Genomic DNA, 57,671 nt, shown 5'->3' with positions numbered 1-57,671 from the left:
CATTTTTATTGGGGGATAAAATTTGCATTATTCAAGATGGCGAATTAATTCAATCTGGAACAAAACACGAAATAATCTCAAATCCTAAAAATGATTTTGTGAAAAAATTTATAGCTTTTAAAAAGAAAGAAGGTGAAATTTATGAATAAATTAATTTTGACTTTTTTAGAGAAAAAAGACGAACTTTTTAGTGGAATTGTGGAGCATATTCAAATTTCTTTCATTGCACTAATAATCGCTCTAATTATCGCCATTCCACTAGGAATTTATTTGAGCTATCATAAAAAATTAGCAAATATTGTTATTGCAATTAACGGCGTTATTCAAACTATACCATCTTTAGCAATTTTAGCACTTCTAATTCCTATTGTTGGAATTGGGAGAAAACCTGCTATAATCGCCTTAATACTTTATGCTCTGCTTCCAATTTTACATAATACTTACACTGGGATTACTAGCGTGGATCCAATGTATATGGTAACTTCAAGAGCTTTAGGAATGAATAAATTTCAACAACTTTCAAAAGTTCAGCTTCCACTGGCTATGCCTGTAATAATGACAGGAGTTAGAACGGCTGCAGTTTTAATTATTGGGACTGCCACACTGGCTTCACTTGTTGGAGCTGGAGGACTTGGAAAGTTGATTTTACTTGGTCTTGATAGGAATAATAACTATTTGATTTTGTTAGGAGCAATTCCTGCCGCTTTACTTGCGATTTTATTCGATTTCATCTTTAAGCAGTTAGAAAAATTGAGTATCAAAAAAATATTAATTTTCCTAATTTTAATCACATTTGCGTGTCTTTTTGGGTCAATTAGCAATTTTAATAATACAAAAAAAGATAAATTGATAATTTCTGGAAAACTTGGTTCAGAGCCAGAAATATTGATAAATATGTATAAAATTTTGATTGAAGAAAATAGTAAACTTGGTGTTGAGTTAAAACCTGGACTTGGAAAAACTTCATTCGTATTCAATGCTTTGAAAAATGGCGATATTGATATTTATCCTGAATTTTCAGGAACCGCAGTTTTCACTTTTTTGAATGAAACTCCTGTGAATAATAATGCCGAAGATGTTTTCAATCAAGCAAAAAAAGGTATGGAAACTAAATTTAAAATGGTTATGTTAAAACCTATGAAATATAATAATACTTATGCAATCGCTGTTAGCAAGAAATTTGCCAATGAAAATAATTTGAAGACGATTTCTGATTTGGCGAGAGTGAAAGATAAGATAAAAGCTGGATTTACAAGGGAGTTTAATGACCGTGAAGATGGTTATCTTGGACTTAAAAAATTGTATCAGTTTGAAATTCCGAATATTAAAGAGTTTGAGCCAAAACTCCGTTATGTTGCTGTTCAAAGTGGCGATATTAACTTGGTTGACGCATATTCTACTGATCCTGAACTTGCTCAATATAATATGGTTATTTTAAAGGATGATAAGCATTTATTTCCACCATATCAAGGTTCTCCAATGATGCGTGAAGAAACTTTAAAAAAATATCCTGAATTGAAAAAGATTTTGGAAAAATTGAGTGGAAAAATTTCAGATGAAGAAATGTCGACAATGAATTACCGTGTTTCTGTGAAAGGTGAGAAAGCGGAAGATGTTGCTAGAGAATATTTGAGAAATGCTGGAATTATTAAAAAATAGAAAATTAGTAGGTTAGTTATAAAATAAAAAAATTAGTCGGATGAAAATTCGGCTTTTTTTTATTTATTAGAAAATAAATTTGGTTTTTATTACTTTCTTTTATAAAAAAAAATATAAAATATAAAAGTTGACATTTAATTTATAATTAAGTAAAATAATATTAATTCATTAAATTTTTTAGCAGCTATTGATTTCATAGCTAAATTTATAATTAAGATGCAACATATTTATAAAATGTAAACATCTAAAAAAGGAGATAATTAGTGAAAATTTTAATAAGAATAATACAATTTATGTTAAATGAAATTGTTGAAATTTTTAGTTCTGTTTGGATATTTTTAATGGGGATTGGATTTTATGTAATATTGCCAATTTTAACTTTTTTTGCTTTTCTTGCTCTGATTATCGGGAAAAATTGGAATGGATTTATCGGCATTTTACTTTTCACTTTTATTGCTTGTGCAGTTTTTGGGATTATCAAATTCATTCAGGTATTTTTGAATTTTATTTTAGGATTTTTTTTGAATGAAAGTGAAGAAAATAAGAAAATTTACAAAGAATATAAGCAATGGTATGAAAGTGTAAGAAATCAAGAATATGAAAGAAGAAAAAGAACTCAGGAAGAATACCAAAGACAACAACATAACAAACAAAATAACAGCAATTCACGTTTCAATTACAAAAGTACGAATGATAATGGAATTATTCAAAAATTTGAAAAATATCTTGATTTTTTGGGAATTGATAAAAATGGGGAAATTACTGATAGGATTATACACAAAGCATTTTTAAAGAAAATGAAAGTAGTTCATCCAGATAAGAATATCGGTAAGGATACTACAGCTCAGGCTCAAGAAATAAAAGCGATGGAGGACTTCTTAAAGGAACAACTTGAATATTATTTAATGCAAAAGGAGAAAAAATAATGATTTTGAAAAATTATAAATATATAAATTTAGCTTATCCAGTTAGACTACTTATTTTTCTGATTTGTATTTCCGTGCCAATTATTTTAAAATTTGAAGTATTTATTATTGGTATTTGTTTTGTAGTTTCTGTTTTTATTATTTTTGGTACTAATGCTTGTGAAAAGGCAATCCAGAAAGAACTTAATCGAAGAATGTCAAAACTTCCCGTTCCTAAAAACCAGATTTTTAAATGGATGAAAGATAGTAGTATCGGTTATGCATTTACAGATTTATCAAAAGGAACAATTTGGATTTGTAGTACACAGACAAAGTTTGAACTGCACATATATTTGATTTCAGAATTTGATATAATAGAATCTTTTGAAAAAATTCAATTTCGGAAACATTCAAATACAGTACAAGAAAATGAGCTTCGAGAGTTTACGATTTATAAATTTTAAATAATCTTAACTTTTGATCTAAATTATCTGTTAGAATTTTTATAAATGAGATTGTTGAACGAGGGGGACAATTTCCCCCTTACCATATAAAAATTGCTTTTTTATAAATCAAACAATTCTCTTAATTTTTTTGCCATCCCATCTTCAGCATTACTTTCAATAACTTCCGTATCTGTAAGTTTTTCAAGCAGCAAATAAATTGAATTTCCCATCGCAAATCCAAGCCCAGTTTCTGTTATCAATTCATAGTCATTCAATCCATCTCCAAATGAAACCGCATCTTTTAATGTAAGTCCATCTCTTTCTAGCAGCACTTCAGCCGCTTTTGCCTTATTGCAGTTTGCTGAAAAAATTTCCAAACTTCCTTCGTTCGCAAATAAAAGACTTACATTTCCATCTCCAACCGCTTTTCTTATTTCATCTTCAAGTTTTAAAAGTTCATCGTGATTTTCTCCAAGAAAAAATATTTTTGTAAAATCATGCCTTTTAAATTCTTCAGGAGTAATTTGCTCTGGGTATCTAGTTCTATCAGGCTTTTTATTGTAAAAATATTCTCGTAAATCTTCAGTAACAAACCAATTTGGACCAGAATATCCTGTTATAATTATATCTTTCCCAAATGACCTGTAATTAATATCCAAGACTTTATCTAAATATTCTCGCTTCAAATTATTCGCAAAAATTTTATTTCCATTTTCATCAAAAACAACAGATCCGTGTGAAGTAATAAGCGGAACTTTCACGCCAAGTTCATCCATCGCTTCTTTCGCTCCTAAATAATTTCTTCCAGTCGCAATATAAAACTTTATTCCTTTTTTCAATAATAATTCTACTGTTTCCCTAGTAAATTCACTCACTTTGTGTTCTGCATTCAAAAGTGTACCGTCCAAATCACTTACAACAGCTTTAAACATTCTATTCTCTCCTTCTTTCATCACTAGTTATTATTTTTTTATTCTTACATTATTATAACATATTTTTTCATTAGAAAAAAGGAGGAAAAAATTTCCTCCACTCAAAACCTTATTTTTTATATTTAAAATAAAATTTAAAAATTGTAAATTATAATTATTTTATTCAGACTTCAATATTATTTATCTTTACTAATTTTTCCCCCAAACTTCATCCGCAACTTCCTTAATGAATCTAAGTTTTGCCCATTGCTGTTCTTCTGTAAGGTGATTTCCCTCCTCTGTCGAAGCAAATCCACATTGTGGACTCAAATAAAGTCTGTCAAGCTGGACATATTTTGAAGCTTCTTTTATACGGGCAATCACAGCCTCTTTTTCTTCCAAAGTCGGATTTTTAGAAGTTATAAGCCCCAATACAACTTTTTTATCCCCAGAAACTTTTGCAAGTGATTCAAAAGTTCCTGCTCTTTCTGTATCAAATTCCAAATAATAAGCATTTACATCTTCTTTTCCAAAAAGTTCATCCGCAATTTTGTCATATCCACCTTGGCCAAACCAAGTTGAAGCATAATTTCCACGGCAAACGTGCGTATTAATTACCAAATCTTCTGGATTATTTTGAAATACTCTATTATTTATATTTAAAAATCTCTCTGCAAATTCACGCCTGATAACTTCCTTATCCCTGTCACTTTTTTCGATAAATGAAGCAATGAAATTGTCATCCACAAGACATCCCCAAGTGCAGTCATCAATCTGCAAAGTTCTAAGCCCTTCATTATACAATTCATTTATTACCGTTTTGTAAGCATTCACAATATCATCTTCCAATCCTTTGAAATCAGGATAAACTTTAAGAAGTGCCTTGACATGCTTATCTTCCCTTACCAATTCCGCATAAAACTGTGCTGGAGCTGGTATTGTAAATCTGGCTTCCACACCTTTTTTATCCCTTACCAAATCTCGCAAGAATGTATAATGCTTTATAAATGGATGATTTTCCCCACTAATTTTTCCAGTAACAATCGCAGTGTCATCACGAGTTACAACTCCATTAAATTCATATCCCTTATCAGCATGAATATGCCCAATTCCATTAAATCCCCAGAAAAAGTCCAAATGCCAGTAACTACGTCTAAACTCTCCATCAGTAACACTTGTATATCCTAGCTCAATTTGCTTATCCACAATTTTTTTAATTTCTTCATTCTCAATTTTTGTCAATTCTTCCCTGTCAATTTTCCCTTTTTCAAAATCATTTCTAGCTTTCTTCAATCTTTCAGGTCTTAAAAAACTTCCTACTACATCATGTCTATGAGGCGCATTTATTGTACACATATTTATCAGCTCCTTTATTTATTATTTATTTATAAATTTATTATATTTTTTGCATTTTTTTATTTTTTTTAATAATATTTCTATAATCTACTTTTCACAATTTTTGTAGCTTCAACAAGATTTTCCAAACTTTTTACAGTTTCTGTAATTCCTCTTGTCTTTAATCCACAATCAGGATTTACCCATAATTTTTCTTTTCCAATTTTTTTAACCATTATTTCTAAAGCTGCTACAATTTCTTCAACTGAAGGTACTCTAGGAGAATGAATATCATAAACTCCAGGACCTACCTCTGTTTCAAAGTTATTTTCTTTTAGGAAATCAAGAATTGTCAATTTTGATCTTGAAGCTTCAAATGTTATAACATCGGCATCCATATTGTCAATGTCTTTTATTATATCTTCAAACTGGCTGTAGCACATATGCGTATGAATCTGCGTATCCACTTTTACTCCGCTATGGCAAAGTCTAAATGCCTTCAATCCCCAATCAAGGTATTCTTTATGCCAATCTTCCTTTCTTAACGGCAATTTTTCCCTAAGTGCAGCTTCATCTATCTGAATTATTTTTATTCCTGCTTTTTCTAAATCCAATACTTCTTCTCGTATGGCAAGTCCAATTTGAAATGCCATTTCGCTTAATGAAATATCTTCTCTTGGAAATGACCAGTTTAGTATTGTTACAGGCCCTGTAAGCATTCCTTTAACAGGCTTTTTAGTTAATTTTTGAGCATATTCTGAATATAGAACTGAAATTGGCTTTGTTCTTTTCACATCTCCAAAAATTATTGGCGGTTTTACACATCTTGTTCCATAAGACTGAACCCACGCTTTTTCTGTAAATATATATCCTGCCAGATTTTCTCCAAAAAATTCAACCATGTCATTTCTTTCATACTCTCCATGCACAAGCACATCAAGTCCAATTTTTTCCTGCAATTCAATACATTCTTTTATAAAGTTAAATACATTTTTATCATATTCTTCTTTGCTAATTTCACCTTTTCTAAATTTGCTTCTATTTAGCTTCACTTCCTTTGTTTGTGGAAAAGAACCTATTGTAGTTGTTGCAAGTAAAGGGATGTTCAACTCTTCCCTTTGAATTTTCTGTCTTTCCTTTCTTGCTCCCTCTCTTACAAAATCACTATCTTTCAATTTTTTAACCGTATCTCTAATTTCCTTATCTTCCATTCCTTTTTCAGAAGTTATAATTTTTTGGTTTTTTACATAAAATTCATTTTCCTGTACTTTTTCCAGCGAATTTTCCCAAAGAACTTGACTCAATTCTCCCAACTCTTTTAATTCTGATAATTTTTCCTCAGCAAACGAGAAATGTCTTAATATATTTTCTGATAATTTTTTTTCATTTCTCAAAGTATAAGGCACATGAAGCAGTGAACAAGATGTCGTTATTACTATATTTTCAACTTTTCCTTTTAAATTATTCAATATATTTAAAACTTTTTTATAGTCACATTTCCAAATATTTTTCCCGTTTACAACTCCTGCAAATAATATTTTATCTTTTGGAAATCCCTTTTCAGTTATTAATTTCTCAGTTTGTCTTCCCTCAGCAAAATCAAGACCTATCCCATCAAAATCAAGCTCTGTTATTGTCTTGTAGCAATCTCTCACATCTCCAAAATATGTTTGAAGCAATACTTTTACATCTTTCTTATTCTTCAAAATTTCTGTATAAATTTCTTCAAACAATTTTATATCTTTCTCTGTCTGATCTGTTACTAATTGCGGTTCTTCAATTTGAATCCAATCGATATTTTTTTCATTACATTTTTTCAGCAATTCCACATAAACATTTACAATATCAGTTAAATATTCTTTTTTCTCTTTATTTCCAGTTGTTTTAGCCAATTTATAAAATGTAAATGGTCCAATTACTGACGGATGAGTGTTCACTCTTAATTTTTTAGCTTCCTCAAGTTCATTAAATATCTTATCTGCATTTAATTTAATCTCTGCATAATCATCTAGTTCAGGAACCATATAATGATAATTGGTATTGTACCATTTTCTCATTGAAAGAGCTTTTACATCTCCTTTTTCCCCTTGATAACCTCTCGCAATTGCAAAATATGTATTCAGTTCATTCAATCCTAAATCTTTATAATGTTTTGGAATCGCATTCAATAAAATTATTGTATCCAGTATTCCATCATAAAATGAAAATGTATTTCCCGGAATAAATGAAATTTTTTCTTCCTTCTGTTTTAACCACTGGTCTTTTCTAAGCTTTTCCGCTATTTCCAAAAGTTCATTCTCTGTAATTTCATTTCTCCAATATTTTTCTATCGCAAATTTTAATTCTCTATTTTCCCCAATTCTAGGGTATCCAATAATCGCCGTTTTCATAATTTATCTCCTTTATCTATTTGTTACACTAATAATATTTCTAATTATTTTTGATAAAATTATTATATACAAATATATTATTTCTGTAAAATACATTTATTTTTTGGTTTGCTATAACTTTAAATTATATCAAAAGGTATAAAAAAACTCTGAATACAAATTAATATATTTCTATTAACTATTCTGCCAGTTCCTTAAACTTGATATTCTTAATAAAAATTTCAACTCTCCTGTTATTGTATCTTCCAGCAACTGTTCCATTAGTATCTATAGGAAAATTTTCTCCTTCTCCTGTAATTTTACTAATTATAAATTTTTCATTCAATCCAAACTCTCTTAATATTTTTGCAGTATTTTGCGCCCTTATTATTGACAATTTCAAATTATGCCTTTTTGTTCCAATAGAATCTGTATATCCAATAATTTCAATTGATCCACTTTCTGCAAAATTATTAATAAAATGTACAATGTATTTTATATCTTGACTTCCTTCTTCATTAATTATCTCTCCATTTACTTTAAAACCTCGAATTACACACTTTGTATCTCCTTCTGCACAAGGTACTAAAAGAGCCATTACATTCATACCAAATATCAACATTAAAAATATAACAATTTTTTTCACTGTTATCAGCTCCCGTATTTCTATCTTAAAATCATTTTATAATAAAATAAAAATTAAAAAATAATAAAATAACTCTAAATATTAAATTAAAGAATTTCCGTGTATTTCAAATGCTTCTTCAAAGCTTCCACATAAACCTTTGCATATATACTCAGTTCAATATTTTTCTGCATTATAATCCCAACTTTCATATATTCGTCCACTTCTAGCGGTTTTGCAATAATATTCTCCCCGTTTAATTCCTTACTGATTATCCCAGTACTCACAGTATATCCGTTAAGCCCGACTGCTAAATTAAACAAAGTCGCTCTATCTCTAACTTTTATATTTTTATCCCTCTGAACCTCCCACTTCTTGCGTCGCAGGGTTCTTGGGTAGTAGTTGCTTTTTTTTAGCCAACTAAATTTACCAAGCTATCCCCATAGTTCCTACGGTTCATATATTCTTATTTAAGCACTTATTTCTAATATCCTTAGTCCTTCTTTTAATATGTTTTTTGCTGCATTTATATCCCTATTATGTACAGCTCCACATACCGAACAAGTCCATTCTCTTATGCTTAAGTCTTTTACTTCTTCATTCTTATATCCGCAACAGTTACATATTTGACTGCTTGCAAAAAACTTATCCACTTTTACTATTGTTCTTCCACACCACTTCGCTTTATATTCCAGTATCCTACTAAATTCGCTCCATGATACGTCTACAATATTTCTTGCTAATTTATGATTTTTTACCATATTTTTTACTTGCAAGTCTTCCATACAGATAATGTCATATTTTCTTATCAGTTCTGTCGATAATTTCTGCAAAAAGTCTTTTCTTTGATTTGTTACTTTTTCATAGCATTTTGCCACTTTTATTCTAGCCTTATTTCTATTTGAACTGCCCCTTGGTTTTCGTGACAGTTCTCTTTGACATAAAGCTAATTTTTTCAAAGATTTCTGTAAATATTTTGGATTTTCTATTAAGGTTTCATCACTGGTAATCGCAAAGTCCTTTATACCTAAATCTATTCCAACATTCTTATTTGTGCTCTCTAGTTTTTTTACTTCTACATCTGTACAACATAGAGACACATAATATTTTCCACTAGGTGCTTGTGTTATTGTTGCATTTATTATTCTTCCTTGTGGCTTCATCTTATCTCTTATTTTTAGTTTTCCTAACTTAGGTACTTTTATCCATTTACCTAAAAACTCTATATTATTATTAGTATAACTAGTTCTGTATGATTTTCTATTATCTTTCTTAGATTTAAACTTTGGATAACCCTTTCCACTAAAAAAGTTCTTATAGGCTACATCTAAATCTTTTAAAGAATTTTGTAAAGAAAATTTATCTACATCTTTTAACCATTTATTTTTTTCTTTTAAAACTGTTAGCGCTTTACTACACTCACTATATGACATAGATTTTTTCTCTTTGCTATATAATTCCTGTTTTAAGCCTAAAAAATGATTATAGACGTATCTTACACAACCAAAAGCACAATTTAACTTTTCTATTTGAGTTTTAGTTGGATAAAATCTGAACTTGTATGCTTTTTCCATTTGATTTCACCTCCATTTACTTATACCTAAGTATACTATTTTTTATACTGTAAGTAAATGAAAAAAGTAAAATTTTTCTAAATATATGAACCTAAAAACCGACTTAGTCGTTTTAGAGGTTGTCGTTCACATAAGTACGCTACCACTTATGCAGTTCTCTTATGAACTTCTTAATATTTCTATTAAGCACAGACTATATCTTATCCCACAGCTCTACCTGTTTGGGTCTACCCACTTCCACGAAGCTTTTCGTGTACTTCCCTCAGGAGGAATAGTCGTTGAACCTTACCTTCCGGTCTTGGCTGCTGATTGCCCATTATCTTAACACTTAGGGTTTAACCTTATGTCATCTAGTATATTTTTTCTGCTTTCACAACGTTCACACTTGCCTCTCTCCTTAATTTGTTAAGGTGGAGTTGCTATGTTGTAGTTATACTAGCTTTAGGGGTTCCCAGCAATTCGAGTAGTATTGGATAGCTTTTTTAAGTCGCTATCTCTACATACATATTTCTATATATGCTGACTATACTTAATGGTCTAACTCACTTCTTACGTCACAAGTGTGCAACCATATTTTTAATCAATCGTACTAAGTATTTCTTCCGAAAAATAAAACGAATTGTAATCTCCTTGCTCAAACGATAAATATGGATATTCCTTCAAGTCTTCAAGGCTAATACTTTCCTTTTTTGCCAAAGGATGATTAAAACTGATAAAAACATGCGGCTTTGCAGTAAATAATTCAATAAATTTCAGATTATTTCTTTTTATCATTTTCTCAATCACAGTTTTATTCGCTCCCGAAGTGTACAAAATTCCAATTTCACTTTTTCTCTTGCTCACATCTTCAATAATTTCATTAGTCTGAGTTTCCCTAAGCGTAAAATCGTACTTATTTTCCCCAAACTTCTTAATCACATCCACAAAAGCATTTACTGCAAACGAATAATGCTGTGTAGACACCGAAAAATGTCGAGTTATCTTATTTCCCTTCTTATACTCTTCCTCCAATAAATCTGTCTGCTCCAAAACCTGCCTTGCATATCCCAAAAACCTATCTCCCTCAAGAGAAACAATCACCCCCTTATTTGTTCTGTTAAAAATTGATATATTCATTTCATCTTCCAATTCTTTTATAGCCTTAGTCAGTGCTGGTTGAGAAACAAAAAGCTCTTTTGCAGCATCACTCAATGTCCCTTTTTCAGCGACTGTAACTACATATTTTAACTGCTGTAATGTCATTTTACCCCTTTCTTTTTTATTAGAATAATTGATAATTACTTTTTTTTCATTTTTGTACCCCTGTTCTATCGCTTTAGCCTGCATAACAAAAAAAGCTGATATTTCTACCAGCTTCCTCCACCTCCCCCGCCGGAACCTCCGCCAGAGAAACCGCCTCCACTTGAGAATCCATCCCCACCAAAACCACTTGAACTTCCAGAATCATTCCTCAAGGTGCTAAATCTTTCTTCCCTTATTTTATTATACGCATTATTGTATACTCTTGAAACCGTATTTGCCAAAATGAAACTATCGTATGTATTGAAATGCACTCCCCTATTTATGTAAGAATACGTATTTTCATCAAAATTATAGAGCTTTATTGTATTCTTCATAAGTTTTATCGCTTCATTTTTTACTCCAAGAGCTACTGCATACGGTAGTATCCCTTTAAAATAGGCTACCAGCTCGTCGACATCATTAAATTTCATAATTTGATTAGCTTCGGCAGTCTTTATGTACATTTTCATTCCATCCAGATATTCTTTTTTTCTCATTCCGTCAGCCGTATATCTTCCAATTACTTTGGAATAAACAGTATACATTGCCATAATTATGCCAATTATGATAAAATTTAAAACTCCATATATTGCTGACATAAATAATACTACTAACCACTTAACAACTTTTAAAAATGTGCTGTCATTTCCATAAATATTCTTTAAAACTAAAAATACCCTGTTTAAAATTATTCCAAAAACACAGCCAACCATAACTAAATAAGCCACTTCAAAATTGTTATCAGCTAAGCCTTCTGTTCCACTATTTGCATTTGTCGAAATTATAAAAACTATGACTATGCCAATAATAAATGCAACATTAAAAATACTGTTATCCCTGTAAACTTTCCTTTTATATTCGTTTTCAAACAATTTCAATATTTTATTTGAAGCTTTATAAAGGCTTCTTTCATTTTTGAATATGTTTCCTGTATCAGAAAGCGCATTAAAGACTATCTTTTCTTCCTCCGCTAATTCAGGCTTGCTTCTTTTACTGTCAGACAATGTATATTTTACATTTTTCCCATCACCTTTTTTGTCGTCAGCTTCAACATAACCTTTAGAAAGTAAAGAGAGCACTCCGATTGTTAATATTTCCTTAGGTTCCCTTACACCATTAATGTACGCCGCATACATGGCTGAAATATCCTTAGGTATGTTAAATTCAGGAACAATTGCCTTTTTACCCACATCTCTTCCAAATATATACCATGTTACAAAGCCATAAATTGCTAGAAATATTATTATAACAGGCCCTGCAATAAGTAAAGGGTGAGCATAATAAAGTCTCTGAAGTTTATCTAAAAATGTTGGACTTATATTATCCGTCTTTAAATTTAGGCGGAAACTTAATCCGTTATATGATTGTAAAACCTTGTTTGTTTTAATTTCAATAGTTCCATTATTTAAATTTTCAATATAATCTTTTCCGCTTTGGCCGTATTCACCTGTAAAAATATCTAATTTACTAATTTCATTTTCTGTCACAGGCTTCCCATTTCCAAATTTTATATTCACTGTGGCTTTTTCAATAGGAACTTTCCAAAACTGCCCAATCGCATTAAAATATACTTGATAAATTCCATCTTTTTCAAATACTGCATTATATATCACATAGTTAAACTCGTATCTGTTTACGCCATTTTCCACAAATCTGTCTGCAGAACCAACCCTATATCCAATACCTTCATCAAAAAGTTTCGTAGAGTATTCTTCAGAAATACCGTTTCTCTTTATTGAATTCATTTTTATATAAGATTTGTAAATATCCACCCCATTTTTCTTTGAACGTAACGGAATATCCCTATAAATTCCATGCTTTGCCGCATCATCAAATTCATAGTCAATTACTTCATTTACTGTCAAAGTCCCATTTTTATTTATCTGAACTGTAACGTCATAATTTGTTATTTTTTCAGCAATTAACGATTTTGTATTTAAAAAAAATAACGTGAAAAATACAAAAATTATTGAAAAAAGATTATTTAATTTTTGTTTGTTAAAACTTTTCATAACAATCCCCCTTCTAAAAACCCATTTAAACAAATTAAAATTTAACTTCTGGAACTTTTTCCGCCTCTTCCACGGCATTAAAGAACTCAGCCTTTTTGAATCCAAAAATTCCACCAAAAATATTGTTTGGAAAAGTTTCCACAAAAGTATTTCTATCTCTTGCTGTTCCGTTATAATATTTTCTTGAACTTTGAATTTCTGTTTCTATTTGAGTCAATTGAGATTGCAGGCTCAAAAAGTTTTCATTTGCCTTCAAGTCTGGATAATTTTCCTGTAACATCATTATTGATCTTAACGTTTTTGTCATTTCATTTTCAAGTTTTTGAATTTTTTCAATATTATCAATATCCTTTGTATCAATTGACATCATCTGACTTCTCAATTTTACCACATTTTCCAGCGTTTCCTTTTCGTGCGTCGCATATCCTTTGACAGTATTCACAAGATTAGGTATCAAATCCAGCCTTTTTTGCAAATATACGCCTATTCCGCTCCAACCTTCCTCATTCAAATTCTTCAATTTGATATATTTATTGTAAATCCCCATTGCCATCAGAACCAAAATCACCAAAATTCCTATAAAAACAAATACAATATTCATAATTCATTCTCCTCTTCTATTTTTTATTTTTATTTATTTTATTTAACATAAATCCAATTAATATTACCACAACAGCTCCTATAAAAACATTATAATAAACCGTGTAATCCCTTGGCTTTGAAACTTTCTTTTCATCCGCCTTTTCCAATTTTCCTACAAAAACTTCATCCCGTTCCTTTATTGAATCGACAAATTCCGCAATATCGTATTCTGGCTTATCTAAACTTTCATCTCCAAAGGTTATTTTATAATCTTCCCCTTCTGTAGCCCTAAACACAATTCTGTCTGGAACATAGTTTCCTGTTACCCCTTTTATTTTGAGCGGCGAATTATCTCCATTCCTTATTTCAACGATTATTTCAGACAATTTTGGCACATTTTCTAAATTTATCATCAAATTTGACTTTTCTCCAACTTTAGAAATTATCCCTTCCGTATAAAAATTATCTCCGCTTCTCACAGCATAATTTCTCTGAAATTCATCTTCCACATCCAGAACAATATTTTTTAACGGCAAAAACTTGCTCTTGATTTTCAGAATTGTACTTTTCCCTTCCTGCTCAACTTTATAATCCAATTTTGTCCCTACAGTTTTAAGTTTTCCAGCCTCATTATTTGACAATTTCAAAATTGCTTCACTAAAGATATTCCCTTTATCTAACGGGGTTACAATTTTATAAAATTCATATCTTTTTTCTGAAAATTCTATTGTCAAGTTTGACTTATCAGGTGTCTTATAAATTTCTCCCGAAGTTATCTGTTCCCAATCTATACCGTTATTACTTCCAAGCAAAGTATATTCGGTGTAAAAATTTTTGGAAGGAATCAGCGCAAGCCTATTTCCAATTATATCCTTTAACGAACTGTCAGAATTAAATTTTACAATAAATTCCATCTTATCCTTTTTTGTCAATACTTCATCTATTTTTGCTCTTGCCACAACTTTTTCGCTGTACTTTTCCTGCTCTTTTCCAGTTTCGATAACATAAGGAACTTCCTTCCCATTCTTATCAATTATCCGTATATCTCCAAGATTATTTTTACTGTTCTCATAAATATCCTCTGTCAAAAAAAATTGCTTGTATGCCGACTTTCCTGTTATTTTTATAGTTTTAAAATACTGGCTGGAAAAAAGTTGAACAATTGTTATTAAAAATAAAAACAATATTATTTTATTTATTTTCTTCATTTCTCTCACCTTTCCCAAAATCTGTATCACTCAAACTCTCTTTCACTTCCTGCTCCAATTTCTTTAAAGCCGTCTGATAAATATAGGAAGTTCCAATCAAAATAGCCCCCATACTAAAGTAAGCAATCAATTTATAGGAATTATCAAATCGTAAGAAATCCCATAAAAAACTTTTTGCCACAAAAAATATTCCTATTCCAAGCCCAATTCTTCTAACATTCCTATTTGGCACTCTAAATCCTTTCCAGACTAAATATCCACATAATAGCAGCCCAACTATATCCAAAGCCAATCCAGCACTTAAAATTAACACACTTGAATTCTCATATATCCGTAAAATAACATTTGTTACACAAAGGAAATATATTGATTCTCCGAGTATCCACAATGGTTTTTTCTCATTTTTTCTGAAAAAGCATAAATGAATATCATTTTTAGCCACAATAAACAAATAAAGATTTACAAAAATTAATAAAATTAAAAATAACAGATAACTTATTGGTATTTTCTCTTCTTGTATATTCCAGCTCCAACCAGAAATATATAAGAAAAAATTAATCATATTTATGAATAGTAAATAAATTATTTCAATTATTACCAAAAATCTCAAGCTAAAACTGTCCTGCAATTTCTTTATTTTATACGTTACCGTTCTTAAAATAAAAAGTGAAAATAATACGCCAAACAATACATCTTTACCATAATTTATCGCTTCGAATGAAGTGACAATATTAAAAACAACTTTATTTATAAAAAATATTGAATATGTAAAAATCAGATATTTAAATATTCCATTTAAAACCCGTACTTCTTTTTTGTAACTTTTCTGCTTTATCATAAAATAAAGTATAAATGAAAAAGATATTATCATCAAATCCTGAATATATACAAGCAAGTATTTTTCTTCCCGCACAATTAAATTACTCACTAACGAAACTAGATAAATCGCAATTGTCCCATATCGCATTTCCTTATTTTTATATTTTCTATAAAAGAAATATAAAAGTGCAGTTTCAGCACCCCAGGCAACCACAACAAATTTTTCTGGCACAATTAACGGGATAATCAGGATAAAACTTCCTAATGCCACGATATAAAAGATTTTTGCAACTTTGTTGTCCTTGAGCCTGTCGCCAAAAAATCCATAAATTATTCCGACTGTTCCAACTAATACGGCTTTTAGCCAACTTGGCGTTGTCTTGTCAAACAAGCTGTAAATCAATGAAAATTTTATAATTAGATTTAAACTTAGAAATATATAGTCGATTATGTTGCTTTGACGATTTTCTTTTTTGTGAGAATTTAGGAAAATGAAACTGTATGCTGTTGTGAAAATTACGATGTAGAAAAATGCCGTAATCTTGTCGTGAATGCTGTAATTTAAATAATAAACTAGCCCCGTCATATTTACTACACCTGTAACAAATCCAAAAATCTTGCTGTATATCCAGTCCTTTTTCCAAGAAACTCCAAGCACAATTCCCTGCAAAATCAAAGAATATGCCAAAACATAATAAATTTGGACATTGCTCCTATTCACCCAAATATAAGCTCCGTAAGGCAAATATCCACCAATCAGCGACAATACTCCTATTATCTGGCTATCATATCGCAATGAAAGAATCACAACCAGCCCTGTCAGTATTACCGATATAAAAAGTCCCGCTGTCATTGGATAAAGTTTGAGATAAAGCGTAGAAAGAAGCGTAGTCAAATAAAGAATCCCAATTCCGCCGCCAATCAGCCCAACTGCAAAATGCTTCTTATTTTTCTGATAAAATTTTTCTCCAGCAAAAAGAAAAAACATCCCAAGCAAATACGAAGCCGAACTTTTCACATAATTATTTGCCAGAATTTTTGCAAACTGTGTCCGAAATACCAAAAAAACTCCCAAAAAGATTGATATTATCCCTAAAAAGTTAAATCCTTTAAGTCCAATAAGTTTTTCAAATACAAATCTTTTTTTCTCTCTTTCAAAAAGAAATTCCCCTTCTTTTAAAGCCGTTTCTTCTTTTATCTTATTATGAAACACCGAAGATTCCTCTTGAAGAAATATCTTATTTTCAAAAGTTTTCCTATTACTTTTCTCTAAAAAATCACCAATTTTCCCATCAATTTTTTTTAATTCATCTCTTAATGAATCAGCTTCATCTGAAAATTCACAAGAAAGATTTCTTTCCAGCATTTTGACTTTTCTCTTCATTTCCTCCGCATAATTAGAAAGTCTTCTAGTCACTCCACTTTCCAATTCCACATTCATCTTCTCAGCCAAAATATTCTGAAACTTATCAATTTCACTATTTCTCCTAATTTTTCTTGCTTCCTTCAATTCCTCAATAAGCACCGCATTACTATTTTTAAGCCTTCCAATTTCCTCTTCCCTAATTTTCATCTTTTCATGAAATGCTTTCAAATCCTTTGCCAGCCTTTCATTATCTTCCAAAAGTTCCTTTTCCCTGCTTATTCCATCCTCATTTTTTATATTTGCAATTATTGATTCTATCTCAGAATTTAATTTTCCAATCTCCCTATACTTATTCTCAAGATTCTCTAATTCTTTTAGTTTGTCAATCATTGTAAAACCACCTCAAAAGTTTCAAAATAGAGAGTGCCCAAAATTTTGTATGAATCTCTAGACAAATCCATTAACATAAGGATTTTTTATTTTATTCACACAAAAAATTTACACTCTCTCCAAATTTAGTTAATGAAACTAACTTTATTAGAATTTTCAATATTTTTTACAAGTTCTTCAAATACTCAGAAAGCGAAGTCGCTCTACGTCCCAATACTTTTTCAATATCACAAGAAATCCCTGATTGTTCACCTTGAGCAATTGCAGTATAAGTTGAAACCCAAGAATCATATTCCCATTGTTCAGCTTTCCAAATTTTACGGCTTTCATAAGCTTCTTTTACAGTTTCATTAGTATACTTAATTTCTTTGCCAAAATGTTCACTCACAATTTTTACAATTTCATTCATTGTAAGTTCCTCAGGTCCCGTCATATTCAAAGTTTGATTTTCCCATTTTTCTGGATTTTCCAAAATTTTTGCAACAACTTCCGAAACATCTGAACGCACCACAACTGAAACTTTCCCGTTCCCAGCAGGTCCTTTTATTTCACCATACTCTCTGCACATGTCCACAAAAAAATCTGCATAAAAATTGTCTCTCAAAAATGTATATTTGAATCCATTTTCCTTAATATACTCTTCAGTCGCATAATGATCTCTTCCCAATGTAAATACAGAATTTTTTGAAGCATTATAAAACGAAAGATAAATAACATGCGAAACTTTTGCCATTTTAGCCGCATCAATAAAATCCTTATGTTGTTGAACACGATTAGGATTTTCCGAACCTGACACCATAAAAAGCACATCAATTCCTTCTAACGATTTCACAGTATCTTCTGATTTATCATAAGTCGACTTAAAAACATTAGAAAATCCAAGTTTTTTAGCTTTTTCCACATTTCTAGCTAAGTTTCTAACTTCTATTCCATTTTTCTTACATAATTTTGAAACAATTCCACCTAAGTGTCCTGTCACTCCAGTTATTGCTATTTTAACCATTTTAATCACTCCTCTTATTTTTTTCTGTTTTTATTCTTTTTATTTTATATTTTCCATTTAGAATCTATTGAAATTATTGAAGTTGGCATTCCTACAATTTGAATATCAAATTTTAAACTTGTTTCCACTTTAGAAGAAGCATTATGTATTCTAAATGTAAATTGCCAACCATTATTTAAATACAGTTCCAAAGTATTTAGACTACCTGGTTTAAAATCCAGACTAACTATTCTATTCGGTAAAAGAACAATCGGTATTTCTATTTTTCTTTTTTTATGTACTCCTTCTTGATTTAATGTACCATATAAGTTATAACTTTGCACTCTTGTAATTCTTTTAGTATCGATACTAATAACTTTATAAAAATCAAACTTTCCTAATAAGTATTTTAACATATTTTCTAATAATCCAATTTCTTCTTTATTTTGTTTTAAAATTTCTATTTTAAAAGCTTCCAACAATGGAAAATATACATCCTTATCTTTATTTAGTATTTCTTTCCAAAGAGTTTTCTTTCTTTTTTCTTCTTCTAAAAAATCAAAAATTGGTTTCACTTTTTTCCAGTATTCTTCTGAACAAGAAATATTGTACCATTTTTTTCCAAAATCTAATTTTTTAGATAATCTGCTGTGCTTTACAGCAAAATGATTATGTTTTAAACTTAACCCTATTTCCCAATTAATATTTTCTCTCATAATTATTATATCCCTTACATCCCCTTTTTTTCCGTTATCATCAGCTTGAATTTTTAGATTCAATGTATCATTATTTTTTTCAAAAATTAATGGTTCTAAATCTAAAACAGTATTTACTCCTGTTAAAGCACTTAACTTATATATTTCTTTTTCTTCTTCTGATAAAGTTTCCCAAGCTTTTTCAGAAGCTGAAAAACTACTATTCTTCTCAATCCAAACTTCCCTAATTTTAGATATTTCATCAAATAAAACATTTAAAAATATATATTCATATGCTCTTCCCTGATTATTGCTTTTACTACTCATTAATTTTACTTCTCTCTTTCTTTTCCAATCCTTCTCTTATCTTTTTAGCAATTTCATAAGCAAGATTAATAGGTACAGCATTTCCAATCATTTTATAACCATCATTTATATTATCATAATAAAATAAAAAATCATCTGGAAATCCTTGTATCCTAGCACACTCTCTAACTGTCAATCTTCTATACAAGTGTTCGTAGCCTTTAGCAAAAATATTTTTATCTTTCTCTATTTTAGGCATTACAGGTGCTTGTGGATGTAATTGACATTGTCTTCCGGAAGCTTGAACAGTAAAAGCTTGTTCATCCCATTGCCGCACCCTATTTCTACTCATAAAAATTGTAGAATATGATCCTAAATAATATTCATGATTAGGATAAATACATTTTTCCTTATTTGCTTTATTTTTTTCTAAGGCTTTTATTGGCGTTTCTTTTAAATCATATATTACATCCTTTAAAGTCAATTTAAAATCATAAGGTTTCGGAAATTCAAAATTTACTTCTAATTCCTTTTTGAATCCAATATAAAAAACTCTTTTTCTATCCTGTGCCACCCCATAATCACTAGCATTTACTTGAAATATTTGAACATTATATCCTATTTTTTCAAATTTTCCTATTATTTCCTTAACTGCTTTATTATGCCTTTTTGCCATCATTCCACTTACATTTTCTGCTAAAAAAAATAATGGCTTTTTATCTTTTAAAATTCGTATATATTCGTAAAACAGTTTTCCTCTAGGGTCATCAATTCCTCTTAATGAACCTCCCACACTCCAAGATTGACAAGGCGGTCCTCCTATAATTCCTTCTATATTGCTAGGAAATTCATCTAAAGAAACTTTTGCAATATCTTTTTTTATCAAATGTGCTTTATGATTTTTTTCGTATGTCTCCCATATTGTCTTATCATACTCATTAGCTGCTAAAATATCAAATCCTGCTTTTTCAAATCCTAAATCTAAACCTCCAGCTCCTGAAAAAAGGCTTATCAAATTCATTTTTTATTTTCTTCCTCCCTTTTATTTTTCACTATAAAAAACCTTTAACCTCTCCAATATTTCAAACTCCCCCTTCTATTTAAAAATATATTCTACCCTTTCACAACAACATTAACCAATTTATTTGGTACAACAATCACTTTCACAATTTCTTTCCCATTAATAAATTTCTTAGCCTTTTCTGATTCCAGCGCAAGTTTTTCAGCGTCATCTTTTGAAATTCCGATTTGAGCCAAAACCATATCTCTCACTTTTCCGTTTACTTGGATTACCAAATTGAAAGTATGGTCTTTTGTCAATTCTTCGTCATATTTTGGCCATTCTTCTTCAAAAGTAAATGTTTTATTTCCTAAATAAGCCCACAATTCATCAGCTACATGTGGTGCAAACGGTACGATTAACAAGATTGTTTTTTCCAATACTTCACGCCAGATTTTTTTACTTTCTGTAGAAATATTGTCTTTATCAATTACTTCTTGCTTGTAAGTTGTCATGTCGTTTAATAATTCCATGACAGCTGCAATCGCAGTATTGAAGTGGAAGTCATCTTCGATACTTTCTGTAACTTTTTTCACTGTTTGATGTAATTTCTTTTGAATTTCTTCATCTTTTTGATTTCTATTTTTTAATTCAACTCCGTAATGATTTTCTGATTTCGCATTGTGGTCAGAAAATTCTGCAGTTCCAGAAACCAATAAATACAATCTATTTATAAATCTGTATGCCCCTGCAAGTCCATTCATGTTCCATTCCAATTCTTTTTCAGGCGGTGCAGCAAATAATGTAAATACTCTTGAAGAGTCAGCTCCGTATTCTTTCACGATTTCTTCAGGGTCAACTCCATTATTTTTCGATTTACTCATTTTTTCTACTTTTGTAATTAATTCTTCCCCTGTTTCAATCGAAAACGCTTTCCCATCTTTAAATTCAGCTTCTCTTGGGAACAAATATCTTCTTTCATTTTGTGAATAGAATGAAGGCCCTAAAACCATTCCTTGCGTCAACAATTTTTTAAACGGCTCATTTGTATCAACATATCCCAAATCTCTTAGTGATTTGTGGAAAAATCTCGCATAAAGCAAGTGCATTACCGCATGTTCAATTCCACCAATATATTGATTTACAGGTGTCCAAGCATCTGCATCCGCTTTTTCAAAAGGTTTTTCCACATTGTGAGAATCCAAATATCTCAAATAGTACCAAGACGAGTCAACGAAAGTATCCATCGTATCAGTTTCTCTTCTACCTTTTTTCCCATTCGGCAAAATCACATTCTTAAACTCTTCCGAAGTTTCAAGCGGATTCCCTTTCCCATTAAATTCAATATCAGTAGGAAGTTTCACAGGCAAGTTTTCTTTTTCTTCCAAGTAAATATTCCCATCTTCATCATAAATCACAGGAATCGGAGTTCCCCAATATCTTTGTCTACTAATCAACCAATCATGAAGTCTATAATTTACCGTTTTCTTACCAAGCCCAATTTTTTCCAATTTTTCAGTAATTTTCTCTTTTGCTTCATTACTATTTAATCCATTAAATTCTTCTGAATTTACCAGTATTCCTGGAACTGTTAAAGCATTTTCCAATTTTTCAACAGAAACTTCTTCTAAATTTCCATTTTTATCAACAGGATTTACAACAATTTTCAAATCCAAGTTATATTTCTTAGCAAATTGAAAATCTCTTTCATCATGTGCAGGTACTGCCATTACAGCTCCTGTCCCATAATCCATCAATACATAGTTTGCAACCCACAACTGCACTTTTTCACCATTTACAGGATTAATCACATAAAGTCCAGAAAATACTCCTTCTTTTTCCTTATCTTCCGCTGTACGAGCGATTTTATCCTCGTTTCTCATCGCTTCAACTTTTTCTCTAATACCAGGATTTTCCTTCAAAATAACTTCCTCAACCAACGGATGTTCTGGTGCAACAGTTGCATAAGTAACTCCATAAAGCGTATCAGGTCTTGTCGTAAACACAGAAATTACAACTTCTCCCTTGTCATTCAATTTCAAATGTGAATTTCCATTATTTTCAAATTTATAATCCAAAATAAAGTCAACTTCAGACCCAGTCGATTTTCCAATCCAGTTTTTTTGCATAGTCAAAACTTGTTCAGGCCAATGCCCTCTAAGTTCTTCATGTCCTTGCAGCAATTCTTCAGCATAATCAGTTATTTTAAAGTACCATTGCGACAATTCCTTTTGAATAACATCAGTTTTACTATGTCTCCAGCATTTCCCATCTTCAACTTGCTCATTCGCCAAAACCGTATTACAATCAGGACACCAGTTTACAAAAGATTTTTTCTTATAAACCAATCCTTTTTTATACATTTCAATAAAGAATTTTTGATTCCATTTGTAATACTCTGGAGTGTAAGTACTAAGTTCTCTATCCCAATCATAAGAAAGACCCATCAGTTTCAACTGTCTTCTCATGTTGTCAATGTTCGCTTTAGTCCATTTTCCAGGATGAGCCCCATGATCAATCGCCGCATTTTCCGCAGGTAACCCAAAACTATCCCATCCAAATGGATGCAGCACATTAAACCCTTTCATTTTCTTATATCTAGCAATCGCATCACCAATCGCATAATTTCTCAAATGCCCAACATGCAATTTCCCTGACGGATATGCAAACATCTCAAGCACATAATAATTCTCTTTCCCATCGGCTTTATTTTTAGACTTAAAAACATCTTTTTGAGCCCATTTGTCTTGCCATTTTTTCTCAATTTCATTAGGATTATATTCCTTAATCATTATTTTTTCTCCTTCATTTTTCAGTATTTATAAATTTTTTATTTAATATCTTTAAAAAATAATTTGTCTATTGACATTTCTGCAAAAATATTTTATAATTAATTACCAAATAAAAACATGTGTGAAAAATAAGAGCGTTACTGCTCTTATTTTTTTATCCACTTTAAAAATTGATAACTAAATTCTATTGTTTTTACAATACATAATATAATCGTTGCTACCCTAATCCATTCCATATTCAGCACTCTCCTTTGATTAAATAGAAGGGAGGGAGTCAGGGAATTATTCCCCTTTAAACCTCCTAATCATTTTGATAACCCATTTTATTATCTCTATCAGATAATCTATTAGTTGTAATGAATAAAATAATTATCTCCCAAATTTTTAACATGTGCATTTTCTTCCTCCACCTCATAATTGTACTATATTTTGGAATTTTTGACAATTATTTATCTTAATAATATTTTTTCAATTTTAAAAACTTCTGTTAATACCCAAAATCAGGATTCTCAATCACCCATTTCCCATTCTTTTTATTAGCTTCTAAAATTTCTTTTCTTCCTACATATTTTCCATTTTTTGTAATTCGTTCTAATTCTTGATCCATCATTTCTAATTGAATTTCGCCTATTGTTTTAAAATATTTTTTCATAGCTTTTTCATCATTTTGTGAAATTGATTTTTGATATTCTTCCATTGTTTTTCCCGTTTTTTTCTTAAAGGCTTCGTCCATTTTTTCAGCCATTTCTCCAGATCTTTCAATCATCTTATCCATGCTCATTTCATCTGTATTTACAGGAAATCCCAATTTAACTTTTACATATGCTTTCTCTCCATTGATATAATCTATTTTTTCTATATCAATCTTGTAATATTTATACATCATATCTATCATTTTAGAAAAATAATCTTCTCCAAAAAAAGAACCCATCATTTCTTTCATCTGATTTGACCCATCTTTTTGACTTCCAGCAAAAACTCCATTCATCATTTTATTCATCATTCCAAACATTTCCTCTTTTGAGTAAATTCTGCTAACTTCCTTTTCAATTTGAGAATTGTAATCTGAAAGGATACTTTGGTTAAGTTTTACAGCTGATTCTACTTCCACTTGATATTTCGCCTGTGCAAAACTTGATAAACTTAATAATATTGACAAACTTAAAATTACTTTTTTCATAAAAATTCACTTCTTTCTTTTAAAATTTATTTCAATTAAAATGATTATATGGGAATTTTATCATTACATTTCCACACCTTGCTTTAAACCTCTATTTATAGGCAACTTTCACTTTTTCTGTTCAGATTATTAAATATTTCTATAACTATATTTTAACAGACAAATTTCTTTTTAGCCATAACAAAAACCTCCAAATATTATATTATTATATTTTGAGTTTACACAAAATTCTGGACACTCTCTCACTGCTTTTACAACATTGGTTATTTAAAAATCAAATTAGAGCTATATTCTTTATCTTCTAAATCAGTCACTTTAATCTTAGGGTAAAAAGATTTTTCAACGACTAATTCTAATATATAGTCATCTGCAATATAGGTATAACCTTTTATTGTTTTTTTTAAATCTTCTATATTTTCAAAGAATCCAGTTTCATTATAACAGTTTCTAAAAAATTCAGAATTTTCATTTTCTAAAAGGAAAATATTATTTTTTATATTTTCTAACCCCTTTCTATATTTTCTTTTTAAAATAAGAAACCTTTCATTTTCTAGAGATTTATACTCTATAATAATTTTATATTTTTCATTAAATAAAAAATATATTCTCGTATAACGTATAAAATCTTCATAATACTTTCCTTCTTTAAATGTATAGGTTTCTATTCCCATAAATCTAACCGTTTTTTTTTCTAAAAAAATACCAATGGAATCATATTTTCTATATTTTTTTTATTTGAAAACTCTAATATGTACTCTCTTTTATAAATAAAATCTTTTTTTCTAATTTCAATTTTTCTTTCAATGGTATATAGTATTTTTTTATTTTCTTTGATTTTACTTGCTCTACATTTATATTTTTTACTTAAAAACTCTATATGAGTATCCTCAAAAATAATATAATGTTTTAAATATTTATTTCGAGTATACCAACCTTCTTTTCTAGAGTTTATTAATTCCTGTTCTAGAGAAGTTTTTAAATTAAATTGTCCTAAAAAATTCCCATAGTAGAAAAACCACTTGTATTTCCTAAAAATTTTATTCCCTCTATATCACTCATATTATATTCTTTTATAATTTCTCCATTTTCTTGATATAGAAGAATAAATTTACCTTTATTCTTATGGTATTCAATATACGGTTCTATGTACATAAAATTTTTTCTTTTTTTTATTTTTGGGGGATTTTTTGATACTACAATCTCATTAGTCTCATATTCCTCAAAATCCAAAAGATCTTTTCCGTTATCTTTTCTTAAATAATGTTTCATAGTTCCTTCCCCTTTGTATCATTTTACATATCTTATTTTTTGGGAATTTTTTCCCCTTTTTCAAACAACTCTAAAGTTTACTTATTTCCACTTAACTTACTTGAATAATTTCTTACACTAATGGTTACTTCTTTTCCACCAACATCAATTGTCCCAATAAATATTTCTTTTCCCTCAGGTTTTTGTATATCTTCAAATAATTTTCGACATTGTTCTTCTTTCCAATCATAATTTCTTTGATAAACAGGTATATTAAATGTCTTTTTCCCATTTCCAATAAATTCTAATAATTTAATTTTTCTTGCTTCCATTAATTGAATTACCTTCTCTCTTTATTTCTCAAAAAATTCAACCTCCGATAATGACATCCCCATATTCTTCCCTTTACTACACATTTCCCTAAGTTGAATTATCCCTTTACTATTCCCCATAAAATTACAAAAATAATAACAGTATTTATTCTCAAAGTTAATGTATTTATTACTTGAAAATTCCTTTTCCAATAATTTCGTTTCTTTATTTTTCTGGCTCTTTAATTTTTTATTATGTTCTGAAAAAAATAGAACTGGCATATTTACTATGTTTTCAGGAAATTTAAAATTTCTACTTTTTTCTTTATATTTCAAGTATAATATATCCAAAATAAAATTTAACATTTTAATAGAAGAAATATATTTTTTAAATATTTCTGTATCATCAGGTCTTTTCGATTTTAATTCGATGTGGAAAAGATAATAATTTTGAGCATTTACTTCTTGTACTAAAATTACTGAATCCACGGATTTACATATTTCACCATTAAAGTAGGGAAAAATATTAATTATGTTTTCACTTTTTTCCAAATTATTAATATCAAAAGTTATTTGAAGCACTCTATAATGTTCTTTATCAAAATATACTTTTACTTCTTTTAATTTTGCATCATCTTTAGATTCTTTTATTTTTACATGATTATTTTCAGATACAGTAAAAAAATTTTTATGCAATGCAGTTTTACAATAATCAAAAAAATTATTATTCTCAAATATCATTTTCCCTCCGCATAAAACAGTAAAGTCTGATAAAGGTTATCTGTTTCTTCAAGCACAGTATTAAATGTTTCTATTTCAAATTCTCCATTTTTTTCTTTAATTTTTTCAACAGTTTTGTTGTGTAAATGAAATACATTAATATCGCTAGTTTTTAATCCGTATTCGCTATTAATTTCATATTCTTTCATTTCTTCACTATTAATTTTATCCTTAACTTTTTCAAACAAGAGCATATTATCAATTTCTTCAGTTATAATTGGACTGTGAGTGCTTATTATAAATTTTATTCCTTGTTTTGACAAATAATTTATAAGTTTCATTATTTTTCTTTGATTTTCAGGATGTAAATTTAATTCAATTTCATCAATAAAAACTATATCTCCTTCCATTGCAAAATATTTCAAATACAAATAAAAACCTGCCAATGTCTTTACTGTTGAAGAAACCATTCCTATATCTATTATCTTATCCCCATTTATTTTAAACATTATGTTGTCTTCTGTATCAATTATTACTTCTCCACCTAATATTTCTTTTAATCTTTCATCTAAATTTTTATAAATCTCTAATTCATTCATCGCTTTTGAACGATCAGAAATAGAATTTAAAAATTTTACATAATCATTTACAGGTTCAGAATATCTAGAAATTTTTCCAATACTTTCATCGTTTCCCATTTCTAGTTCTCTTAAAATATTGCTTCTCTCTTCTAATAACTGTTTATAAAATAAAACTGCACCACTTCTTTCAGCAGGAAAAGAATAAAATTTATAAATTTTTTGAAAAAATTTTATATGTAAAAAATATCCAAATATAATTTGTTTTGCTTCTTCTTCTTCAATTTTCCGATTATATGTTATATATCTTTTCCCTTTATTTTCATCATAATCTTCCATAAGATATTCTATTTTATCTTCAAATTTCTTTAATTTAATAGTTTTTCTCATCTCTCTAAAATATATTATCGTATCGTCATCTAATTTTTTAAATTCTAAAATTTCATCACTTAAATTCACTTCTATTTCAAAGTCCTTAAAAGTATCTTTTGAAGTATGGAAAACTTGAGAAAGAGTATCTTTTATTTCCTTTTCGTATTTCTTTTCAAAATAATCTTTTATTGTTTCATAATCTGAATCAGATAATCTATCTTTAAACCTGATTCCAACTACTTCATCCATTTTTATATTTTGTCTTTCTCTCACTTTAAAATATGTGTACAACAAATTACTCAAATAAGTCTTCCCAGTATTATTCTTCCCAATTATCAAATTAATCCCTTTTAAATCATTAAGATCTATCTCTCCATTTTCAATAGGACCTAAATTTTTAAATTTTATTATCATTAATTTCCTCCTTCCCTAGACTATTGCGTTACTACTAATCTATTTCTTTAACTTCACAACCTTTTTCAATTTTATCCCAGTTTTTTCATAATTTTCCATAAACCTATTCAATAAACAAACTTGCAGTTAAAAATAATCTATCTCAATCTACTAATACCCAAAATCAGGATTCTCAATCACCCATTTCCCATTCTTTTTATTAGCTTCCAAAATTTCTTTTCTTCCTACATATTTTCCATTTTTTGTAATTCGTTCTAATTCTTGATCCATCATTTCTAATTGAATTTCGCCTATTGTTTTAAAATATTTTTTCATAGCTTTTTCATCATTTTGTGAAATTGATTTTTGATATTCTTCCATTGTTTTTCCCGTTTTTTTCTTAAAGGCTTCGTCCATTTTTTCAGCCATTTCTCCAGATCTTTCAATCATCTTATCCATGCTCATTTCATCTGTATTTACAGGAAATCCCAATTTAACTTTTACATATGCTTTCTCTCCATTGATATAATCTATTTTTTCTATATCAATCTTGTAATATTTATACATCGTATCTATCATTTTAGAAAAATAATCTTCTCCAAAAAAAGAACCCATCATTTCTTTCATCTGATTTGATCCATCTTTTTGACTTCCAGCAAAAACTCCATTCATCATTTTATTCATCATTCCAAACATTTCCTCTTTTGAGTAAATTCTGCCAACTTCCTTTTCAATTTGAGAATTGTAATCTGAAAGGATACTCTGGTTAAGTTTTACAGCTGGTTCTACTTCCACTTGATATTTTTCTTTTGCAAAAGTTCCTAAACTTAGCAATACAGATAATCCTAAAATTATTTTTTTCATAATTCTCACTTCTTCCTTTACTTTTATTTTTATTTTACTTTTTTACTTACTCCAAAATTTCAAATTTATATCCAACTCCCCAAATGGTTTTAATATTCCAGTTTGGATGATTGTAGTTATCTATTTTGGAGCGAAGTCTTTTAATATGAGTGTCAACTGTTCTGCTATCACCGAAATAATCAAATCCCCACAGTAAATCTAGCAAATTTTCTCTTGTGAAAACTTTATTTTGATTTGTCGCAAGTGTCCAAAAGATTTCTATTTCTTTTTTTGTAAGTAAAATTTTTTCATTTTCAATTTTTACAGCAAAATTATCCAAGTCAATTTCTAAATTGTCATATTTGAATAATTTTTTATCCTGATTTTCTTTTGGAGATAATCTTCTTAAAATTGCATGTATTCTAGCGATTATTTCTCCTGGTGAAAATGGCTTTACAATATAATCATCCGCTCCAATTTCCAGTCCCATTATTTTTTCATAATCTTCCCCACGAGCGGTAATCATAATAATTGGCACATTTGAAAAACTTCTTATTTCACGGCAAACTTCAAAACCATCTTTTTTAGGCATCATGACATCCAGCAAAACTATGTCAAATTTATTATTTCTAACTTCACTTAATGCACTTTCTCCATCAAAGACAGTTGATACAATAAAATCATTTTTTTTACAATACTGTGAAATTATCGAAACAATCTGTCTATTGTCATCTGCAATTAACACATTATACATTTTTTTACCTCTTTTAATTTCTCTTTTTCATATTTTATCATAAATTAAAAAAATTTCATACTTTAAAAATATACAAAAGTTTGATAAAATATTTTTATACAAGAAATTTTTTGAAAGGAGAAGAAAAAAGAAAAAATGAGAAGAGAACTAAAAAAAATTTTTTTTATAAGAAAAAAAGATTCTACACAAACATTTAGACTCGCTATGCTACTTTGCATTGTTGGGGGATTTTTAGATGCCTACACTTTTACCACAAGAGGAAAAGTTTTGGCAAATGCGCAAACTGGAAATTTAGTTTACCTTGCCTTAAATCTTGCTGAAAGAGATTATCAAAAAGTTTTTTCTTATTTTGTCCCAATTTTTGTTTTTGCACTTGGAATTTTATTTTCAGAATATTTAAAACATGTATTTACAAAATATGAAAATTTCCGCTGGCAACACACTGCCATTATTATTCAATTAATTGTAATGTTTTTTATTTCATTCATTCCGTCAAATCACTTAAATATGTTAGTTAACGTAATAATTTCATTCATTGCGGCACTGCAATATCAAGGTTTTAAAAAAATTCACGGAGTAAATGGTGCAACTACTATGTGTACAGGAAATCTTCGGTCAAGTATGGAATTTTTAAGTCAGTTTATAATGACTAGAGATAAAAAATCTTTTTATAATTTTTTAGTTTACATAGGATTAATTTCCTTTTTTGTAATTGGTGCAACTTTGTGTGCCGTTCTAGTTCATTTTTTTAAAAATTATGCATTGCTTTTCTGCTGTGTTTTGCAATTTATCGTATTTTTAGTGATGTTCAAACAAAAAATTTAGTTTTATAATCAAACAAATATCTTTTAATACTGATAAATAAAGATTTTAAGAATTTTTACAATATATTCAAAAAATTTTTTTGCTTGTAAAAAAAACGAAAAAGTTATATAATTATTACAAATAACATCTGTTATATTATTAAAAAAAAATTAAAGATAAGGAGGTTTTTTTATGTTTGAAAAATTTCGTTTTGAAAATCTTTCAAAAATAATTCAATTATACGTTTTGAATTTATTTGGACAAATTATCAAAAAAGATAATTTGGAAATTTTTTCAAAAATAAATTTTTTTAATGTAGGAAATATTTCCTTGCTGTATGAAAAAAATAAAAAAATCTTAATTAATAAAAGTAGTAATTTTTTAAAATTACTAGACGAACATATTTTAAATTCAGAAATAGATTTATCTTTTATCGAAAATGTCGATGTAAAAAAATTGATACAAAATTTTGAAAAGCTTTGTGCCAATGGATATAAAAATTTTATTGAAAAAGACATAAGAAAAAAAATAATTGAAAAATTTACAAATTGCTTAAAAAATTTAGTTGTAATTTATTTATTCTCAAATATAAAATTTAACTATATTTCCGAAAACGCAAGAGTAAAAATAAGCCGTGCTCCACCTTTTGTAAAATAATTTTATAAAAAATTTTTACAAAAAAATATTGTGGAGGATAAAAAAATGGAAAAAATCGAGAAAATTGAAGAAGTAGAAAAAAAAGAAGTAAGAGAAAAAAGAGAATTAAAAGGAATTAAAATAGGAAAATATGAAATCGAAAAGCCAATTGTTCAAGGTGGAATGGGAGTCGGAATAAGCTGGGACAGACTTGCTGGAAATGTAGCTAAAAACGGCTGTCTTGGAACAATAAGCGCAATTTGTACAGGATATTATCAAAATATGAGATTTGTAAAAAAACAGGTAGATGGAAGACCAGTTGGAACAAAAAATACTTACAACAGGGAAGCTCTTATTGAAATATTTAAAAATGCAAGAAAAATTTGTGGAGATAAACCTCTAGCTTGTAACATCTTACATGCAATCAATGACTATGCAAGAGTTGTAGGCGACGCACTGGAAGCCGGAGCAAATATTATTGTAACGGGAGCAGGACTTCCGCTAGAGCTTCCAAAACTTGTAAAAGATTATCCAGATGTAGAAATAGTGCCGATAGTCTCATCAGCAAGAGCGCTAAAAATAATCTGTAAAAAATGGAAAGCTGCTGGAAAAATGCCAGGAGCAGTAATCGTAGAAGGTCCTAAAAGTGGAGGACACCAAGGAGCTAAATATTCCGAATTATTTGCGCCGGAACATCAATTAGAAGCAATTTTACCGCCAATAAAAGAAGAAAGAGACAAATGGGGTGATTTTCCAATAATTGCAGCAGGTGGAATTTGGAACAATGAAGATATTCACAAGATGATGGAATTAGGAGCAGATGCCGTTCAAATGGGTACAAGATTTATAGGTACTTACGAGTGCGATGCAAGTGAAAATTTTAAACAAAATTTAATTAATGCAAATAAAGAAGACATAGTAATTGTAAGCTCTCCTGTTGGTTATCCTGGAAGAGCAGTAAAAACAAATTTGATAAAAACTTTGGAACCTAATACTAACAAGATAAAATGTATAAGTAATTGCGTCTTTCCTTGTGAACATGGAAAAGGTGCAAATAAAGTGGGATATTGTATTGCAAACAGCTTAGGAGATGCCTACTTAGGTAAGCTTCAGAGCGGACTGTTTTTCACAGGAGCAAATGGATATAGATTAAAAGAGATAGTTCACGTCAAAGATTTAATTGAAGAATTGATGACAGGTATTCAAACTTCTAAAAATATTTAAAAATGAAAAATAAAAAATAGCCGGAGTATGAAAAATACTTCGGTTCATATTTTTTATAAAAAAAATCCAGTCTACCGTTCTAATCTGATTTTTGGTTGCCTGTAACTGTTACAGGTGGTAGTCATATTTACAAAAGTACAGGATCCGTGCTAAGTTTTTTTACCGCCGTGATTTTTCTGAAACAATTTTATAAAGAGATGACCCCATTAAAAAATGAGTAAAGCCCAAAAACAATTTAATTAGTATCGAATAGACCAGAAATTTATTTTTAAATAATTTAGAAATTTCCTTTACTTAAACAGTATAACTTTTATCACTAAAAATGTCAAATATTTTTTTTAGGAAATTTTTCAAAATTCACATAATAAGTATTTTTATCTATTTTTTTTAGTATATTTTTTTTACATAAATTGGAAATTTCTCTTGAAAGAGCAGGCCGTGTCACATCAAATTTTTTCGCAAGTAAAGATATGCTCGGAAAAAATGTTATTTTATTATCTTTAGAATTTTTTTTAATATAGCTTAAAACTTTTTCACCAATCGTTTTATTTACAAAATTAAACCAAATTCTTTTTGAAAGATATTGACTTTTATTTGAAATCTCATCAATAAAATTTAAAAGTAACCTTTTATTTTTTTGAATCAGATTAAAAAATTTATTCCGATCAATCACTAGCAAATTTGTTTCTTCCAATGTTATCAAATCGACTGGAAAAGTGTTATCTTCCCCAAAAATAAATGCTGGTGCCAAAATTTCATTTATTTTTATATGACCAATTACAATGGAATCACCATTAAATTTTTGCATTTCAGCAACAAGAGTTCCTTTTATTAAAATATTCACATTTGTAATTATATCACCTCGAAAAAATATAATTTCATTTTTTTTATAAGTTCTTATTTGATATTCGGTTTCTTTTAAAAATGAAGTGACAGATGAAATACTGTAACCATTAAATAGCGGAACTTTTACAAGCAATTGTGAAATGTCTTTAATATTCATATCATCACCAATTCTTTTTTGTTTTCTATCAAAATAATTTTACTATAATATTATTAATTTGTCAAACTATTTATCTAAAAATAAAAAAATAGGAGGAAATTAGCCTCCTAAATATGCTCTTTTTATTTCTGAATTTGTCAAAAGTTCTTTTCCAGTCCCTTCCAAAATTATACTTCCAGTTTCTAAAACATAACCTCTATCGGCAATTGACAAAGCCATGTTTGCATTTTGCTCAACTAATAAAATAGTAACATTATCCTCTTTGTTTATTTTTTTTATTATTTCAAAAATTTCCTGAACTAACAGCGGTGCAAGTCCCATTGATGGTTCATCTAGCAAAAGTAACGATGGATTCGACATAAGTGCTCTTGCCATTGCAAGCATCTGTTGCTCACCTCCACTCATTGTTCCTGCAAGTTGTCTTTTTCGCTCTGCCAGACGAGGAAACAAAGAAAACATATGTTCCATATCTTTTTTTATTTCAGCTTGATCATTTCTAATAAAAGCCCCCATTTCCAAATTTTCTAAAACTGTTAGCTCCGTAAAAATTCTTCTTCCTTCTGGAACGTGAGCCATACCTTTGCTTACAAGTTTATGAGCGACAGTATTTGTCGTGTTTTCACCATTTAGTGAAATTTCTCCAGATTTTATTGGAATTAATCCTGAAATTGCATGTAATGTCGATGTTTTTCCAGCTCCATTTGCTCCAATCAAAGAAACAATTTCTCCTCTTTTTATATGAAATGAAATATTTTTTATGGCATGAATTACACCATAATAGACATTCAAATCATTGACTTCTAAAATATTCACAATTCTTCCTCCTCTCTTATTCTCCCAAATATGCTGCAATAACTTCTTTGTTTGACTGTATTTCACTTGGAAGCCCAGACGCTATTATTTTTCCAAAATTTAGTACATAAAGTCTTTCACAAATTCCCATAACTAAATCCATATCGTGCTCAATAAGTAAAATTGCAATTTTAAATTTATCCCTGATAAAACTTATTGTTTTCATCAATTCCTTTGTTTCATTTGGATTCATTCCCGCAGCAGGTTCATCAAGTAAAAGCAATTTGGGATTTGTAGCTAGCGCTCTAGCTATTTCCAATTTTCTTTGCTGTCCATACGATAAATTTCCTGAAATTATATTAGCCATTTCTGCCATGTCAAAAATATCCAATAAATCCAGCGCTTTATCTGTAACTTCTTTTTCTTCCCTCCAAAATCTTGGGAGTCTTAGTATAGCTTCAAAAGTGTTATATTTCATACTGCTATTAAGTGCCATTTTTACATTGTCCAGCACTGTCAAATTTTTAAATAATCTAATATTTTGGAATGTTCTTGCTATTCCCAATGCAACTATTTGCGGAGTTGTTTTTTTATTAATACTTGTTCCATTTATGGAAATATCACCGTCAGTCGGTTTATAAACACCTGTAAGTAAGTTAAATATTGTTGTTTTTCCAGCTCCATTAGGTCCAATCAGCCCTATTAACTCGCCTTCTTTTATCTCGATATTAACATTGTCTACAGCTCTTAAACCACCAAAAGATATTCCTAAATCAGTCGTTTTAAGTAATGACATATCCTAATCTCCTTTTTTATTTTTTCGAGTTTCTAATTTCTTTAATCCGTTGTTTCGTTTCGTGGAAAGTGAATTCTTTTGTTCCAAAAATTCCTTTTGGTCTGAAAATCATTAAAATAATAAGAATTATCGAATAAATTAAATATCTAAACTGTGAAAAATCTCTTAAAAATTCACTTAACATAGTTAAAATAACCGCTGCGATAACTGCTCCAGTTATACTTCCAAGTCCACCTAAAACAACCATAACCAAAATTTCTATTGAAAATAAAAATCCAAATTTATCTGGTGCTAAAATCCCAACATTGTGAGCAAATAATGAGCCTCCTACTCCCGCAAAAAATGCCGAAAAAGTAAATCCATAAAGTTTTACACGATTTAATTTAATACCAATATTCTCTGCCGCAATTTCATCTTCTCGAATTGACATAACTTCCTTACCTTTTCTTGAAGTCATAGCCATAACAACTATAATAATTGAAATTACAACAATAAAATACACATTTGAAAATGTTATAATTCCTTGAGGAATTCCACTAAACCCTGTCGCTCCTCCAAGAAAATCCAAATTTTGAATGATATATTTTATAATTTCTCCAAACGCAAGTGTAATGATTGCAAGATAATCCCCTCTTAAACGAAGCGTACTAGCTCCAACTAAAAATCCAAATATTGCTGCAATAATTCCACCAAATAGTGAAACTATAAGAAGATGCAATGTTGCAGGTAAATGATAATTTACCAATATTTTTGAAATATACGCCGCTGAATATCCACCAATCGCAATAAATCCAGCTTGTCCTAAATTAAGCTGTCCCATAATTCCTACAGATATATTAAGACTTACAGAAAATAGCACAAAAATTAAAATAGTTATATAAATTCCACGAGTGTAGCTAAAAATATCATTTGGGTCAATTGTTAAATTTAAAACTACATAAAGTAAAATAATTGAAATAACTGTAACTACATAATTTTTCAATTTAAATTTATTAAAATAATTCAAATTACCCCATTTTGGCTGTTCTTTGTCTTTTTTATTTTCTTTATTTTTTATATTTTCTTTGTTTTCAATTTCATTTTTTGTCAAAGTAATTTTTTTATTTTGAACTTCTTTTTTTTCTTTATTTTCCATTTTTCTCTTTTCTCCTCCTTTCTCTTCTCTATAATTAAACTTTTTCTTTCATATTTTTTCCAAACAATCCATTTGGTTTAAAAATAAGTATCAAAATTAAAATTCCAAAAACTATTGGATTTGCCCAAGTTGTAAGAAAAGAACCTTTTACATATGCTTCTAAAAGTCCCAATACATATCCTCCAACCATAGCTCCAGGAATACTTCCAATTCCACCAAATACAGCCGCAATAAACGCTTTTAATCCAGGAAGCATCCCCATATATGGCTCAATTTGCGGATAAACAATCGCATAAAGTGCTCCACCAAGTGCACCTAATCCAGAACCAATCGCAAATGTAATAGCGATTGTTTTATTTACATTTATTCCCATAAGTTGTGCCGCTCCTGTATCTTGAGATACCGCTCTGGTTGCTTTTCCAAGTTTTGTCTTTTTAATAAATAAATTTAGCGCAACCATGCAAATTATAGTGACAACTATTACAAAAATAGTAAGCATACTTATTTGAACGACTCCCAAATTTAATTTTTTATTATCTGACAAAAATCCAGGAATATATTTTTGGTCAATTACTTTTGGTGTAGCTCCAAAGATGATAAGTGCGACACTTTCAAGCAAAAAGCTCATTCCGATTGCTGTTATAAGTGCTGAAATTTTTGGCGCATTTCTAAGTGGTCTATACGCAAAAAAATCAATTACAACGCCTAAAATAGCACAAAAAACAATTGATAAAAGTATTGCAATTATAAGCGGCATACCATTTGACACAGCAATAAAAGTTAAATATGCTCCTATCATAAGTATGTCTCCATGCGCAAAGTTTATAAGTTTTACAATTCCATAAACCATTGTGTATCCCAGAGCAATCAGTGCATAAATACTTCCAGTCTGAAGACCGTTGATTGTCTGTTCAATTAAATTTTTTAACATTTTAACCTCCTTCAATTATGACTAATTCTATTACAATTTTTTTATTTATAAATTAAAAAAGTTCAAAATGGTATTAAGAAAATCCTAGTACCATTGAACTTAAAAAAAATTATATTTATAAATTTCCTAAATTAAAATTTTTCTTTTAAAGTAAGTTTTCCATCTTTTACTTCAATAAATGTAACTTTTTTTTCTGGATTTCTATTTTCATCAAATTTCAACGAACCTGTCAATAAATTATCTCCACTAAAGTTTTTGATTGCGTCTCTGATTGCTTCTTTTGAAGATAAATCCTTTACAGATTTTAGTGAAGTTTCCAAAATAGTACCTGTGTCATATCCAAGTGCTGCAAACATAATTGGATCAAGTTTATACTCAGTTTTATATGAATTTATAAATTTTTTAGCTATTTCAGAACTGTCATCTGAAGCAAATTGACTGGCAAAAATAGCTCCATTTGCGACTTTTCCAAAGTTAGTCTGGATTCCATCCCAACCGTCTCCTCCCATAAATTGAGAATTTATTCCAAGTTCTTTCGCTTGAGTTAAAATTAATCCTATTGTGTTGTAGTAATCTGGCACAAAAATCATATTTGAATTGTAACCTTTAACTTTTGTTAAAACTGCTCTAAAATCTTTATCATCGGCAGTATATTTTTCTTCTTTAATTTGAATTCCTTCTTTTTGAGCTTGTGCTTTAAATGCGTCAGCTAATCCAACTGAATAGTCACTTGTAGAATTAGTCAAAATAGTTACATTATTAAATCCTTTTGATTTTGCATATTTTGCAACAGCCTGCCCTTGATAAGGATCGGTATAAGTTGTTCTGAATACAAAATTTTTATCTTTTGTGATGTCAAAAGCTGTTCCAGTAGCAGTTATCATAGGGATTTTAGCTTGTTCAGCAAGTGGTGCAATAGCTAGAGAAGGTTTTGAGATAACTTCTCCTACCAAAACATCAATTTTATCTTGAGAAACCATTTTTTTGAAGATATTTACAGCTTCTTGCGTATCTCCTTTACTGTCAGCTTCAACAATTTCTATTTTTTTCCCATTAATTCCACCAGCAGCATTAATTTCTTTAACTTTTAGTTTAAATCCGTTCACTGTCGCTACTCCATATTGAGCGACATTTCCTGTAAGCGGTGCAATAACTCCAACTTTAATAACATTTGAATCTACTTTTTTAGATCCGCAGCTCATTACAAACAATGCCATCATTGACATTAAAAATAATATTTTTTTCATAATCTCACCTCGTAATTTTTATTAAAAATTTTTTTAAAGTAAATTTAAAATTTTTACTTTAAATAAATGCAATTAATTTTTTTATTTAAATTTTAACTACATTTACAAGAAATTTTCTATATTTAAAATACTTTCCTCCTTTCTTTACAAATCATCTCCAGTTTCAACAATTATATCATATATTAACTAAAAAATAAATTATTATTTTAATAGTCAAAATAAAATCCAATTAATTTAAATTTTTATAAAAAAAACTATCACAAATATTTGTGATAGTTTTTATTTTTTGTATATTTTTTAGAGTAAAAAAATTATTTGTTATTAGCTATTTTTAGTTATTTTAGTTTATTAGTTTCCCAAGTTAAAGTTATATCCTACACCTACAGATACTCTTTTATAATTTGCATCTGTTTTATCCCCGGTATTGTCATTTTTATATTGACCTTGGTTTTCTTTATACATAACTTCTGCGTTGAAGTTGTTGTAGTTCACTCCTGCTCCAACTCCGTAATAAAGTCCATTTTTAGCTTTATAATCGTCAATATTCCCATTATTTGCTGAATATCCCAAATCTCCTTTTACATATGGTTTTACAGTAGTCGGAGTGGCAAAGGTATATTTTGCGGTTCCATAAACTGGCACTGAATTATAATTTTCGTAATTTTCATCGGCTGAATTTCTAGCTTTCACTTTTTTATGCCATTGATAAGCAGTTCCAGCTCCCACTTCCAATCCTGGAGTTACTTCATATCTGTATTCTGCCCCTGCTTCTCCAGCTGTAGATTTTGCTTTTTCTGAGCTATTATCATAATGGTATTTTCCACCTAAATCATATGCACCTTTTACTTCAACTTTTCCAGCGTTTGCTGCAAATGAAACTATTCCTAAAACTAAAAACAATCCCATAAATTTTCTTTTCATAGTAAACACCTTTTCTTTCTTTTCGGCAAACTCTGAATTACAATATGTACTAGAGTTTTTCCTTATTTTAATTAAATTAGTTTAGGAAATTTCACTTTCCTGAACTTAAAGTCATTATACACCAATTGACTTATAAGTCAATTTTTTTTTTAATATTTTTTCATTAGAAAGAAAGTTCAATTGACTAAAACTGTCTAAATTTCTAATAAAATAAAACAAATAAAAAATATTTAAAATTAATTAAAATTAATTAAATTAAAAAGAATTTGACTTGATTTTTAGTTTAAATTATGCTATACTTATTTCTGAAAGTTAGTAAGATTATAATTAATTGGAGGAGAACGACAATGAAAAAAATTTTAGTATTATTGACATTAGTTGGATCAATCGCAATGGCTCAAGGAAATGTTTATGAATTTAGAGCAGGTTGGGATTTATATAACAGAGCAAAAGATTCTAACAAAGAATATGAAATCAGAAAGGATGTATTACAAACTGGTCCAGAAGTTTCATTTGAATACAGAAGAGAATTGACAAATAACTTTGATTTAGGAGCTGGAATTGCTTACAAATATAACAATTTAACTGATAAAAAAGTTGAAGTTGATGAAAACAAAGTTGATGTTTCTATGAAAGGTTTACATTCAGTACCTATTTATGCAACTGCAAGATATAACTTCAGAAATGATTCAGATGTTACACCTTATGTAAAAGCTAATTTAGGATTTGCAGTTAACTCTGGAAAAATTGATTTTCAAAGAATTAACACACCTGGAACAGATGAAACTGCTCAAATGAAATTTAAACACGGATTCTATTACGGAGTGGGAGCAGGACTTGAATATAACAACTTCGTTGCTGACTTATCATATAATGTAAATACATTAAGAGCTAAATATAACTACAGCTATAACGATTTCTTAGGAAACAAAAAAGAATCATCAAGCAAAGAAACTTTAAATCATGGAATGTTGACATTAAGCGTTGGTTATGCTTTGAAAGACTAGTAACTTTTAATAAATTTTTTATGAGCCTTTCTTAAAATTTAAGAAAGGCTTTTTTTATTCTTTTAAAATCAATTTTTATTGCTTTTCAAAATCTTTTTTGGTATAATTTTATTAGTTAAGTTTTCTTTTTTAACAAAATTTATTTTTTTAAGGAGGTATTTATGAACTTGAACTATAAATTAATTGCAACTGATATGGACGACACTTTATTAAATAAAGATCAAGAAATATCAATTGAAAACGAAGAATCTATTATAGATGTCCAAAAAAAAGGGGTAATATTTGTACTTGCAAGTGGAAGACCTAGCTTTGCCATGTTTGAATATGCAAAAAAGCTTCAGATGGACAGATTTGGAGGATATATCTTGGCTTTTAATGGCGGAGAATTGATTAATTTTAAAAATAATGAATTAGTTTTTCAGCAAGGACTTGACAAAAAGGACATAGAAATTATTCACAATATTTCAAAGAAATTAGATTTAACGATGTTACTTTATCAAGATGACACTGTTTTTGCAACAAGTGAAGCAGCTGAAGCATTAGTTGAAGCCAAACTTTGCAAAATGAAATTCCAAAAATTTGAAGCTTTAAAAGAACTGGAAAAATTTGGTGTTACAAAAACTGCAAAATGTATGATTGTTGGGGATCCTGAACTTGTAAAAAATGCCGAAAAATATATGAAGGAACTTTACGGAAATGACTATTTTATAGCAATTTCAAAGCCTATTTTCTTGGAAATTGCAAACAAAAATGTGAACAAAGGAAAAACTTTGGCTAGACTTGGAAAAATTTTGCAAATTAAAACTGAAGAAATGATAGCAGTTGGAGATAGCGGAAATGATAGACCACTTTTAGAAACTGTAGGAATGCCTGTTGCTGTGGCAAATGCACCCGAAGAAATAAAAAATTTATCAAAATTTGTATCCACTTCAAACGATGAAAATGCTCTAAAAACTGTAATTGATAAATTTTTTAGCTCTTAATCAAAAAAACCTCTCAATTTATTAAAATTGCGAGGATTTTTTTTAAATGTTATACAATATATTAAAAAAATTAAATAAAATACTTCTAATATTTACATTGTTTCTTACACTATTTTTTATTTCTATTAATTTTTTTAAATTTTCGCTATTTAATATAACTTTTGCATTAATGATTATTTTTGCCAAAAAATTTATCAAAAATTCTCTATTTTTTTTAACTTCAATCTCAAGTTCATTCAACATAAAATATATATTTTCCATATTCCAAAATTTTACTTCTTTTACTAAAAACTCAATGCTTTTGTTATATTTTATCACCAAATCCAAATAATTTCCATTTTCTGAATTATAAAATAAATAATTTTGCATTTCAGAAATATTTTTTAAAATATCTTCAACTGTTTTTATTTTAAAAGAAAAACTTTCAAGCGTTATATTTTTTTCCAAATAATTTTTTTTAAATGACTTTATATCATTTTCATTTCCGTCAAAAAAATCATAAGTTTTTTTATCGATTTCAAGTTCAAAGCTACTTAAACTTTCCAAGTGAAATTTTATCACACGCGATTTTATTGTTGGAATTATATTTAATGTTCTTGATAACAGTATAAAATAAACATCCTTAGGTGGTTCTTCAATCGTTTTTAACAAAGCGTTTGCCGACTCTTTTCTTAAATTTTCCACACCAAAAATGATAAATATCTTTTTGGGCGAATTAAAAGACGATTCAATTGTTTCATAAATAATTTCTCGAACTTCGTCAATTTTTATATTTCCATTATTTTTATTAATAATTTCAACATCGGGATAGACTAAATTATCAATTTGTTTTTCAATTTGAAGTTTTGTAACTTCATTTTTTACATCTCGTGTCATCACCATTTTTGAAAAAATTAAGGCGTAGTGAAGCAAATCAACTCTTCTATCGCCATAAAAAAGATAACTTGCACTCACTTTACCAGTTTTTATCTCATTTTCAAAATTTTTTATAATCTCACTACTTTTCATCTTACGTTTCTCTACTCTCAATGGTTAACTTTTATAAGACATATTTAAAAATACAAAAATAAGCCAATAAAAATTTATTTTAATAAAAAATTCTTTTTAACTTTTTATTTACTGACTTTCTAAAAACTTATTTTTGTATATATTTTTAATTTTCCTTCATTTGAAGTGTTCTTAATAATTTTTTGTTGTCAAATGCGGCTCCTCCACCTAAAACTACTGAATCTAGTGGATTAGGCGACAAGAATACTTTGATTCCAACTTCTTTTTCCATCATATCGATAAAGTTTTTAATTAATGAACCTCCACCTGTCATAATAATTCCGTTGTCTAAAATATCAGCTGCTAATTCTGGTGGACATTTTTCCAAAACTTCTTTTGTTGCTGCAACTATTTGGAATAGTGATTCTTCGATAGCTTCGTAAATTTCATTTGCATTGATTTCAACTGTATTTGGAATTCCTGACTCCAAATCTCTACCTTTTATTTCTAAAATTTCAGGATTTTGAACTTCAAGTGCAGAAGCCAACTCTTTTTTGATTTTTTCAGCTGTTCTATCTCCGATTAACAAGTTATATTTTCTTTTTACATATTTAACTATATCGTCATCAAATTTATTTCCAGCAATCCTTATTGATTTACTTGCAATAATTTCATCTAACGATAAAATAGCAATATCGGTAGAACCCCCACCTATATCGATTACCATGCTTCCTTCAGGTTGTGAAATATCCACTCCTGATCCAATTATCGCCGCTCTTCCTTCTTCTATAATATAAGTTTTTTTAGCTCCTCTCACAGCGTCAAAAAGTGCTTTTCTTTCCACACTCGTAACTTCAATTGGAACACAAATCATAACTTCTGGTTTAAAAAGTGAATTCCCATAAATTTTGTGAATAAAATATGTTATCATCTCTTTTGTAGAATCAATATCTGCGATAACTCCATCTTGAAGTGGTTTTATAGCTTGGATGCTGTCAGGTGTTTTCCCCAACATTTCTCTGGCTTCTTTTCCCACTGCAATCAGTTTTCCTGTCTTTCTGTCTCTGGCTACCACCGATGGTTCATTTAATACAATTTTTTTTCTTTGTTTATCGTAAATTAAGATATTCGCTGTACCCAAATCTATTGAAATACTTTTGTTTACTCTGAATATTTTTACAAAATCAAATGCTCCCATTATTCCTCCTATACTTATTTTCTTACTAAAATTATTCTTTAATAAAATTACTTTTATTTATCGCAATATAAAATTTATTTTAATAAATATTGCTACAATAATAATTTATATTTTAACTCCTTAATTATATCATATTTTTTTAGAAAAATTTATTATTTTTTAAAAATTTTCAAAAAAATTTTCGCTTTTTCCCAAAATTTTCTTTCCAGCCGACAAAATCAAAGTTTCAACTTCAATTTTTTTCCCATTTTTTCTGCAACGCTCTTCACACTTAATTTTTGCCTTTTGTGCCAGTAAATCAAAAACTTGTATTTTTTCAATATATTTTATCGCTTCTTCAGTCGTGTTTGAGTCCATAATTTTTTTTAAATTTTCTATTTTTTCACCAACCAATAAAGTATTTGCAGTCAAAATTTCCATTCTGGCATCAGCAACTCTACTGTGAGTGTGAAAAATTCCACCTGCAACTTTTACAAACTTTCCAAGCTCTCCCACAAAATAAATTTTTTCCACATCATATTCACAAGCTCTGTCAAACATATATCCGACAAAATTGCTAATCACAACACCTTGTTTTTCTCTTTCTGGATAATTTTTAGCTAAATATAACTTTCCACGATTTCCAAAAATAAAAACGGCTGTTCTCTCTTTTTCTCTATCATTTATTTCAAGCGACTGCTTTAATTCAATCGCAAGGGAACTTTTCCAAGATTCTTCCGACATCGGTCTTACAATTCCCGTCGTTCCCAAAATTGAAATTCCGCCAATTATTCCCAATTTTTCGTTTAAAGTTTTTTTAGCGAGTTCTTTCCCTTTTGGGACACTTATTTCAATATCAACGCCAATTTTATCAGCTAAAAGCGTTTCTGCCACATTTTTTAGCATTTTCATCGGAGTTGGATTTATTGCTGATTTTCCAATTTTTACAGGCAAGCCTTCTTTTGTCACTTTTCCAACGCCTATTCCACCAAAGATATTTATTTTTTTATCATTTCTAAAACTTACTTTCGACACAATCTCCGCTCCGTGAGTTACATCTGGATCATCCCCTCCATCTTTTAAAATTGTAACTTTCGTAAAATTTTTATAAATTTCAATTTTTTCAATCGGTATTGTCAAAGTTTCTCCAGCTGGAACTTTAAGTTTCACAAATTTCTCATCTTTTTTTATTTTTTTTAAAAGCACTAGAATTGCAACTTTTGTAGCAGCCGTCGCACAAGTTCCAGTCGTGTAGCCACATCTTAGTTTTTTCCCTTGAAAATAAACATAATTTTCCATTTTTAATTATTAAAGTATTTGTCCCTTTCGTACATCTGATATAAAATTCCGTGCATAACTCCAACCGCAACCGTGCTTCCACCTTTAGTCCCATTTGTCCGAATAAACGACACTTCGTATTTTGAGAGCTCCTTTTTTGACTCTGGACATCCGACAAATCCAACTGGCACTCCAACAATCAATTTTGGCAAATTTCTCTTTTTCATTTTTTCAAGCAAGGTAAAAAGTGCAGTCGGCGCATTTCCAATGAGAAAAATTTTAGTTTTAGGATCTTTTAGCGCTCTTTCAATCCCAATCATTGATCGAGTTACCCCTTTTTCCTTTGCTTCTCTTGCGATGTCTTTATCAGCGACAAGGCAATAAGCTTCTAAACCGAATTTTGCAAGAGCATTTTTATTAAGTCCATTCACAATCATATTCGTATCACAGTAAATTTTACAGTTTCCTTCTTTTAGCACTTCTTCTGCTGATTCTATTGGATTATTCCCAAATTCGACAATATTTACATAATCAAAATCTCCTGTCGTATGAACGAGTCTTTTTACAATTAACTTTTCACTTTCATTAAATTTATCAAGTTTATCTCCTAAAGTTTCAGTTATTATCTCAAAACTTCTTGCTTCAATGGATTTTGGATCTTTTATATATGCCATCTTTTTCTCCCAATTTTTTATTATTTCAAAGTTACAACCGTACAGCCAACTCCACCTTCATTTTGATTGGCATCTTTAAACTCACTCACATATTTTGAAGTTCTCAAATATTCTTGAATTTTCTTTCTCAAAACCATCGTTCCTTTTCCATGAATTATGTAAACTTCGTTGTAACCTGTGAGCATTGCACGGTCAAAATATGTCTCAATTTCAGAAATTGCTTCATCCGCATTCATTCCACGCACATCAAGTTCCCCACGAACTTGGGAAGTTCTTTTTAATGCAGCAAAATTTTTAAGTTTATTATTTTTTTTCTTTTGAATTTTTACAACATCATCCATCGACACAACCAATTTTAAAATTCCCGATTGCACTTGAACTCGACCATCTTTTGGCATCACTCTTAAAATTTTTCCATTTTGATTTAAAGTTTTTACCAAAACTTCTTCCCCTTCAGAAAAATCAACATTTTTAACTACAACTTTTTTTTCTTTAACTTTTTTTTTCTTGTCAATTATAAATGATTCACGGAGCATATTTAAACTTCGCTGAGTATTTTTTGCATCCTCTTTTTTACTTTCTTCATGGCTAATTTTTTCAATTAGACTTTTTGCTTTTGCCTGAATATTTTTCAAATAGTCATCCGCTTTGTCATAAGCTTTCTTTATAATTTCATTTTTTTCATTTTCTAAATTTACAATTTTTTCTTCATAAAGATTTTTTTGTGTCAGAAGTTCACTTTTGGAATTTTCAAGTTCCTGAGTCAGCAAGTGAAGTTCGTCATTTTTTTCTTTTATTGATTTAATCATCTCTTCGACTTTTTTATTATCTTCACTTATATATTTTTTCGCATTTTCAATGATTTCATCACTAATTCCATATTTTTTTGCAATTATAAGCGCATTACTCTTACCTGGAATCCCTTCTAAAAGCCTGTAAGTTGGCGATAAACTTTCCACATCAAATTCCATAGATGCACTTTTTATATTCTCAGAATTAAAAGCATATGCCTTCACTTCACTGTAATGTGTCGTAATTATTGATGTTATATTTTTTTTATTTAAATAATCAATAATTGACATCGCAAAAGCCGCACCTTCCATAGGATCCGTTCCACTTCCAAGCTCATCCATCAAAACGAGTGATTTACTGCTCGAATTTTCAATAATTTCTTTAATTTTGCTGACATGCCCTGAAAATGACGATAAATTTTGCTCCAAACTTTGCTCATCCCCAATATCAGCCAGTACATTGTTAAAATATCCAATTTCCGTTTTTTCTCCCGCTGGAATTGGAATTCCTGACAGAGCCATCAAAGTTAAAAGTCCTGCCACTTTTAGCGTAACTGTTTTTCCACCAGTATTCGGCCCTGTTATAAGCATAATATTTTCACCATTTCCAACTGAAAAATTGATCGGCACAACTTTTTCTTCATCAATTAGCGGATGTCTTGCGTCCACCAATTTCAAATATTCTTTATTTATAACTTTTGGCACAGCACATTTTTTATTCACCGAATAAATTGTCTTGGCATTCAAAAAATCAAGTCTTTCCAATATTTCTTTTATTTCTAAAATTTCTTCTTTTTTAGTTTTTACAATCTCTGTCAATCGCAGCAAAATTTTTCTAATTTCTTCTCGTTCTCTTGCTTCATATTCCCTAAGTTTATTATTCAGCGAAACAATATTTATCGGTTCAATGTAAACCGTACTTCCAGTAGCTGACCTATCATGCTCAATACCTTTTATAAGCCCTTTGAAATCTGTTTTTACAGCGATTACATATCTATCATTTCTTTTCGTTATGATCCGTTCTTGCACAGCTCTTTGAGTCTCTTTATTTGACACCAAATCGTCAAATTTTTCTTTTATATTCGCATTAATATTTTGTTTTTGCCGTCTTACATCTTTTAACCCAAAAGATGCGTCATCTTTTAATTCTCCATTATCATCAATCGCTTCAGAAATAAAGTTCTCAATATCTTTCACTTCCTGTGCATCTGCAAACAAATTCCAAATGGTCTTATATTTATCTCGCACATTTTTAGCTCTCCCTTTAGAAATCCTAAAAATTGCCAAATTTCTCTTAAGCACAGAAAAATCTTCACTGCTCAAGTAACTTCCAATAACATCAATTGACTTAAACATTCTCGACAAATCAGCTAAACCAGTAAGTTCCAATCCATCATCAAATTTATAAAAATCTATCATTTCAGACATTAAAACAAGTTCTTTATCCAAAACAGATTTTTCTTTTATAATGTCAATATCCAAAAATTTTTCTTTTGTACTTTTCAGCAAAGCCAGTTCCATAAGCTCATTAATTATTTTATGAAATTCCAGCACATCATAATCTTTTTTCATTTCTATTCTATCCCCCAATCTTTTTCAAATAATTTAAATAATAGACAAATTATACCATATTTTTAAAATATTCTCCAGTTCCATTATTTCAAAGATTTTTTTATTTTACACAATCACTCTTTTTTCACTGACAACCGCATCAACTCTCACATCATGCTCTTCTGTTGGAATTTTTTCCACAATTTGAAAATCATAACAAACTGCAACACATAAAATTCCCTTTTTCATTTTTCTAACTTTCATCAAAAAATTATCATAAAATCCGCCACCAAATCCAATCCGATTTTTTTTGCAATCAAAACCAATTCCAGGAACAACAATCAAATCCAATATTTTTTCATCATAATATTCTTCGGATGCCGACTCATAATATCCAAATTTATGTAAAACAAGCTCACTTTTATTATATTTATTAATTTTCATCTCTCTTTTAGGAAAAATTTTTGGAATAAAAAAAGTTTTTGTTGGATAAAGTTCAAGCAATTTTGTGATATTCACTTCATTTCCCATATCCATAAAAATCATAATATTTGTAGAATTTTTAACATATTTTTTTAAATTTTCAATAATTAAACTTGTATTTTTTTCAACAGTTTTTTTATCCATTAGATCTCTTTTTTCTAATAACATTTTTCTAATTTCTTTTTTTTCATCAATTTTTTTCATAAAAAATCTCCTTAATTTATAAAATTTATTTAAAACGCTTGACAAAACAAAAAAAATTTTATATAATAATTTTGTTATGCCGCTTTAGCTCATCTGGTAGAGCAACTGACTTGTAATCAGTAGGTGGTTGGTTCGAGTCCGACAAGCGGCACCATAAACTTTTTTAATAATCTATTTTGGGATTTTTCTAAAATAGTTTTTTTTATAAAATTTTTTTAGAAAAGGGAGATTTTTTCTCCCTTTTTTAATTTATTTTAGTGAAAATTTTTTATGATTTATTGGACCTGCAAAATTATTTAACGAAAATGAATCTTTAAGTGCATTTGAAATTAATTCTTTTGTTATTTTCACAGCTTCTGAAACTGTTGCACCTTTTGAAATTTCTGCGGTAATTGAAGAGGAGAAAGTACATCCAGCGCCGTGATTCCATTTTGTGTCAATTTTTTTACTTTCAAAAAATTTAAAATCTTTTCCATCGTATAACAAATTCACTGAATTTTCTCCAGTAAAAAAAGTTCGTCCTATTATAACAACATATTTTGCTCCCAATTCATGTATCTTTTTAGCAGCTTCTTTTGCTTCATCAATCGTTTTTATCGCTTCCATTCCAGCAAGTTGTGCTGCTTCAAATAAATTTGGTGTCATAACTGTCGCATAAGGCAAAAGATATTTTTTCATAGCTTCAACATTTTCAGGGAAAAGATTTTCCGCATTTCCTTCTCCTTCGCTATTCACTTTGCAAACCATTACTGGATCAATGACAATTGATTTTTTGACATCTTTTAAAATAGAACCAACATATTCAATAATTTCCATTGTTGAAAGCATTCCTATTTTTAGTGCATCTATTCCAATTCCCTTTATGACTGTGTCAACTTGCTCTTTTATCACAGAAAGTTCAACGAGAAAAACTTCGTGTGCCAAAGTTTTTGGCTCCATTGCGACAATTACTGTAATTGCACTCATTCCGTAAACTCCTCTTTCTTGAAAAGTTTTAAGGCCCTATTGAATCCTTTCTCCATCGCTTGTATCAGAACCTGCGATTGCGAGTATTTTTTTTAAAGATATATTTTTATCTCCTAAATTATACAAGAATCAATGTTTTTATATACAAATACATATTAAAATTTTATACCTAATAAATACAAAAGTCAAGCGGCTTTAGTTCATATTCTTATCTCAGAAAAGCAATATTTTTTATAATTTCTTTCGCATTTTCAGCCTTATTCATTGTATAAATGTGAACACCTTTTATTCCGTAAGCAAAAAGTTCGATAATCTGCTCACTTGCGTACATAATTCCAGCTTTTCTCATTGAATCTGGATTATCTCCATATTTTTCAATTAATTTTTCCAGTTTTTTCGGAACTGAACATTTTGAAAGTTCTATTATTCTTTTTATCTGTTTTGCATTTGTAACTGGCATTATTCCAGCGATTAAAGGGACATTTATATCAAGTTTTTCCGCATTTTCCCTAAATTTTACAAAAAGTTCGTTGTCAAAAAACATCTGCGAAACTAAAAAATCTACTCCAGAATCGACTTTATTTTTTAAATGAAACAAATCTACTAAATCATTATTTTGATAGTGAGTTTCTGGATAAAACGCCGCTCCAATTGAAAGACTGCTAAATTTTTCATTTTGTCTTAAATCAGAAATTAATTCTGATGCATATTTGTAGTCGCCTCTGTCATAAATTTCTTCAGTTTCTCCAACGGGTACATCTCCACGAAGTGCTAAAATATTATCTATATTATTTTCTTTTACTTCCTTCAAAAAATTATTTATTTCACTTTTTTTACTTCCAACACAAGTCAAATGCGTCATAACTTCTGTTTTTAAATTATTTTTTATGTGCGATGCCATCTCTATTGTCCCAGATTTTGTCTTTCCACCTGCACCATAAGTTACGCTTATAAAGTCGGGTTTATATTGAACCAGCTCCGCTGTCACATTTTTTAGTTTTTCTTCCGAAAAATTTTTGTTTGGTGGAAAAATTTCAAATGAAACTGTATGTTCTTTTTTTTCTAAAATATCTTTTATTTTCATAAATTTGCTACCTCCATTTTCACCTTTTTTATTATTTTACTATAAAAATTAATTTTTGTATATAAAAAAATCCATTTAATAACAATTTATCAAATGAATTTTTTTATTTTTTATCTTCCAAATTGTTGTTCATATTGTTGCTGCTGCTGTTGTCTTTGTTGCAAAATTTGCTGCTGCTGCAATGTATTTGGTGTCTTTGCCAATGTAACTGCTACATTTATTTCTTTTCCATTTCTTGTCACAGTTAAATTAGTTTTTTGACCAACTTTTTTAGCTGCAATTTCTCCCACAAAAGCTCCTGCTGAATTTATTTCTTTTCCATCAACTGCTGTAACTACATCATTTTTAGCAAGTCCCGCTTGTGCTGCTGGACCATTTGCAACAGTTCCTGCAATATATATTCCATTTGACGATTTCAAATTCAACGCTTTTACTTTTTGCGCATCTAAATTATCCAAATAAATACCGATATATGGTTTTTCAAATTTTCCTGTGGCAATGATCGAATCTTTTACTCTCACAACTAAATTTGAAGGAATTGCAAATCCAAGTCCCACACTTCCACCGCTTTGTGAATAAATAGCTGTGTTAACTCCTATTACTCTTCCGCTTATGTCAATTAACGGACCTCCACTATTTCCTTGATTAATTGCGGCATCCGTTTGAATGAAGTTTTCAATTTGCTCGATTCCAAGTGAACTTCTTCCAGCTGCACTTACAATTCCAGCAGTCATTGAGTCATTAAGCCCCATTGGATTTCCAAAAGCAATTGACCATTGTCCAATTTGAACCTCATCTGAATTAGCAAATTCCAAAGGTTTAAATGTTTCGTTTGAATTTATCTTTAAAACGGCTATATCAACTTCTGGTGAAGTTCCCACAAGTTTGGTCTTATATTCTTTTCCGTCAGAAAATTTTACAAAAATTTCGTCCGCACCATCAATTACATGATTATTTGTCACAATGTAACCATCTTTAGAAACGACAAATCCTGAACCTAATGCTCCAGATTCCCTTGTTTCCTGTCCACCTGAATTTCCAAATAATAATGCTTCTAGTGGATTATAAGTATTTACTTTCACAGTCTTTTTAGTTCTAATATTTACAATCGAATCTTTTGCGCTGTTGTGAATACTAACAAATGCATCTTGTGTCTGAACTGCATTTTTAGTATATTTTGGTAATTCTTGCAAAGAAATTGATTTTTCTTGTGTATTTTTTTGGTCGCTTTCTGATGCACCACTTGTTTTACTTGATTTATCAGAACAGCTTAAAACAAATAGCAGCATTGAAACTAATATTAAATATTTTTTTTTGTTTTTCATTTTTATTCCTTCTTTCTTATTTTCTTAACTTTTTTACTTTCTTAATTTTTTTCTTTTTTATTTTTCTTTTTTTCTGAATCTTATGTAAACTACTCCCACTTGTAGGAAGTCTACGGCTTCTTGCTATCTTTTGTTAAAAAATTTTTATTTTTTTTATTTGAAAAGGATTTTAGCAAATTTTAATTAGATTGAACTTTGATAATTCTTGTTCTTAACTTTTTTATATTTTAAAATAATTATTTCGTTTTTTTCAAAAAAATAAAAAAAGCGGAAAAAATTTGTCCGCTATATTTTATCAATTTTTAGATTATAATTCCCCTGCATAGTTGTGGTGAACTTTTTGCACATCGTCATCATTTTCCAAAACTTCAATTAATTTTCTTAATTTTTGTAAATCATCATCGCTAAGGGTTTCCACTTCGATTGACGGCAAATACTGAATATCAGCTTCTAGCAATGTGTATCCAGCTTCTCTAAGCGCATCTGCCACTTCATCAAAAGAACTTGGGTCAGTTGTGATGTAAAAACTGTCGTCCAAAGTTTCCATATCTTCCATTCCAGCGTTTAATGCAACTTCCATCAACGCTTCTTCGTCAATATCGTCAGTTTTTTCAATTATAATTTCACCTTTTCTTCCAAACATATATGAAACGGAACCAGAAACTCCAAGTTTTCCCCCATTTCTGTCAAAAGCATGTTTTACAGACGAAGCAGTTCTATTTTTGTTGTCAGTTAATGTTTCCACAATAATTGCAACCCCTGCAGGTCCATATCCTTCATAATTTAATGTTTCAAATGATGTCGAACCATCTGTTCCCGCACCTTTTTTAATCGCTCTGTTGATGTTGTCGTTAGGCATATTAATTGCTTTTGCTTTTTCAATTGCGTGTTTCAGTGCGACATTAAATTCTGGATTTTCCCCACCTCTTGCTGCAACTGTTATAAGTCTTACAAGTTTTGTAAATGATGCAGCTCTTTTTTTATCTTGCGCTTCTTTACGACCAGCTATTGTACCGTGTCTTCCCATTATTTCCTCCTATTTTTCATCTAATCTAAAATTTTTAAATAATATTTGCTTTAACAAATTAATACATATATACTAACATAAGCACTTTTAAAAGTCAATAATTTATGTTTTTATAAAAATATTTTATCTATTTATATAATTAAAATAAACAAAATTATCTTTTGTCACAGTCATTTTTGTAATACTTCCATTGTCAACTTTAAAATTCCAGTAAAAATCCAAGTTTTTTGTAAGATAATAGCTGATTAGCGACTGAATTACGCCGCCGTGGACAACTACTAAAATTTTTTTATTTTGATAATTTTTTATGATTTCTTCGGTTTTTTTAACAATTCTATTTTGCAATTCAAAAACACTTTCGCTACCTTCAACTTTAAAATATTTCCAATTATTTTCTATTTGCTCAATGTAATAAGGATTTTCAGCTTCAATTTCTTCATAGGTCTTCCCTTCCAAAATTCCAAAATTAATTTCTCTCAATTCTTTTGTAAAATTTCTTTTGACTTTATTTGAAATTTCAAGTATTTCAAGACTTTGTCGACATCGTCTCAAGTCGCTGCAAAAAACAACATCTATTTTTTCTTCAAATTTTTGTAACTTCAATTTTGTCTTATTTAACTGCTCAATCCCAGTTTGATTAATATCTGGGTCAAGATGCCCATAAAATAATCTGTTTTTATTATGGTCTGTTTCCCCATGCCTAATAAATAATAACTCTGTCATAGTTTTTCCCCTTTTCTCACTTCAAAAAAATCGCTAAAAATAATACAAAAATTGCCGTCAATTCAAGCGCCGCCCCCATCGTGTCACCAGTCACGCCGTCAATTTTCTTTTTTACAAACTGCATAAAAAAAATTATAAATAAAAAAGCTCCTAAAAATAGCTCAAATCCTCTAAAACTAAATATTAGAAAGGATAAAGCCGCCGCTAAAATTATCGAAAAAATTCCTTCAAAAGCAGAATTTTGTGAAATTATAAAATTGCTCATCCCATTTTTTCTGGCATAATCTGAAAAAGCGGCATTTACTGGAGTGGCAAGTCTTGCTAAGACTGGATAAATTATCAAATATTTTAAATTTATCGAAAAAATTTCTGAAATAAATAAAATTTTTGCAATAAAATATAAAACTAAAATTATCGCTCCATTTGTCCCAATTCTCGAATCTTTCATTATTTCAAGCATCTTTTCTTTTTCTCTATAACTAAAAAGCCCGTCAAATGTATCACAAAGCCCATCAATATGAATTATTCCAACTACCATTAATTCTATAACTATAACAATCAAAGCATTTATCAAATTATTTTTTGAAAATTTTACCAAAATTATGCTCGAATAATATAAAATAAGTCCAATTGCCAATCCTACAAGCGGAAAAAATTTTATTGATTTTCCAAGTTTTTTTGGATCGTAGTTGACTTTTATGGGAATTAGGATTCTTGTCATAAATTTCGTCAAAATGATAAGCTGCTCAAAAATATTTTTCATTTTATATTCTCATTTCTATTTTTTATTATTTTCTTTTTTTACTTTGAATTTTTTGCAGCACAATTTTTATTACTTCACTTATGTCACCAATTTCACAAAGTTCTTCGTCTGTTATCCACTTTGAAACATCTTCATTCTGATAGCCAAGCGAATCAAGCGCTAATTTCAAATCTTCTTTTAAAATTAAAACTTCACTCTTAAAACTAATCTGGGAATTTTTATTCTTTTCTTCAAAACTTTCTGAAATATTCAATTTTTTCACTTTATCCTTTAAGTCCAAAATAATTTTCTGCGCTTTTTTTAATCCAAGTCCTGGCACTTTTGTAAATATTTTTATTTCATCAACTGACACAATTTCTATCACTTCTTTCACTTCAAAAGTCGACAATATCGCAATTGCAAGTTTTGGACCGACACCACTTATCGTGATTAATCCTTTAAATAATTCTCTCTCATTTTGTGTCTTAAATCCATAAAACGAAATATTATCTTCCTTCACATTTGTAAAAATATAAAGTTTTTCATCTTTCCCAATTTCGTTTAATTTTTCAAAAGTTTTAAGAGAAATATAAATTTTATAAGCCAGTCCGTTTATGTCAATTGCCACATAATCTACTTTTTTTATAGCTAATTTTCCAAAAATGTATTCAAACATATTTTTCCCTTCGTTTTAAAGTTTTACCAACTCAACTTTTTCAATATTTTCGTCCAAAAACATAATTCCAATTTCCTTAAATTTATCTTTTCCGTCGGTTACATAATATTTAACTTCTCTATTTTTTGTCGCATCATTTTTTAATAAATTTTTCTCCTCCAAAATTTCTTTTAAATCAAGTGCAGTTTCTCTCGCAGGATCAACAATATTTAAGTTGGTATAAATTTTCCCAATTGCACTTTTTAATAGCGGATAATGAGTACACCCCAAAATAAGCGTATCAATTTCTTTTTCAAAATCATCCAAATATGTCTTTATAATCTGATCGACAAGTTTTCCGTCCAAAATTCCTTCTTCCACCGCAGGAACAAATAGTGGACAAGCTTTTGCAATAACTTTTACATTTTCACTTAATTTTTTTATTTCTTCTTCATATCTTTTAGAATTCACGGTTGCCTTCGTTCCAATAACTCCGATATTTCCAGATTTTGTCGTATTTATTGCAGTTTTTGCTCCAGCTTTTATAACCCCTATTATTGGTATCTTAAATGTTTTTTTTAATTCTTCCAGCGCCAATGCCGTAGCTGTGTTACAAGCAACTACAATCGCACTAACTTCTTTGTCCAGCAAAAATTCCACAATTTCTTTTGAATATCTAGTTATCAGCTCTTTTGTCTTTTCTCCATACGGAACTCTCGCCGTATCTCCAAAATAAAATATTTTCTCATTTGGCAAAACTTTTCTAATTTCTTTTAAAACGGTAAGTCCGCCGATTCCAGAATCAAATACTCCAATTGACATCTATTTTTCTCCTCATTTTATTTTTTGTAAAATAGAAAATTGAGCTGTAAATACAGCTCATAATCTTATTTCATTATTAATTCCCCAGTAAAAGTTTGAATACCGTCTGTTGCGGTGTATGTTCCGACTACTTGTCCTCTACTTTGTCTTGAAATTCCTGGATTTAAAGTAACACTGTATTTTAAACGCGGCTTTTCTTTTGCTTCAATTTCCACATCCTTTGCCGGATACAAATTAAATTTGTCATTTCCAATTTTTACTATCGCAACTATATCATTTTTATTAACTACTTTTATTTTTCTAGTTCCATCACTATTTCTTCCAACTAACGAATTAAAAAATTGAGAAATTTTGTTTCCTTTATTTGGTGACGAATTATTATTATTATTATTATTATTTGTATTTTGTGCATAATTATTGTTTCAGTAGTATCCATTTGCATAATATTCGTTTATTTCTCGAGCTCCAATTGCATTTCTATCTTTGGCATGAGCAGAACCTAAAATTACGGTAATCATTCTATTTCCGTCACGAATTGCTGTAAGTACAATATTTGACCCAGCTGCATCGTGATAACCTGTCTTTAATCCATCAACTCCAATGACATTTCCCAAAAGAGTATTAGTTGAAGAAACTTTTGTATTTCCATTGTCAATATAATCCACTTTATTTCTTGAAAAATCTAAGTAATCGCTGTAATCTTTTACTACAATTTGCGCCAATTTATATAAATCTCTTGCGTTTCCCTGATCCATGCAAGAACCTGTATAACTTGGTGGCAATCCGTTTGGAGAACAATATCTTAGTGAATACAGACCAAATTGCTGAGCTTTTTGATTCATCATATTTACAAAATTTGGAATGCTTCCTCCCACAAATTCTCCTAGTGCATAAGCTGCATTATTTGATGATTTTATAATTGTCGCTTTCAATAAATCTCTTACTGTATATTGTTTTCCTGCAACTAAAGTCACTCCATAAGGAACTTTTGCCGCTTTTGCCGAAACTGTAACTTTGGTGTCATAAGAAATTTGTCCACTTTTTATTTTATCCATTGTCAAAATTACAGTCATAATTTTTGTTACAGATGCCAGTGGTCTAACTGTACTGCTATTGTCCTCTTTAATTATATTCCCGTTTACATCTCCCACTAAAAGTGCTTTATAATCAAAATAGTCTTCTGAAAAAGCCATTGAAGATACTCCAAAAAATAACATTGAAAACAATATTTTCTTATTCATTTTCATTCTTTTGTTTTCCCCTTTTCAATTTTTACTTTAGTAAACCTATTTTATATTTTCTTATAAATTTTTTCAATTTTTTATAACTTTTAAAATTTATTTTAGAAAAAATTTTTTATAAAAAAAAATAAAATTACTAAATAAGTTCATTACTAACACTCAATACTAACATATTAATATTAGTTTTTTATTTGATTAATCAAAATATATTTTTTATATTCAGTTTTTTTATTATATTTATTTTATCCCATAAATTCTCTTTGCATTCTCCGTAGTCACTTTTATAACTTCTTCCACAGAAATTTCCTTAATTCTAGCAATTTCTTCAGCAACATATTTCGTATAAATTGGCTCATTTCTTTTTCCTCTAAAAGGAACTGGCGTCAAGTACGGACAGTCTGTTTCCAAAACTATTTTTTCCAAAGGAAGTTCTCTCACAAGCTCTTTCGTCTTTTTATTATTTTTAAATGTCAAAGTCCCACCAATTCCGATATAATATCTATCTAAAAGTGGTTTTGCCGCCTCAAGCGATCCCGGATAACAATGCAAAATCCCACTAACATTAGGATATTCCTTCAAAACATTAATCGTATCCTGCAACGCTTCCCTCGTATGAATCACAACAGGCTTTTTCACCCTTTCAGCAAGTTCCATCTGCTTTTTAAATATAGCAATTTGCACATCTTTCGGATCTTCCATCCAATGATAGTCCAGTCCAATTTCCCCGATCGCAACAACCTTTTCCTCATTTAAAGCCAATTGCTCCAATTCTTTTTCCACTTCATCATTATATTTTTTTATATCCA

At 29.3% G+C, this 57,671-nt stretch carries 55 protein-coding genes, 1 tRNA gene, 1 other RNA gene and 1 pseudogene (2 of these 58 cut by a window edge); 10 read left to right on the top strand and 48 right to left on the bottom strand.

What is annotated here, in order from left to right; all coding sequences use genetic code 11:
- The 4 genes from AB8B22_RS01400 to AB8B22_RS01385 form a co-directional block, all read left to right on the top strand.
- Positions 1–149, top strand: the end of a protein-coding gene (locus tag AB8B22_RS01400; RefSeq protein WP_369711308.1) for an ABC transporter ATP-binding protein. The gene continues 598 nt to the left of window position 1, outside the view; only the last 149 of its 747 coding nucleotides appear in the window; its start codon lies off the left edge, out of view; the stop codon is at positions 147–149.
- Positions 142–1,659: an ABC transporter permease/substrate-binding protein gene (locus AB8B22_RS01395; protein WP_369711307.1), complete on the top strand. Its 1,518-nt coding sequence runs from the start codon at positions 142–144 to the stop codon at positions 1,657–1,659. Before AB8B22_RS01400 ends, AB8B22_RS01395 begins: the two co-directional genes overlap by 8 nt.
- A 263-nt stretch (positions 1,660–1,922) precedes the next feature.
- On the top strand, positions 1,923–2,585 hold the full coding sequence (locus AB8B22_RS01390) for a J domain-containing protein (protein ID WP_369711306.1): 663 nt from the start codon (positions 1,923–1,925) through the stop codon (positions 2,583–2,585).
- Entirely contained in the window at positions 2,585–3,028 is a 444-nt protein-coding gene (locus tag AB8B22_RS01385) for a hypothetical protein (RefSeq protein WP_094079290.1), read from the top strand. Before AB8B22_RS01390 ends, AB8B22_RS01385 begins: the two co-directional genes overlap by 1 nt.
- A gap of 101 nt (positions 3,029–3,129) precedes the next feature.
- Here AB8B22_RS01385 and AB8B22_RS01380 read toward each other — a convergent pair whose 3' ends face one another.
- The 23 genes from AB8B22_RS01380 to AB8B22_RS01270 all read right to left on the bottom strand — a co-directional run bounded on the left by AB8B22_RS01380 (position 3,130) and on the right by AB8B22_RS01270 (position 29,656).
- Positions 3,130–3,942 (bottom strand): HAD family hydrolase, encoded by an 813-nt coding sequence (locus AB8B22_RS01380; protein WP_369711305.1) that lies wholly within the window; start codon positions 3,940–3,942, stop codon positions 3,130–3,132.
- Positions 3,943–4,131: 189 nt separating this feature from the next.
- Entirely contained in the window at positions 4,132–5,277 is a 1,146-nt protein-coding gene (locus AB8B22_RS01375) for a 5-methyltetrahydropteroyltriglutamate--homocysteine S-methyltransferase (protein WP_369711304.1), read from the bottom strand.
- Between the two features lie 80 nt (positions 5,278–5,357).
- Positions 5,358–7,646: a 5-methyltetrahydropteroyltriglutamate--homocysteine S-methyltransferase gene (gene metE, locus AB8B22_RS01370; RefSeq protein ID WP_369711302.1), complete on the bottom strand. Its 2,289-nt coding sequence runs from the start codon at positions 7,644–7,646 to the stop codon at positions 5,358–5,360.
- Between the two features lie 178 nt (positions 7,647–7,824).
- Complete coding sequence (locus tag AB8B22_RS01365; RefSeq protein ID WP_314080259.1) at positions 7,825–8,271, bottom strand: OmpA family protein; 447 nt, start codon at positions 8,269–8,271, stop codon at positions 7,825–7,827.
- A gap of 86 nt (positions 8,272–8,357) precedes the next feature.
- On the bottom strand, positions 8,358–8,573 hold the full coding sequence (locus tag AB8B22_RS01360; RefSeq protein WP_369711301.1) for a hypothetical protein: 216 nt from the start codon (positions 8,571–8,573) through the stop codon (positions 8,358–8,360).
- A gap of 147 nt (positions 8,574–8,720) precedes the next feature.
- Entirely contained in the window at positions 8,721–9,824 is a 1,104-nt protein-coding gene (gene tnpB, locus AB8B22_RS01355; RefSeq protein WP_369711299.1) for an IS200/IS605 family element RNA-guided endonuclease TnpB, read from the bottom strand.
- 576 nt (positions 9,825–10,400) lie between these two features.
- Entirely contained in the window at positions 10,401–11,150 is a 750-nt protein-coding gene (locus AB8B22_RS01350; RefSeq protein ID WP_369711298.1) for a LysR family transcriptional regulator, read from the bottom strand.
- A gap of 20 nt (positions 11,151–11,170) precedes the next feature.
- Positions 11,171–13,117 (bottom strand): DUF2207 domain-containing protein, encoded by a 1,947-nt coding sequence (locus AB8B22_RS01345; RefSeq protein WP_369711297.1) that lies wholly within the window; start codon positions 13,115–13,117, stop codon positions 11,171–11,173.
- Positions 13,118–13,151: 34 nt separating this feature from the next.
- Positions 13,152–13,718, bottom strand: a complete 567-nt coding sequence (locus AB8B22_RS01340) for a LemA family protein (protein ID WP_068155213.1) — start codon at positions 13,716–13,718, stop codon at positions 13,152–13,154.
- Between the two features lie 16 nt (positions 13,719–13,734).
- Positions 13,735–14,907 (bottom strand): hypothetical protein, encoded by a 1,173-nt coding sequence (locus tag AB8B22_RS01335; RefSeq protein ID WP_369711296.1) that lies wholly within the window; start codon positions 14,905–14,907, stop codon positions 13,735–13,737.
- Positions 14,891–17,482, bottom strand: a complete 2,592-nt coding sequence (locus AB8B22_RS01330; protein ID WP_369711295.1) for a DUF2339 domain-containing protein — start codon at positions 17,480–17,482, stop codon at positions 14,891–14,893. The genes AB8B22_RS01335 and AB8B22_RS01330 overlap by 17 nt, the downstream gene beginning before the upstream one ends.
- Positions 17,483–17,648: 166 nt before the next feature.
- Positions 17,649–18,485 carry an SDR family oxidoreductase gene (locus AB8B22_RS01325; protein WP_369711293.1) on the bottom strand — a complete coding sequence of 279 codons (837 nt, stop codon included), beginning with the start codon at positions 18,483–18,485 and terminating at the stop codon, positions 17,649–17,651.
- Positions 18,486–18,529: 44 nt separating this feature from the next.
- Positions 18,530–19,486, bottom strand: coding sequence for a HaeIII family restriction endonuclease (locus AB8B22_RS01320; protein ID WP_369711292.1), 957 nt, complete (start codon positions 19,484–19,486; stop codon positions 18,530–18,532).
- Positions 19,479–20,486 (bottom strand): DNA cytosine methyltransferase, encoded by a 1,008-nt coding sequence (locus tag AB8B22_RS01315; protein WP_369711291.1) that lies wholly within the window; start codon positions 20,484–20,486, stop codon positions 19,479–19,481. Before AB8B22_RS01315 ends, AB8B22_RS01320 begins: the two co-directional genes overlap by 8 nt.
- Before the next feature lie 92 nt (positions 20,487–20,578).
- The gene (leuS, locus tag AB8B22_RS01310; RefSeq protein ID WP_369711290.1) at positions 20,579–23,257 is read right to left on the bottom strand and encodes a leucine--tRNA ligase; all 2,679 of its coding nucleotides are present in this window, start codon (positions 23,255–23,257) and stop codon (positions 20,579–20,581) included.
- Positions 23,258–23,744: 487 nt separating this feature from the next.
- Entirely contained in the window at positions 23,745–24,437 is a 693-nt protein-coding gene (locus AB8B22_RS01305; protein ID WP_369711289.1) for a hypothetical protein, read from the bottom strand.
- A 263-nt stretch (positions 24,438–24,700) separates the two neighbouring features.
- Positions 24,701–25,108 carry a hypothetical protein gene (locus AB8B22_RS01300; RefSeq protein ID WP_369711288.1) on the bottom strand — a complete coding sequence of 136 codons (408 nt, stop codon included), beginning with the start codon at positions 25,106–25,108 and terminating at the stop codon, positions 24,701–24,703.
- Between the two features lie 319 nt (positions 25,109–25,427).
- Positions 25,428–25,706: a hypothetical protein gene (locus AB8B22_RS01295; protein ID WP_369711287.1), complete on the bottom strand. Its 279-nt coding sequence runs from the start codon at positions 25,704–25,706 to the stop codon at positions 25,428–25,430.
- Between the two features lie 77 nt (positions 25,707–25,783).
- On the bottom strand, positions 25,784–26,017 hold the full coding sequence (locus AB8B22_RS01290; protein WP_369711286.1) for a GmrSD restriction endonuclease domain-containing protein: 234 nt from the start codon (positions 26,015–26,017) through the stop codon (positions 25,784–25,786).
- 21 nt (positions 26,018–26,038) lie between these two features.
- Positions 26,039–26,737, bottom strand: coding sequence for a hypothetical protein (locus AB8B22_RS01285; protein ID WP_369711285.1), 699 nt, complete (start codon positions 26,735–26,737; stop codon positions 26,039–26,041).
- A complete protein-coding gene (locus AB8B22_RS01280; RefSeq protein ID WP_369711284.1) occupies positions 26,734–28,080 on the bottom strand; it encodes an AAA family ATPase in 1,347 nt (448 codons plus the stop codon). Before AB8B22_RS01280 ends, AB8B22_RS01285 begins: the two co-directional genes overlap by 4 nt.
- A gap of 150 nt (positions 28,081–28,230) precedes the next feature.
- Entirely contained in the window at positions 28,231–28,923 is a 693-nt protein-coding gene (locus AB8B22_RS01275; RefSeq protein ID WP_369711283.1) for a hypothetical protein, read from the bottom strand.
- Positions 28,924–28,969: 46 nt separating this feature from the next.
- Positions 28,970–29,656: a response regulator transcription factor gene (locus AB8B22_RS01270; RefSeq protein WP_369711282.1), complete on the bottom strand. Its 687-nt coding sequence runs from the start codon at positions 29,654–29,656 to the stop codon at positions 28,970–28,972.
- 135 nt (positions 29,657–29,791) lie between these two features.
- On the opposite strand from AB8B22_RS01270, the gene AB8B22_RS01265 reads away from it, so the two are divergent.
- The 3 genes from AB8B22_RS01265 to AB8B22_RS01255 all read left to right on the top strand — a co-directional run bounded on the left by AB8B22_RS01265 (position 29,792) and on the right by AB8B22_RS01255 (position 32,320).
- Positions 29,792–30,481 (top strand): YoaK family protein, encoded by a 690-nt coding sequence (locus AB8B22_RS01265; RefSeq protein ID WP_369711280.1) that lies wholly within the window; start codon positions 29,792–29,794, stop codon positions 30,479–30,481.
- 171 nt (positions 30,482–30,652) lie between these two features.
- On the top strand, positions 30,653–31,117 hold the full coding sequence (locus tag AB8B22_RS01260) for a hypothetical protein (protein WP_094079303.1): 465 nt from the start codon (positions 30,653–30,655) through the stop codon (positions 31,115–31,117).
- A gap of 45 nt (positions 31,118–31,162) precedes the next feature.
- A complete protein-coding gene (locus tag AB8B22_RS01255) occupies positions 31,163–32,320 on the top strand; it encodes an NAD(P)H-dependent flavin oxidoreductase (protein ID WP_094079304.1) in 1,158 nt (385 codons plus the stop codon).
- A gap of 59 nt (positions 32,321–32,379) precedes the next feature.
- On the opposite strand, the gene ssrS is transcribed toward AB8B22_RS01255, so the two are convergent.
- The 8 genes from ssrS to AB8B22_RS01215 all read right to left on the bottom strand — a co-directional run bounded on the left by ssrS (position 32,380) and on the right by AB8B22_RS01215 (position 39,145).
- A non-coding RNA gene (gene ssrS / locus AB8B22_RS01250) (6S RNA) lies at positions 32,380–32,584 on the bottom strand.
- 61 nt (positions 32,585–32,645) lie between these two features.
- Complete coding sequence (locus tag AB8B22_RS01245; protein ID WP_369711279.1) at positions 32,646–33,323, bottom strand: Crp/Fnr family transcriptional regulator; 678 nt, start codon at positions 33,321–33,323, stop codon at positions 32,646–32,648.
- 99 nt (positions 33,324–33,422) lie between these two features.
- A complete protein-coding gene (locus tag AB8B22_RS01240; RefSeq protein ID WP_094079306.1) occupies positions 33,423–34,136 on the bottom strand; it encodes an ABC transporter ATP-binding protein in 714 nt (237 codons plus the stop codon).
- Between the two features lie 16 nt (positions 34,137–34,152).
- Positions 34,153–34,911, bottom strand: coding sequence for an ABC transporter ATP-binding protein (locus tag AB8B22_RS01235; RefSeq protein WP_314080227.1), 759 nt, complete (start codon positions 34,909–34,911; stop codon positions 34,153–34,155).
- 16 nt (positions 34,912–34,927) lie between these two features.
- A complete protein-coding gene (locus tag AB8B22_RS01230; RefSeq protein ID WP_369711278.1) occupies positions 34,928–36,046 on the bottom strand; it encodes a branched-chain amino acid ABC transporter permease in 1,119 nt (372 codons plus the stop codon).
- A gap of 34 nt (positions 36,047–36,080) precedes the next feature.
- Entirely contained in the window at positions 36,081–36,977 is an 897-nt protein-coding gene (locus AB8B22_RS01225) for a branched-chain amino acid ABC transporter permease (protein ID WP_094079309.1), read from the bottom strand.
- 131 nt (positions 36,978–37,108) lie between these two features.
- Positions 37,109–38,224: an ABC transporter substrate-binding protein gene (locus AB8B22_RS01220; RefSeq protein WP_094079310.1), complete on the bottom strand. Its 1,116-nt coding sequence runs from the start codon at positions 38,222–38,224 to the stop codon at positions 37,109–37,111.
- Positions 38,225–38,572: 348 nt separating this feature from the next.
- On the bottom strand, positions 38,573–39,145 hold the full coding sequence (locus AB8B22_RS01215; protein ID WP_314080225.1) for a porin family protein: 573 nt from the start codon (positions 39,143–39,145) through the stop codon (positions 38,573–38,575).
- A 347-nt stretch (positions 39,146–39,492) separates the two neighbouring features.
- Here AB8B22_RS01215 and AB8B22_RS01210 point away from each other — a divergent pair, with 347 nt between their 5' ends.
- Both AB8B22_RS01210 and AB8B22_RS01205 read left to right on the top strand, forming a co-directional pair.
- A complete protein-coding gene (locus AB8B22_RS01210; RefSeq protein ID WP_369711277.1) occupies positions 39,493–40,152 on the top strand; it encodes an outer membrane beta-barrel protein in 660 nt (219 codons plus the stop codon).
- Positions 40,153–40,313: 161 nt separating this feature from the next.
- Positions 40,314–41,135 (top strand): Cof-type HAD-IIB family hydrolase, encoded by an 822-nt coding sequence (locus AB8B22_RS01205; RefSeq protein WP_369711275.1) that lies wholly within the window; start codon positions 40,314–40,316, stop codon positions 41,133–41,135.
- Positions 41,136–41,177: 42 nt separating this feature from the next.
- On the opposite strand, the gene AB8B22_RS01200 is transcribed toward AB8B22_RS01205, so the two are convergent.
- From AB8B22_RS01200 to AB8B22_RS01175, 6 genes are all read right to left on the bottom strand, one after another.
- Positions 41,178–42,143, bottom strand: coding sequence for an ATPase (locus tag AB8B22_RS01200; RefSeq protein ID WP_369711274.1), 966 nt, complete (start codon positions 42,141–42,143; stop codon positions 41,178–41,180).
- Between the two features lie 145 nt (positions 42,144–42,288).
- Positions 42,289–43,320, bottom strand: a complete 1,032-nt coding sequence (locus AB8B22_RS01195) for a rod shape-determining protein (RefSeq protein WP_094079314.1) — start codon at positions 43,318–43,320, stop codon at positions 42,289–42,291.
- Between the two features lie 159 nt (positions 43,321–43,479).
- On the bottom strand, positions 43,480–44,598 hold the full coding sequence (gene cbiD / locus AB8B22_RS01190) for a cobalt-precorrin-5B (C(1))-methyltransferase CbiD (protein WP_369711273.1): 1,119 nt from the start codon (positions 44,596–44,598) through the stop codon (positions 43,480–43,482).
- A gap of 2 nt (positions 44,599–44,600) precedes the next feature.
- Entirely contained in the window at positions 44,601–45,251 is a 651-nt protein-coding gene (locus AB8B22_RS01185) for a precorrin-8X methylmutase (RefSeq protein ID WP_369711271.1), read from the bottom strand.
- 20 nt (positions 45,252–45,271) lie between these two features.
- Positions 45,272–47,614 (bottom strand): endonuclease MutS2, encoded by a 2,343-nt coding sequence (locus AB8B22_RS01180; RefSeq protein ID WP_369711270.1) that lies wholly within the window; start codon positions 47,612–47,614, stop codon positions 45,272–45,274.
- 105 nt (positions 47,615–47,719) lie between these two features.
- Positions 47,720–48,280, bottom strand: a complete 561-nt coding sequence (locus tag AB8B22_RS01175; RefSeq protein ID WP_369711269.1) for a 5-formyltetrahydrofolate cyclo-ligase — start codon at positions 48,278–48,280, stop codon at positions 47,720–47,722.
- A 78-nt stretch (positions 48,281–48,358) separates the two neighbouring features.
- Between AB8B22_RS01175 and AB8B22_RS01170 the strand changes: the two genes are divergently transcribed.
- Positions 48,359–48,434, top strand: a tRNA-Thr gene (locus AB8B22_RS01170).
- Between the two features lie 95 nt (positions 48,435–48,529).
- Here AB8B22_RS01170 and AB8B22_RS01165 read toward each other — a convergent pair.
- The 11 genes and pseudogenes from AB8B22_RS01165 to AB8B22_RS01115 all read right to left on the bottom strand — a co-directional run.
- A pseudogene (locus tag AB8B22_RS01165) lies at positions 48,530–49,267 on the bottom strand (PfkB family carbohydrate kinase); the annotation flags it as partial.
- A 187-nt stretch (positions 49,268–49,454) separates the two neighbouring features.
- A complete protein-coding gene (gene metF / locus AB8B22_RS01160) occupies positions 49,455–50,330 on the bottom strand; it encodes a methylenetetrahydrofolate reductase [NAD(P)H] (RefSeq protein WP_369711268.1) in 876 nt (291 codons plus the stop codon).
- 110 nt (positions 50,331–50,440) lie between these two features.
- Positions 50,441–51,655: a S1C family serine protease gene (locus tag AB8B22_RS01155; RefSeq protein ID WP_094079320.1), complete on the bottom strand. Its 1,215-nt coding sequence runs from the start codon at positions 51,653–51,655 to the stop codon at positions 50,441–50,443.
- 307 nt (positions 51,656–51,962) lie between these two features.
- Positions 51,963–52,682, bottom strand: a complete 720-nt coding sequence (locus tag AB8B22_RS01150) for a YebC/PmpR family DNA-binding transcriptional regulator (protein ID WP_094079321.1) — start codon at positions 52,680–52,682, stop codon at positions 51,963–51,965.
- Positions 52,683–52,805: 123 nt separating this feature from the next.
- The gene (locus AB8B22_RS01145) at positions 52,806–53,405 is read right to left on the bottom strand and encodes a histidine phosphatase family protein (RefSeq protein ID WP_369711267.1); all 600 of its coding nucleotides are present in this window, start codon (positions 53,403–53,405) and stop codon (positions 52,806–52,808) included.
- 16 nt (positions 53,406–53,421) lie between these two features.
- Positions 53,422–54,168 (bottom strand): adenosylcobinamide-GDP ribazoletransferase, encoded by a 747-nt coding sequence (gene cobS / locus AB8B22_RS01140; protein WP_369711266.1) that lies wholly within the window; start codon positions 54,166–54,168, stop codon positions 53,422–53,424.
- Positions 54,169–54,193: 25 nt separating this feature from the next.
- Entirely contained in the window at positions 54,194–54,823 is a 630-nt protein-coding gene (ruvA, locus tag AB8B22_RS01135; RefSeq protein WP_369711265.1) for a Holliday junction branch migration protein RuvA, read from the bottom strand.
- A 15-nt stretch (positions 54,824–54,838) separates the two neighbouring features.
- Positions 54,839–55,624 carry a glutamate racemase gene (murI, locus tag AB8B22_RS01130; RefSeq protein WP_369711264.1) on the bottom strand — a complete coding sequence of 262 codons (786 nt, stop codon included), beginning with the start codon at positions 55,622–55,624 and terminating at the stop codon, positions 54,839–54,841.
- A gap of 65 nt (positions 55,625–55,689) precedes the next feature.
- On the bottom strand, positions 55,690–55,857 hold the full coding sequence (locus AB8B22_RS01125; protein WP_369711263.1) for a hypothetical protein: 168 nt from the start codon (positions 55,855–55,857) through the stop codon (positions 55,690–55,692).
- Positions 55,858–56,046: 189 nt separating this feature from the next.
- Positions 56,047–56,871 carry a D-alanyl-D-alanine carboxypeptidase family protein gene (locus AB8B22_RS01120; protein ID WP_369711262.1) on the bottom strand — a complete coding sequence of 275 codons (825 nt, stop codon included), beginning with the start codon at positions 56,869–56,871 and terminating at the stop codon, positions 56,047–56,049.
- 231 nt (positions 56,872–57,102) lie between these two features.
- Positions 57,103–57,671, bottom strand: partial view of a TatD family hydrolase gene (locus tag AB8B22_RS01115; RefSeq protein ID WP_369711261.1) — the 3' portion only. The gene runs 196 nt beyond the window's last position; 569 of the gene's 765 nt are visible here — the last part of the coding sequence; its start codon lies beyond the right edge, outside the window — the gene reads right to left on this strand; its stop codon occupies positions 57,103–57,105.

Origin of the sequence: Leptotrichia rugosa (assembly GCF_041200005.1) — a bacterium.
Taxonomy (GTDB): Bacteria; Fusobacteriota; Fusobacteriia; order Fusobacteriales; family Leptotrichiaceae; genus Leptotrichia; species Leptotrichia rugosa.
This window is presented reverse-complemented; position numbering and strand designations above follow the sequence as displayed.

Coding starts and splice junctions, on each gene's coding strand:
- AB8B22_RS01120 (WP_369711262.1), bottom strand. CDS start 56,871: ATGAAAATGAATAAGAAAATATTGTTTTCAATGTTATTTTTTGGAGTA.
- AB8B22_RS01215 (WP_314080225.1), bottom strand. CDS start 39,145: ATGAAAAGAAAATTTATGGGATTGTTTTTAGTTTTAGGAATAGTTTCA.
- cobS (WP_369711266.1), bottom strand. CDS start 54,168: ATGAAAAATATTTTTGAGCAGCTTATCATTTTGACGAAATTTATGACA.
- AB8B22_RS01345 (WP_369711297.1), bottom strand. CDS start 13,117: ATGAAAAGTTTTAACAAACAAAAATTAAATAATCTTTTTTCAATAATT.
- AB8B22_RS01175 (WP_369711269.1), bottom strand. CDS start 48,280: ATGAAAAAAATTGATGAAAAAAAAGAAATTAGAAAAATGTTATTAGAA.
- AB8B22_RS01235 (WP_314080227.1), bottom strand. CDS start 34,911: ATGTCATTACTTAAAACGACTGATTTAGGAATATCTTTTGGTGGTTTA.
- AB8B22_RS01385 (WP_094079290.1), top strand. CDS start 2,585: ATGATTTTGAAAAATTATAAATATATAAATTTAGCTTATCCAGTTAGA.
- AB8B22_RS01220 (WP_094079310.1), bottom strand. CDS start 38,224: ATGAAAAAAATATTATTTTTAATGTCAATGATGGCATTGTTTGTAATG.
- AB8B22_RS01265 (WP_369711280.1), top strand. CDS start 29,792: ATGAGAAGAGAACTAAAAAAAATTTTTTTTATAAGAAAAAAAGATTCT.
- AB8B22_RS01280 (WP_369711284.1), bottom strand. CDS start 28,080: ATGATAATAAAATTTAAAAATTTAGGTCCTATTGAAAATGGAGAGATA.
- AB8B22_RS01255 (WP_094079304.1), top strand. CDS start 31,163: ATGGAAAAAATCGAGAAAATTGAAGAAGTAGAAAAAAAAGAAGTAAGA.
- AB8B22_RS01320 (WP_369711292.1), bottom strand. CDS start 19,486: ATGAGTAGTAAAAGCAATAATCAGGGAAGAGCATATGAATATATATTT.
- AB8B22_RS01300 (WP_369711288.1), bottom strand. CDS start 25,108: ATGGGAATAGAAACCTATACATTTAAAGAAGGAAAGTATTATGAAGAT.
- AB8B22_RS01395 (WP_369711307.1), top strand. CDS start 142: ATGAATAAATTAATTTTGACTTTTTTAGAGAAAAAAGACGAACTTTTT.
- AB8B22_RS01285 (WP_369711285.1), bottom strand. CDS start 26,737: ATGATATTTGAGAATAATAATTTTTTTGATTATTGTAAAACTGCATTG.
- AB8B22_RS01230 (WP_369711278.1), bottom strand. CDS start 36,046: ATGGAAAATAAAGAAAAAAAAGAAGTTCAAAATAAAAAAATTACTTTG.
- AB8B22_RS01290 (WP_369711286.1), bottom strand. CDS start 26,017: ATGGAAGCAAGAAAAATTAAATTATTAGAATTTATTGGAAATGGGAAA.
- AB8B22_RS01330 (WP_369711295.1), bottom strand. CDS start 17,482: ATGATTGACAAACTAAAAGAATTAGAGAATCTTGAGAATAAGTATAGG.
- AB8B22_RS01225 (WP_094079309.1), bottom strand. CDS start 36,977: ATGTTAAAAAATTTAATTGAACAGACAATCAACGGTCTTCAGACTGGA.
- AB8B22_RS01145 (WP_369711267.1), bottom strand. CDS start 53,405: ATGACAGAGTTATTATTTATTAGGCATGGGGAAACAGACCATAATAAA.
- AB8B22_RS01305 (WP_369711289.1), bottom strand. CDS start 24,437: ATGAAAAAAGTAATTTTAAGTTTGTCAATATTATTAAGTTTATCAAGT.
- AB8B22_RS01185 (WP_369711271.1), bottom strand. CDS start 45,251: ATGGCATATATAAAAGATCCAAAATCCATTGAAGCAAGAAGTTTTGAG.
- AB8B22_RS01270 (WP_369711282.1), bottom strand. CDS start 29,656: ATGTATAATGTGTTAATTGCAGATGACAATAGACAGATTGTTTCGATA.
- AB8B22_RS01295 (WP_369711287.1), bottom strand. CDS start 25,706: ATGAAACATTATTTAAGAAAAGATAACGGAAAAGATCTTTTGGATTTT.
- AB8B22_RS01275 (WP_369711283.1), bottom strand. CDS start 28,923: ATGAAAAAAATAATTTTAGGATTATCTGTATTGCTAAGTTTAGGAACT.
- AB8B22_RS01205 (WP_369711275.1), top strand. CDS start 40,314: ATGAACTTGAACTATAAATTAATTGCAACTGATATGGACGACACTTTA.
- AB8B22_RS01375 (WP_369711304.1), bottom strand. CDS start 5,277: ATGTGTACAATAAATGCGCCTCATAGACATGATGTAGTAGGAAGTTTT.
- AB8B22_RS01195 (WP_094079314.1), bottom strand. CDS start 43,320: ATGGGAGCATTTGATTTTGTAAAAATATTCAGAGTAAACAAAAGTATT.
- metF (WP_369711268.1), bottom strand. CDS start 50,330: ATGAAAATAAAAGATATTTTAGAAAAAAAAGAACATACAGTTTCATTT.
- AB8B22_RS01180 (WP_369711270.1), bottom strand. CDS start 47,614: ATGAAAAAAGATTATGATGTGCTGGAATTTCATAAAATAATTAATGAG.
- AB8B22_RS01335 (WP_369711296.1), bottom strand. CDS start 14,907: ATGAAGAAAATAAATAAAATAATATTGTTTTTATTTTTAATAACAATT.
- tnpB (WP_369711299.1), bottom strand. CDS start 9,824: ATGGAAAAAGCATACAAGTTCAGATTTTATCCAACTAAAACTCAAATA.
- AB8B22_RS01340 (WP_068155213.1), bottom strand. CDS start 13,718: ATGAATATTGTATTTGTTTTTATAGGAATTTTGGTGATTTTGGTTCTG.
- AB8B22_RS01155 (WP_094079320.1), bottom strand. CDS start 51,655: ATGAAAAACAAAAAAAAATATTTAATATTAGTTTCAATGCTGCTATTT.
- AB8B22_RS01200 (WP_369711274.1), bottom strand. CDS start 42,143: ATGAAAAGTAGTGAGATTATAAAAAATTTTGAAAATGAGATAAAAACT.
- AB8B22_RS01350 (WP_369711298.1), bottom strand. CDS start 11,150: ATGCAGGCTAAAGCGATAGAACAGGGGTACAAAAATGAAAAAAAAGTA.
- AB8B22_RS01315 (WP_369711291.1), bottom strand. CDS start 20,486: ATGAATTTGATAAGCCTTTTTTCAGGAGCTGGAGGTTTAGATTTAGGA.
- AB8B22_RS01380 (WP_369711305.1), bottom strand. CDS start 3,942: ATGTTTAAAGCTGTTGTAAGTGATTTGGACGGTACACTTTTGAATGCA.
- AB8B22_RS01325 (WP_369711293.1), bottom strand. CDS start 18,485: ATGGTTAAAATAGCAATAACTGGAGTGACAGGACACTTAGGTGGAATT.
- ruvA (WP_369711265.1), bottom strand. CDS start 54,823: ATGTTTGAATACATTTTTGGAAAATTAGCTATAAAAAAAGTAGATTAT.
- leuS (WP_369711290.1), bottom strand. CDS start 23,257: ATGATTAAGGAATATAATCCTAATGAAATTGAGAAAAAATGGCAAGAC.
- murI (WP_369711264.1), bottom strand. CDS start 55,624: ATGTCAATTGGAGTATTTGATTCTGGAATCGGCGGACTTACCGTTTTA.
- AB8B22_RS01245 (WP_369711279.1), bottom strand. CDS start 33,323: ATGAATATTAAAGACATTTCACAATTGCTTGTAAAAGTTCCGCTATTT.
- AB8B22_RS01260 (WP_094079303.1), top strand. CDS start 30,653: ATGTTTGAAAAATTTCGTTTTGAAAATCTTTCAAAAATAATTCAATTA.
- metE (WP_369711302.1), bottom strand. CDS start 7,646: ATGAAAACGGCGATTATTGGATACCCTAGAATTGGGGAAAATAGAGAA.
- AB8B22_RS01210 (WP_369711277.1), top strand. CDS start 39,493: ATGAAAAAAATTTTAGTATTATTGACATTAGTTGGATCAATCGCAATG.
- cbiD (WP_369711273.1), bottom strand. CDS start 44,598: ATGGAAAATTATGTTTATTTTCAAGGGAAAAAACTAAGATGTGGCTAC.
- AB8B22_RS01150 (WP_094079321.1), bottom strand. CDS start 52,682: ATGGGAAGACACGGTACAATAGCTGGTCGTAAAGAAGCGCAAGATAAA.